Annotated in this window: 61 protein-coding genes, 1 tRNA gene and 1 pseudogene (1 of these 63 cut by a window edge); 23 read left to right on the top strand and 40 right to left on the bottom strand. The window is 50.7% G+C overall.

All coding sequences use genetic code 11. The annotated features are described in order from the left end of the window. The 18 genes and pseudogenes from hypE to HMPREF9439_RS00885 all read right to left on the bottom strand — a co-directional run. Positions 1–143 carry the beginning of a hydrogenase expression/formation protein HypE gene (gene hypE, locus HMPREF9439_RS00970; protein WP_008810855.1) on the bottom strand. It extends 907 nt beyond the left edge of the window, so the window shows 143 of its 1,050 coding nt (coding positions 1–143); it begins with the start codon at positions 141–143; its stop codon lies off the left edge, out of view. Between the two features lie 19 nt (positions 144–162). After that, on the bottom strand, positions 163–1,269 hold the full coding sequence (gene hypD, locus HMPREF9439_RS00965) for a hydrogenase formation protein HypD (protein WP_008863368.1): 1,107 nt from the start codon (positions 1,267–1,269) through the stop codon (positions 163–165). Next, positions 1,266–1,499, bottom strand: coding sequence for a HypC/HybG/HupF family hydrogenase formation chaperone (locus HMPREF9439_RS00960; protein ID WP_008810857.1), 234 nt, complete (start codon positions 1,497–1,499; stop codon positions 1,266–1,268). Before HMPREF9439_RS00960 ends, hypD begins: the two co-directional genes overlap by 4 nt. Positions 1,500–1,504: 5 nt before the next feature. Beyond that, positions 1,505–3,811 carry a carbamoyltransferase HypF gene (hypF, locus tag HMPREF9439_RS00955; RefSeq protein ID WP_008863367.1) on the bottom strand — a complete coding sequence of 769 codons (2,307 nt, stop codon included), beginning with the start codon at positions 3,809–3,811 and terminating at the stop codon, positions 1,505–1,507. A gap of 3 nt (positions 3,812–3,814) precedes the next feature. Further along, positions 3,815–4,471: pseudogene (gene hypB, locus HMPREF9439_RS00950) on the bottom strand (hydrogenase nickel incorporation protein HypB); the annotation flags it as partial. 88 nt (positions 4,472–4,559) lie between these two features. Next, positions 4,560–4,742: a hypothetical protein gene (locus HMPREF9439_RS13010; protein ID WP_021867606.1), complete on the bottom strand. Its 183-nt coding sequence runs from the start codon at positions 4,740–4,742 to the stop codon at positions 4,560–4,562. A gap of 21 nt (positions 4,743–4,763) precedes the next feature. Continuing rightward, positions 4,764–5,111, bottom strand: a complete 348-nt coding sequence (gene hypA, locus HMPREF9439_RS00940; RefSeq protein WP_008810860.1) for a hydrogenase maturation nickel metallochaperone HypA — start codon at positions 5,109–5,111, stop codon at positions 4,764–4,766. Continuing rightward, on the bottom strand, positions 5,104–6,198 hold the full coding sequence (locus HMPREF9439_RS00935) for a hypothetical protein (protein WP_008863365.1): 1,095 nt from the start codon (positions 6,196–6,198) through the stop codon (positions 5,104–5,106). The genes hypA and HMPREF9439_RS00935 overlap by 8 nt, the downstream gene beginning before the upstream one ends. After that, positions 6,195–6,794 carry a [NiFe]-hydrogenase assembly chaperone HybE gene (hybE, locus tag HMPREF9439_RS00930; RefSeq protein ID WP_008810862.1) on the bottom strand — a complete coding sequence of 200 codons (600 nt, stop codon included), beginning with the start codon at positions 6,792–6,794 and terminating at the stop codon, positions 6,195–6,197. The genes HMPREF9439_RS00935 and hybE overlap by 4 nt, the downstream gene beginning before the upstream one ends. After that, a complete protein-coding gene (locus HMPREF9439_RS00925) occupies positions 6,751–7,011 on the bottom strand; it encodes a rubredoxin (protein ID WP_008810863.1) in 261 nt (86 codons plus the stop codon). Before HMPREF9439_RS00925 ends, hybE begins: the two co-directional genes overlap by 44 nt. Beyond that, the gene (locus HMPREF9439_RS00920) at positions 7,011–7,916 is read right to left on the bottom strand and encodes a hydrogenase expression/formation protein (protein ID WP_008810864.1); all 906 of its coding nucleotides are present in this window, start codon (positions 7,914–7,916) and stop codon (positions 7,011–7,013) included. Before HMPREF9439_RS00920 ends, HMPREF9439_RS00925 begins: the two co-directional genes overlap by 1 nt. A 23-nt stretch (positions 7,917–7,939) precedes the next feature. Beyond that, the gene (locus HMPREF9439_RS00915) at positions 7,940–8,386 is read right to left on the bottom strand and encodes a thioredoxin domain-containing protein (RefSeq protein WP_008863364.1); all 447 of its coding nucleotides are present in this window, start codon (positions 8,384–8,386) and stop codon (positions 7,940–7,942) included. Beyond that, positions 8,386–8,712, bottom strand: a complete 327-nt coding sequence (locus HMPREF9439_RS00910) for a HypC/HybG/HupF family hydrogenase formation chaperone (protein ID WP_008863363.1) — start codon at positions 8,710–8,712, stop codon at positions 8,386–8,388. The genes HMPREF9439_RS00915 and HMPREF9439_RS00910 overlap by 1 nt, the downstream gene beginning before the upstream one ends. Continuing rightward, positions 8,712–9,353, bottom strand: a complete 642-nt coding sequence (locus HMPREF9439_RS00905) for a HyaD/HybD family hydrogenase maturation endopeptidase (protein WP_008863362.1) — start codon at positions 9,351–9,353, stop codon at positions 8,712–8,714. The genes HMPREF9439_RS00910 and HMPREF9439_RS00905 overlap by 1 nt, the downstream gene beginning before the upstream one ends. 147 nt (positions 9,354–9,500) lie before the next feature. After that, positions 9,501–9,848: a HigA family addiction module antitoxin gene (locus HMPREF9439_RS00900; protein ID WP_008810868.1), complete on the bottom strand. Its 348-nt coding sequence runs from the start codon at positions 9,846–9,848 to the stop codon at positions 9,501–9,503. Between the two features lie 8 nt (positions 9,849–9,856). After that, positions 9,857–10,627, bottom strand: a complete 771-nt coding sequence (gene cybH / locus HMPREF9439_RS00895) for a Ni/Fe-hydrogenase, b-type cytochrome subunit (protein WP_008810869.1) — start codon at positions 10,625–10,627, stop codon at positions 9,857–9,859. A 12-nt stretch (positions 10,628–10,639) separates the two neighbouring features. After that, the gene (locus HMPREF9439_RS00890; RefSeq protein ID WP_008863361.1) at positions 10,640–12,409 is read right to left on the bottom strand and encodes a nickel-dependent hydrogenase large subunit; all 1,770 of its coding nucleotides are present in this window, start codon (positions 12,407–12,409) and stop codon (positions 10,640–10,642) included. Further along, positions 12,409–13,509 (bottom strand): hydrogenase small subunit, encoded by a 1,101-nt coding sequence (locus HMPREF9439_RS00885; RefSeq protein WP_008810871.1) that lies wholly within the window; start codon positions 13,507–13,509, stop codon positions 12,409–12,411. The genes HMPREF9439_RS00890 and HMPREF9439_RS00885 overlap by 1 nt, the downstream gene beginning before the upstream one ends. A 395-nt stretch (positions 13,510–13,904) precedes the next feature. Here HMPREF9439_RS00885 and ccmA point away from each other — a divergent pair, with 395 nt between their 5' ends. Genes ccmA through ccmI (HMPREF9439_RS00840) form a run of 9 tightly spaced genes read left to right on the top strand, consistent with a single transcriptional unit; the run spans position 13,905 to position 21,055 of the window. Next, on the top strand, positions 13,905–14,600 hold the full coding sequence (ccmA, locus tag HMPREF9439_RS00880; protein ID WP_008863360.1) for a cytochrome c biogenesis heme-transporting ATPase CcmA: 696 nt from the start codon (positions 13,905–13,907) through the stop codon (positions 14,598–14,600). A 2-nt stretch (positions 14,601–14,602) separates the two neighbouring features. Beyond that, entirely contained in the window at positions 14,603–15,271 is a 669-nt protein-coding gene (ccmB, locus tag HMPREF9439_RS00875) for a heme exporter protein CcmB (RefSeq protein WP_008863359.1), read from the top strand. 20 nt (positions 15,272–15,291) lie between these two features. Further along, the gene (gene ccmC / locus HMPREF9439_RS00870) at positions 15,292–16,029 is read left to right on the top strand and encodes a heme ABC transporter permease CcmC (RefSeq protein WP_008810874.1); all 738 of its coding nucleotides are present in this window, start codon (positions 15,292–15,294) and stop codon (positions 16,027–16,029) included. Beyond that, complete coding sequence (ccmD, locus tag HMPREF9439_RS00865) at positions 16,029–16,217, top strand: heme exporter protein CcmD (protein WP_008810875.1); 189 nt, start codon at positions 16,029–16,031, stop codon at positions 16,215–16,217. Before ccmC ends, ccmD begins: the two co-directional genes overlap by 1 nt. Beyond that, positions 16,214–16,660 carry a cytochrome c maturation protein CcmE gene (gene ccmE, locus HMPREF9439_RS00860; protein WP_008810876.1) on the top strand — a complete coding sequence of 149 codons (447 nt, stop codon included), beginning with the start codon at positions 16,214–16,216 and terminating at the stop codon, positions 16,658–16,660. Before ccmD ends, ccmE begins: the two co-directional genes overlap by 4 nt. An 8-nt stretch (positions 16,661–16,668) precedes the next feature. Next, positions 16,669–18,624 (top strand): heme lyase CcmF/NrfE family subunit, encoded by a 1,956-nt coding sequence (locus HMPREF9439_RS00855; protein WP_008863358.1) that lies wholly within the window; start codon positions 16,669–16,671, stop codon positions 18,622–18,624. A 12-nt stretch (positions 18,625–18,636) separates the two neighbouring features. Further along, a complete protein-coding gene (locus tag HMPREF9439_RS00850; RefSeq protein ID WP_008810878.1) occupies positions 18,637–19,173 on the top strand; it encodes a DsbE family thiol:disulfide interchange protein in 537 nt (178 codons plus the stop codon). Continuing rightward, a complete protein-coding gene (locus tag HMPREF9439_RS00845; protein WP_008810879.1) occupies positions 19,170–19,682 on the top strand; it encodes a cytochrome c-type biogenesis protein in 513 nt (170 codons plus the stop codon). The genes HMPREF9439_RS00850 and HMPREF9439_RS00845 overlap by 4 nt, the downstream gene beginning before the upstream one ends. After that, positions 19,679–21,055: a c-type cytochrome biogenesis protein CcmI gene (gene ccmI, locus HMPREF9439_RS00840; RefSeq protein ID WP_008863357.1), complete on the top strand. Its 1,377-nt coding sequence runs from the start codon at positions 19,679–19,681 to the stop codon at positions 21,053–21,055. The genes HMPREF9439_RS00845 and ccmI (HMPREF9439_RS00840) overlap by 4 nt, the downstream gene beginning before the upstream one ends. A gap of 83 nt (positions 21,056–21,138) precedes the next feature. Here the strand turns inward: ccmI (HMPREF9439_RS00840) and HMPREF9439_RS00835 are convergent, their stop codons facing one another. Then, positions 21,139–21,924 carry a peptidylprolyl isomerase gene (locus tag HMPREF9439_RS00835; protein ID WP_008863356.1) on the bottom strand — a complete coding sequence of 262 codons (786 nt, stop codon included), beginning with the start codon at positions 21,922–21,924 and terminating at the stop codon, positions 21,139–21,141. 269 nt (positions 21,925–22,193) lie between these two features. Between HMPREF9439_RS00835 and HMPREF9439_RS00830 the strand changes: the two genes are divergently transcribed. Beyond that, positions 22,194–23,843, top strand: coding sequence for an ammonia-forming cytochrome c nitrite reductase subunit c552 (locus HMPREF9439_RS00830; RefSeq protein ID WP_008810882.1), 1,650 nt, complete (start codon positions 22,194–22,196; stop codon positions 23,841–23,843). A 70-nt stretch (positions 23,844–23,913) separates the two neighbouring features. Continuing rightward, entirely contained in the window at positions 23,914–24,771 is an 858-nt protein-coding gene (gene ccmI, locus HMPREF9439_RS00825; protein WP_008863354.1) for a c-type cytochrome biogenesis protein CcmI, read from the top strand. Here ccmI (HMPREF9439_RS00825) and HMPREF9439_RS00820 read toward each other — a convergent pair. The 7 genes from HMPREF9439_RS00820 to HMPREF9439_RS00790 all read right to left on the bottom strand — a co-directional run bounded on the left by HMPREF9439_RS00820 (position 24,768) and on the right by HMPREF9439_RS00790 (position 30,592). After that, complete coding sequence (locus HMPREF9439_RS00820) at positions 24,768–26,636, bottom strand: peptidase U32 family protein (RefSeq protein ID WP_040603345.1); 1,869 nt, start codon at positions 26,634–26,636, stop codon at positions 24,768–24,770. The genes ccmI (HMPREF9439_RS00825) and HMPREF9439_RS00820 overlap by 4 nt on opposite strands. Before the next feature lie 63 nt (positions 26,637–26,699). After that, on the bottom strand, positions 26,700–27,347 hold the full coding sequence (locus tag HMPREF9439_RS00815; protein WP_008863351.1) for an ankyrin repeat domain-containing protein: 648 nt from the start codon (positions 27,345–27,347) through the stop codon (positions 26,700–26,702). Further along, positions 27,344–28,120: a TatD family hydrolase gene (locus HMPREF9439_RS00810; RefSeq protein ID WP_008863350.1), complete on the bottom strand. Its 777-nt coding sequence runs from the start codon at positions 28,118–28,120 to the stop codon at positions 27,344–27,346. Before HMPREF9439_RS00810 ends, HMPREF9439_RS00815 begins: the two co-directional genes overlap by 4 nt. Before the next feature lies 1 nt (position 28,121). Beyond that, on the bottom strand, positions 28,122–28,910 hold the full coding sequence (locus HMPREF9439_RS00805; protein ID WP_008863349.1) for a UDP-2,3-diacylglucosamine diphosphatase: 789 nt from the start codon (positions 28,908–28,910) through the stop codon (positions 28,122–28,124). Beyond that, positions 28,911–29,402: a peptidylprolyl isomerase gene (locus tag HMPREF9439_RS00800; RefSeq protein ID WP_008863348.1), complete on the bottom strand. Its 492-nt coding sequence runs from the start codon at positions 29,400–29,402 to the stop codon at positions 28,911–28,913. It lies immediately after the preceding gene. A gap of 17 nt (positions 29,403–29,419) precedes the next feature. Then, complete coding sequence (locus HMPREF9439_RS00795; RefSeq protein WP_008810889.1) at positions 29,420–29,977, bottom strand: peptidylprolyl isomerase; 558 nt, start codon at positions 29,975–29,977, stop codon at positions 29,420–29,422. Positions 29,978–30,031: 54 nt separating this feature from the next. Continuing rightward, complete coding sequence (locus HMPREF9439_RS00790; RefSeq protein ID WP_008863347.1) at positions 30,032–30,592, bottom strand: tetratricopeptide repeat protein; 561 nt, start codon at positions 30,590–30,592, stop codon at positions 30,032–30,034. Between the two features lie 196 nt (positions 30,593–30,788). On the opposite strand from HMPREF9439_RS00790, the gene HMPREF9439_RS00785 reads away from it, so the two are divergent. From HMPREF9439_RS00785 to HMPREF9439_RS00775, 3 genes are all read left to right on the top strand, one after another. Further along, the gene (locus HMPREF9439_RS00785; protein ID WP_008863346.1) at positions 30,789–31,532 is read left to right on the top strand and encodes a Crp/Fnr family transcriptional regulator; all 744 of its coding nucleotides are present in this window, start codon (positions 30,789–30,791) and stop codon (positions 31,530–31,532) included. 107 nt (positions 31,533–31,639) lie between these two features. Beyond that, entirely contained in the window at positions 31,640–31,987 is a 348-nt protein-coding gene (locus HMPREF9439_RS00780; protein ID WP_008810892.1) for a cytochrome c3 family protein, read from the top strand. A 30-nt stretch (positions 31,988–32,017) separates the two neighbouring features. Continuing rightward, positions 32,018–33,712, top strand: coding sequence for an FAD-dependent oxidoreductase (locus HMPREF9439_RS00775; RefSeq protein WP_008863345.1), 1,695 nt, complete (start codon positions 32,018–32,020; stop codon positions 33,710–33,712). Positions 33,713–33,856: 144 nt separating this feature from the next. On the opposite strand, the gene HMPREF9439_RS00770 is transcribed toward HMPREF9439_RS00775, so the two are convergent. Further along, entirely contained in the window at positions 33,857–34,063 is a 207-nt protein-coding gene (locus HMPREF9439_RS00770) for a hypothetical protein (RefSeq protein ID WP_008863344.1), read from the bottom strand. 231 nt (positions 34,064–34,294) lie between these two features. Between HMPREF9439_RS00770 and cysS the strand changes: the two genes are divergently transcribed. Genes cysS through tilS form a run of 4 tightly spaced genes read left to right on the top strand, consistent with a single transcriptional unit; the run spans position 34,295 to position 38,746 of the window. Next, positions 34,295–35,689, top strand: coding sequence for a cysteine--tRNA ligase (gene cysS, locus HMPREF9439_RS00765; RefSeq protein WP_008863343.1), 1,395 nt, complete (start codon positions 34,295–34,297; stop codon positions 35,687–35,689). A 5-nt stretch (positions 35,690–35,694) separates the two neighbouring features. Next, entirely contained in the window at positions 35,695–36,348 is a 654-nt protein-coding gene (locus HMPREF9439_RS00760; RefSeq protein ID WP_008863342.1) for a DNA-3-methyladenine glycosylase family protein, read from the top strand. Positions 36,349–36,357: 9 nt separating this feature from the next. Beyond that, positions 36,358–37,329: an acetyl-CoA carboxylase carboxyltransferase subunit alpha gene (locus tag HMPREF9439_RS00755; RefSeq protein WP_008810897.1), complete on the top strand. Its 972-nt coding sequence runs from the start codon at positions 36,358–36,360 to the stop codon at positions 37,327–37,329. Then, positions 37,310–38,746, top strand: coding sequence for a tRNA lysidine(34) synthetase TilS (tilS, locus tag HMPREF9439_RS00750; RefSeq protein ID WP_008863341.1), 1,437 nt, complete (start codon positions 37,310–37,312; stop codon positions 38,744–38,746). The genes HMPREF9439_RS00755 and tilS overlap by 20 nt, the downstream gene beginning before the upstream one ends. A gap of 34 nt (positions 38,747–38,780) precedes the next feature. Here the strand turns inward: tilS and HMPREF9439_RS00745 are convergent, their stop codons facing one another. From HMPREF9439_RS00745 to HMPREF9439_RS00720, 6 genes are all read right to left on the bottom strand, one after another. Then, positions 38,781–39,581, bottom strand: coding sequence for an ABC transporter ATP-binding protein (locus tag HMPREF9439_RS00745; protein WP_008810899.1), 801 nt, complete (start codon positions 39,579–39,581; stop codon positions 38,781–38,783). Next, positions 39,574–40,470, bottom strand: a complete 897-nt coding sequence (locus HMPREF9439_RS00740) for an ABC transporter permease (RefSeq protein ID WP_008810900.1) — start codon at positions 40,468–40,470, stop codon at positions 39,574–39,576. Before HMPREF9439_RS00740 ends, HMPREF9439_RS00745 begins: the two co-directional genes overlap by 8 nt. Positions 40,471–40,485: 15 nt before the next feature. Next, positions 40,486–41,484 carry an ABC transporter substrate-binding protein gene (locus HMPREF9439_RS00735; RefSeq protein WP_008863340.1) on the bottom strand — a complete coding sequence of 333 codons (999 nt, stop codon included), beginning with the start codon at positions 41,482–41,484 and terminating at the stop codon, positions 40,486–40,488. 140 nt (positions 41,485–41,624) lie between these two features. Next, the gene (locus tag HMPREF9439_RS00730) at positions 41,625–42,368 is read right to left on the bottom strand and encodes an amino acid ABC transporter ATP-binding protein (RefSeq protein WP_008810902.1); all 744 of its coding nucleotides are present in this window, start codon (positions 42,366–42,368) and stop codon (positions 41,625–41,627) included. Positions 42,369–42,370: 2 nt separating this feature from the next. Next, positions 42,371–43,042 (bottom strand): amino acid ABC transporter permease, encoded by a 672-nt coding sequence (locus HMPREF9439_RS00725; RefSeq protein ID WP_008810903.1) that lies wholly within the window; start codon positions 43,040–43,042, stop codon positions 42,371–42,373. An 84-nt stretch (positions 43,043–43,126) separates the two neighbouring features. Then, positions 43,127–43,897, bottom strand: a complete 771-nt coding sequence (locus tag HMPREF9439_RS00720) for a basic amino acid ABC transporter substrate-binding protein (protein ID WP_008863339.1) — start codon at positions 43,895–43,897, stop codon at positions 43,127–43,129. A gap of 101 nt (positions 43,898–43,998) precedes the next feature. Between HMPREF9439_RS00720 and HMPREF9439_RS00715 the strand changes: the two genes are divergently transcribed. Further along, a complete protein-coding gene (locus HMPREF9439_RS00715) occupies positions 43,999–44,952 on the top strand; it encodes a DMT family transporter (RefSeq protein WP_008863338.1) in 954 nt (317 codons plus the stop codon). On the opposite strand, the gene rbr is transcribed toward HMPREF9439_RS00715, so the two are convergent. After that, on the bottom strand, positions 44,949–45,488 hold the full coding sequence (gene rbr / locus HMPREF9439_RS00710) for a rubrerythrin (protein WP_008810906.1): 540 nt from the start codon (positions 45,486–45,488) through the stop codon (positions 44,949–44,951). The genes HMPREF9439_RS00715 and rbr overlap by 4 nt on opposite strands. Before the next feature lie 149 nt (positions 45,489–45,637). Between rbr and HMPREF9439_RS00705 the strand changes: the two genes are divergently transcribed. The 3 genes from HMPREF9439_RS00705 to fic all read left to right on the top strand — a co-directional run bounded on the left by HMPREF9439_RS00705 (position 45,638) and on the right by fic (position 46,691). Continuing rightward, a complete protein-coding gene (locus tag HMPREF9439_RS00705) occupies positions 45,638–45,937 on the top strand; it encodes a hypothetical protein (protein ID WP_008810907.1) in 300 nt (99 codons plus the stop codon). Between the two features lie 121 nt (positions 45,938–46,058). Continuing rightward, a tRNA-Ser gene (locus tag HMPREF9439_RS00700) sits at positions 46,059–46,152 on the top strand. Between the two features lie 65 nt (positions 46,153–46,217). Further along, complete coding sequence (fic, locus tag HMPREF9439_RS00695) at positions 46,218–46,691, top strand: protein adenylyltransferase Fic (protein ID WP_008863337.1); 474 nt, start codon at positions 46,218–46,220, stop codon at positions 46,689–46,691. A 180-nt stretch (positions 46,692–46,871) separates the two neighbouring features. Here the strand turns inward: fic and modD are convergent, their stop codons facing one another. From modD to HMPREF9439_RS00670, 5 genes are all read right to left on the bottom strand, one after another. Then, positions 46,872–47,708: a ModD protein gene (gene modD / locus HMPREF9439_RS00690; RefSeq protein WP_008810909.1), complete on the bottom strand. Its 837-nt coding sequence runs from the start codon at positions 47,706–47,708 to the stop codon at positions 46,872–46,874. A 3-nt stretch (positions 47,709–47,711) separates the two neighbouring features. Further along, a complete protein-coding gene (locus tag HMPREF9439_RS00685) occupies positions 47,712–48,380 on the bottom strand; it encodes a molybdate ABC transporter permease subunit (protein ID WP_008810910.1) in 669 nt (222 codons plus the stop codon). Between the two features lie 3 nt (positions 48,381–48,383). After that, on the bottom strand, positions 48,384–49,112 hold the full coding sequence (gene modA / locus HMPREF9439_RS00680; protein ID WP_008863335.1) for a molybdate ABC transporter substrate-binding protein: 729 nt from the start codon (positions 49,110–49,112) through the stop codon (positions 48,384–48,386). Beyond that, positions 49,109–49,732, bottom strand: coding sequence for an ATP-binding cassette domain-containing protein (locus tag HMPREF9439_RS00675; protein WP_244862362.1), 624 nt, complete (start codon positions 49,730–49,732; stop codon positions 49,109–49,111). Before HMPREF9439_RS00675 ends, modA begins: the two co-directional genes overlap by 4 nt. Positions 49,733–49,934: 202 nt before the next feature. Further along, entirely contained in the window at positions 49,935–50,726 is a 792-nt protein-coding gene (locus HMPREF9439_RS00670; protein WP_008863333.1) for a MerR family transcriptional regulator, read from the bottom strand. 14 nt (positions 50,727–50,740) lie between these two features. Between HMPREF9439_RS00670 and HMPREF9439_RS00665 the strand changes: the two genes are divergently transcribed. Then, on the top strand, positions 50,741–51,943 hold the full coding sequence (locus HMPREF9439_RS00665; protein WP_278384243.1) for an MFS transporter: 1,203 nt from the start codon (positions 50,741–50,743) through the stop codon (positions 51,941–51,943). Positions 51,944–52,023: 80 nt separating this feature from the next. Here the strand turns inward: HMPREF9439_RS00665 and HMPREF9439_RS00660 are convergent, their stop codons facing one another. Beyond that, complete coding sequence (locus HMPREF9439_RS00660) at positions 52,024–53,547, bottom strand: 1-deoxy-D-xylulose-5-phosphate synthase (protein WP_008863331.1); 1,524 nt, start codon at positions 53,545–53,547, stop codon at positions 52,024–52,026. Positions 53,548–53,578: the final 31 nt, after the last annotated feature.

Raw genomic sequence — 53,578 nt, 5'->3', positions numbered from 1 at the left:
TCAAGGAACTCGTTGGAGAAGTTTTTAGCGAAGAGGTCGGCAATGAGCTGAGCACTGGCTTTGCCGCCGGCACCGAAGTTCATTTCGACTTTTCCGGTCTTGAAATTCAGAGGACGTTGATAGTGTTTCTTTTCTTCAGACATTATTTATTCTCCGGAATTCTTATCTCTTGTGTCTGCCGTAAGTGAAGTAAGCGGCGCAGGCGCCTTCGCTGGATACCATGCAGGAGCCGATAGGGCTTTCCGGTGTGCACACCGTTCCGAATGCACGACAGTCAGACGGCTGTTTTTCGCCGCGCAGGATGGCGCCGCATTCGCAGGCCTTGTTGTCGGGCACACTGCGGTAAACCAAGTTGAAATGCTTTTCAGCGTCGAAGTCGCTGTATGCGTCGGACAGTTTTAACGCAGATTTAGGAACGGAGCCGAGCCCTCGCCACTCAAAGCTGTCGCGAAGCGCAAAAACTTCTTCCATCATTCGAATGGCCTTCATATTGCCTTCGGGGCGAACGGCGCGTGTAAATTCGTTTTCGACTTTGGCTTCGCCGCGGTTGATTTGGCGGATCAGCATCAGAATAGACTGAAGCATATCCAAAGGCTCGAAACCAGCGATAACAACCGGCTTGGAATAGTCTTTGGCGAACGTTTCATAAGGCTCGCTGCCGATGATCGTAGAAACATGAGCCGGTCCGACAAAACCTTCAATTTGGACTTTTTCCTGGTTCTTCAGAATGTGGCGCATGGCCGGCGGCGTCAGAACATGATTGCAAAACACAAAGAAGTTCTTTAAGCCTTCCGCTTTGGCTTGCTTTAAAACCACGGCGGTCGCCGGCGTGGTGGTCTCAAAACCGATGGCAAAGAAAACGACGTTTCTATCCGGATTGGCGCGAGCGATGTCCAAACAGTCGGCTGCCGAGTAAATCATGCGTATGTCGCCGCCCTGAGCTTTTGCTTTCATCAGCGAAAGTCCCTTGGAAGCCGGAACGCGCATGGTGTCTGCGTAGGTGCAGAGGATGACGCCGTGTTCCAAGGCAAGTTCAATGGCCGAATCAATACGGCCGATCGGCATGACGCAGACCGGGCAGCCGGGACCGTGAATCATGCGGACGTTCTTAGGCAAAATGCCTTCCAAGCCGTATCGACTGATGACATGCGTATGGCCGCCGCAGAACTCCATAAGCCGGTAATTTCTATCGGGACGGGCTTCTTTGGCGATATCGGCAACGAGCTTTTTGGCGAGCTCTTTGTCACGGTACTCGGTGATGTACTTCATGCCGGTTCTCCTGTCGCAGAGGCCTCAGAAGCAAAAAGAGCCAGTGTCTTTTGAGCCTCTTCAGGATCGATCTTCTGGAGGGCGTATCCGACATGCAAAATGACATAGTCGCCGACCTTGACGTCTTCCAAGAGGGCAGTTGAGATGGTTTTCTTCAGTCCCGAGATTTCTGCGACGGCAGTGTTCTCGTCGATGATTTCTTTAATTTGTACGGGAATTGCTAAACACATGATTCTTACTCTTTAGCTGTACTGTGAAGACGCATGAGAACGACCCATGCTTGGCCGAGTGATACGCCTCCGTCATTCGGAGGAACTTTGAGTCCCTCATAAACTTGTAATTCGTGCCGTTCCAGTAGCTCGCGGAGCCGCTGCGTTAATAATGAATTTAAACAGCAGCCGCCTGAGAGGCAAACTTTCTGAATGTTTTCTCTTTCAGAGGCGCGGATGACCTCTTTTGCCAATACCTGAGCCAGTGTTTCTTGGAAATCCGCTGCTGCTTGCTGTATATCTGTGTATTCGGAAAGTGCCAGAAGAAGCGGGACAAAATTCGGATGTCCGTCGATGACTTCAACAAGATCTGTTCGATTTTGTCCCTGACGTCCTTCGGAGGCCGCTTGCAGGCGAACCGGGGCTTCTCCTTCGTAACTTGAGACGTGGCAGATGCCGAACATAGAAGCTGCTGCATCAAAGAGACGTCCTAAACTTGTGGTCTCAGGAGCGTTGGCTTGAGCGGTAATGAGGTGAAGGCTGGGTTTGCTGACCTCTTGAGCGAGTTTTTCCAACGCTTCGGCTTTGCCGTCCTCGGCAAAAATCTTAGCTGCCATTCGCCAGCCTTCGCGGGCGCATTTATCGGCGCCGGGCATCGTGATCGGAGCGATGCTGTTCAGACGTTCAAAACTCTCAGGTGTCACTTTTAAGAGTTCGCCGCCCCAAGGTTTGTTGTCGGTACCTAAGCCGACCCCGTCGAGCGCCAGCCCTAAGACCGGCTCCGAGAGTCCGTGCTCAGCCATGACGGCGGCAATATGCGCGTGATGATGCTGGACTGGAATTAACTCTGCGTCGTATTTGTCTGCGAGCTCTTCGGCGAGCGATGTGGAAAAGAAATCCGGATGCAGGTCGCACGCAATGTATTTCGGCGTGATCTCAAAAATTTCCGAGAGATGCTCAACGGCTCGCGCTAAGGTTCGGCAGTTGCTGACGCGATCCGTGTCTCCGATGTGCTGCGTTAAAAAGGCGTGATCGTCTTTGGTTAAACAAGCCGTATTCTTCAGCCACGGTCCGGTAGCAATGACCGAAGAACCGCCGTAAGGCAGGCGGACGGCTACAGGCGTAAATCCGCGGGCACGCCGGATGAGCTGAACGTCTTTTTCTCTTTGCTGCATCACCGAGTCATCACAGCGAATCAGGATGTCTCGATTGTGCGTTAAAAAGAGATCGGCAATTCCGTCGAGTTTTTGTACGGCTTCATCATTGCCGATAACGAGCGGCTCGCCGCCGGCATTTGCACTCGTCATAACGAGGACTAGATCGCATTCTTTTTTGTACCAGTCCGGATCTTCAGGACGCCCCATGGCTTCGAAGAAAAGAAGCCAATGGATCGGCGTGTAGGGCATCATGACACCGATACGATTAAGTTCAGGTGCGATGCCCGGGAGGAGGCGATCGGCGTCTTCTGTTTTAGGGCAAAGGACGATCGGTGCTTGTGGTGAATGGAGTTCTTTTGAGGCTTTCTCCGAGATGCGGACAAAGCGAGAGGCGGAAAGGTCGTTTAAGGCCATGACCGCGAACGGCTTGAACGGGCGGTGCTTGCGCTGACGCAGCTCAGAGACCGCAGCAGCATTTCCTGCATCACAAACCAAATGAAAGCCGCCGAGCCCCTTTACGGCGGCAATTTTGCCGTCTTGAATCTGTCTGAGCAGCTCCGCAATTTCGTCCTCACAAAGAACAAGATTGCCTTTTTTATCCTTCAGTTCGAGATGCGGGCCGCAGACGTCGCAGGCGTTGGGCTGTGCGTGAAAACGACGATCAAGGGGATTTTTATATTCCTGCAGACAGTCCGGGCACATCGGGAATGCTTTCATGCTCGTCTGAGGACGGTCATAGGGAAGATGCGCCGTGATGGTATAGCGCGGACCGCAGTGCGTGCAGTTGATAAAAGGATAACGATACCGACGATTGTTTTTGTCGGTGAGTTCCTTGAGGCACGCTTCACAGACGGCGGCATCGGCCGGGATAACCGTGCTGACTGAATTAGATCGGCTTTCCAGAATCACGAAGTCCTGACGTCCTTCGACAGGAATATCTTCAGCTTCAACCGATTCGATGGAGGCGAGCGGGGGCAGCTCTTTCAGCAACCGAGTGCGGAAACGTTCTAAAGCTTCAGAGGAACCCTCGAGTACGGCTTCGACACCGCGTCCGTCATTAAGAACGGTGCCGGTCAGTCCCTCATTTTTGGCCAGAACAAATACAAAAGGACGGAAACCGACCCCCTGGACGGTTCCTTTAATCCTTAATTTTTCTGCACGAATCGAGCTGCTCATAAATTATTTCGAAACAGCGGCAAAACGTTTGCCGAGCCACTCGCACCAAGCGTCCATGCCGGTGCCTTTGGTGGCGGATACTTCAATAAATTCAATGTTCGGATTGACTCTGCGGGCGTACTCTTTGCATTTTTCAACGCTGAAGTCCACATATGGGAGCAGGTCAACTTTGTTGATCAGCATCAGAGAGCTTGCGGCAAACATATCCGGATATTTGATCGGTTTGTCCTCGCCTTCGGTAACAGAAAGCACGACAACCTTACAGTCTTCTCCTAAATCGAAAGCAGCCGGGCAAACAAGGTTGCCGACGTTTTCGATAAAGAGGATGGAATTGGGCTCAGGCTTAATCTTTTGACAAGCCTCTTCGATCATGTCGGCGTCAAGATGGCAACCTTCGCCGGTGTTGATCTGGATAGCACGGCAGCCGGTCGCGCGAATGCGTTCGGCGTCGTTGAGGGTTTGTTGATCTCCTTCGATCACAGCAAGTTTGTACTGATCTTTGATCTTATTGATCGTATTGCAGAGCAGTGTGGTCTTACCGCTTCCGGGACTGGAAACAAGGTTTAATGCCAAGATGCCTTCGGCAATAAATTTCTCGCGGTTTTGGGCCGCCTTCTTGTCGTTGGCGCTTAAAACGTCAATTTCCAACTGGACCAAACGATCGTTGATTTTTTCCATTCTTTTTTCCTTGGTCGAAGAAAAGACCGGAGCTCGAGCTGTACACGAGCTCCCGTCGGAATATCAATAATTATTCGTGCTTATGAGCACCGGCACTGCCGTGTTCATGATGGCCGGCGTCATGATGATGGCGATGCTGGTCGCTGTCACGATGAACGTGGCCGTCTTCGGCATGAGGATGTTCATGAGTCTTCGTTTGGTCGAGTTCTTCAACCGTGGCTTTCTTTCCGCCGCAACCGCATGTAACACACATAATTCACTCCTTAAATAAAAACTAGGAATCTCCGAGTTCCAGTTCACTGACTCGGAAATCATCGCCGCCGTTGACACTCAGCTGATAGCTGCCGCACACGGGACACGGCTCCCCGCGGCGATGAATCGGAACAGTTTTCTGACACTTAAGACACCAGGCTGTTCCCCCCGGGCGCTCAATTTCAATCTTTGCTTCCTGCATAACCGTTCCCTGCGAGGCGATTTTGAGACCTTGCATGAGGGCATGCATTTCTACGCCGGCCAATTCGCCGATGATCAGTTTGACCGCCACCACCGAAGAAGCCTGGTTTTGCTGAGCGGTGTTTTCTACGATCTCAACAATGCTTTGGGCCAACGACATCTCATGCATTTTTCAGCTCCACATCCATCTGGGTGCAGGGATCAAACGACAAAATCGTCAGCTCAGCCAGCTTCTTCAGCTCTTCGGCGTCTTTTGCTTTGAGATTCAGCAGCGTTTTCTTAAACCATTCGGAATCCACAACATTGATTTCCGTCGGGGTCAGAATGCGGTAGTTCTCGATGACGCCGTCGATGATTTTGGCAGCATGAAGGAGAATTCCGCGGGAGTTCTGAACGAGAGAGACGGCGTTTCCTTTGCCTAGCTCCATAGCGGCAATCGTTTCTAAAGGCATGCGGATTAAGTCTGCAGCGCTGAGTACCTCAATGAACCGCGCCACAAAACGCGTGTAGTTGGTATTGCCGTCTGACATGAGCAGCCCGGCAACCGTCGGGTTCTTCCTCATGCGGGCAACGGGGCCTGTCAGAGAGCGAACATCACTCTCTAGGGAGCCGTTCTTCCAGCATCCTCTTTCTTTTAAAGCCTGAAGGATAAAAGCGGTCGGCTTATCCAACAGAGGTCCGGAAGTGTAGCCGCGGCTGCGGTGCGAAGAAATCTTGTCAAAGAAAGCGGTCAGGCTGTCTTTGCTCGGTGTAATGGTGCCGTTAAAAAGGTCTTGCTCCCAGCTCTCGGAGAAGCCGTCCAGCAGCAGGTAGGAAACCTCGCCTCTGAGCTCGCTCCAGAGTTTGTTTCGCTTGGTTTGATCTTCATAAGGCATTTCGCGCAGTTCGCTCACGAGCTCACGGACTCGGATCACGCTTTTAATTTTGGCGGCTCGGTAATCTTCGCCGGCACACTGGAGCGCAAAGAAACGCACGCCCTCGTTAATGAGTTCCAAATGGTTGGCAAAACGTGCTTTAACCAGAACTTCTTGTGAGGGCACGCTGTTTTGGGCCACGTCACAGGCCACTGCGGCAGCGGCGGTCTGAGAATCCGGGCAAAGCGCAAAGAGCGGCGGCAGGAGTGCTAAGGCATCTTCCACGCGCTTGCCGCAGAGCAGTTTTTCAATTCGGAGCTCCTTGGCCGGCTCAATACTGACATCCGAGACGGAGCAGCCGTCAGTTGTGAGAACAAAACGAATCGCACCGAGATAACTCATGATTCTTGTTCCTCTTGGGTTGCTTTTGGTCTTAAGAACGAACGACGCGAGATCGGACGGTTGATGGCGGTCTCGACCGCTTTTTCGATGGTTTCCGGGTCGACTTCAGGCTGGATCGCTGGAATCGGTTCTCCGAGTTCGGGCTCCTGTTCGGGCTTCATGAGTTCTTCCAAAGCAGCCTTAGCGATTTCAACAGCCATGTCGTGGTCGGAAACAACTTCTTCGAGCGGTGACATGAGCGAGCACATCTGATATTCGCCCAGGATTCTGTCTTTTACGCTGATGAAGTCATATATTCCGGCCGGGAACGGATAGTGCAGACGGCGTCCTTCCGGAATCGACTTCCATTTAGAAGGCTGTCCTTTAGCCAAAATCACGTTCATGCACCAAGGCGTGACAATGATTCCGAGCCAGAAGTATTTCCACTTATGGAAACCGACCGCCTGCACATGGACGCGCGGGTGCAGCATCGGCAGGCCCTGCATTCGGGTCTGCCAGATTCTGTTGAAGCCTCTTTCAAGCCGCTGTGCCGGATTCGGCGCCCACGGCTCTTCACTTTGAGGATTCTGAGTCGTCGGAGCGTTGGTTTTGATCATAGTCTTCGGGCACAACCATAAAAAGGTCGCGTTCGCAGCCGCAAACCGGACAATTCCAATACTCGGGCAGTTCCGAGAAAGGAGTGCCGGGTTCAATGTTCTGATCTACGTCGCCTTTAGCAGGATCGTAGATGTAATGGCAGACTTTGCACTCCAAGCGCGTATCCGGATGCAGCTTGGAGCTGTCGCCTAAAAAAGTACCTTCAAATCCGGGCATTATTTGACTTCCACAGGAGAAAGTTCCCAGCTCTTCGTGACCCATTCGATCAATTCTTTGATGCGAACGGCAGAATCGGCCAAGTCCTCGGAAGCTGCAACGGCTTCTTCAGGAAGACCTGCGACAACGAGGGTGTTCAGGATCATCAGACGGGCCGGAGCGTTGTTCAAATACTGAACTTTCCAGACGTGACGAACGTCGGTCGAAGAGATACGGCAGTTGCCGAAACCGCGGGACATCATTTGAACGGCGCCGGCACCGACAGCCGCTTCGATCACTTTATGGTCTTCTGCAGACATCGGAAGATGCGAGAGGTTGATCGTGAAAGCCGGGGCACCCGGTTCCCATGCTTTAAGCGCTTCTTTCAGTTCGGCGATAATGGCCGGGCTGTTCATGGCTTCCGGTCCGAATTCAACCGGATGCAAATCCGGCTGGCTTGTTACGTAAGCAGCTTCGGCTACGCAGGAAGGAATGGCGCTGACTTCCAGCTGGTCGGCAATCTGCTGACCGTCACGGTAGTAGCACACGCGCCAAACACCCACGAATATCGATTCCTGAATACGGATTTCGTCGAAGGTTTCGTTCGGGATGGAAATACGAATGGCCACTTCGCCTTCGCCGAGCATCTGATTAATAAGTGCCAGGGTATCTTTGTCATAGCCGTTCATCGCAAAGGCAGGACCGGCATCTCCGCTGTCCATATTCCAAAGGCGCATTTCTTCATAAAGGTCGATGAAGAACTGACGGCACTTCTCCGCGGTAGCTTTGTTGGCGACTTCGGGCGTGTACGGCTGACGGAAGGTGTCCACAATGTCGGGTACGCCGATCGTGTTGGCAACAGAGCGCTCCGGCTGGGAGCCCGGGCCGAGCAGGTTGATAGGAATCGAAATCGGTTTGGTGATCATGATTGAAGTCTTTATAGGTTTAGTTAGATGGAACGAACAGGGATGCCAACGGAGGGCGGATAGTGCGGTTCGCTGTGCATGATTTCGTCAGCTTCACGAACTAAATCCGCCCAAAGGCGCAGTCCGTCAACCGCACCTAAATATTTGCCGTCGCGGAAAAAGACCAAAGCAGGCCAGCGTTTGAAGCCGTAAGTTACGGCAAGTTTTCTGGCGTTAGGAGGTCCGACCACTGCTTTGTGTTCGATCAAGCCGCAGCTTTTTGCCAATTCCGGCGCAATCACGAGTGCGTCCATGGTTTCTTTCATGCGGTTCGGGTCTTCAATAAAAACAACCATCGAAAGGCCCGGTTTCTGCAGAAACTGCGGGAAGATATCCTTGTCGCAGCTTTCAAAACCATGTTCGTTGACCATTCTTAAAAACAAAGGATGGCTGTAGAGGTCAATCTTCGGGGAAGTGCCCATCAGTTCCATCAGTGCTTCTCCTTTTTATCGAGTTGGGCTTGGAGGTGCGGAGGCAACTTGCCGGTATTGGCGACGATATCTGCGAATGCATCTTCGACGTCAGGTGTCTGACCGTTCATGGCTGCTTCCAGTGCATCGAGCGCTGCATCGACCTGACGAGCCCGTTCTTCTGTAATTATTTTCGTTCCCATTCCGTTCCAAGCCAGAACCCATTCGCCGATTTGGACGTCTCCGAGCATCAGGACGTCGAGGTTTTCGGTTTGGCCGCGGCCGGAGCAGACAGCTCTGCCGGGATAGGGCAGAGACTCAACCTTCATTGGAATTCCGATACACATTATTTGTCTGCCTTTGCGACAAAGCGCGCAAAACGGATATCGCCGTCTCTGCAGGCTTCTTCTGCCGAGGGACGTCCGCTTTCGTATTGATCAATATTTAAGCAGGGCGCATCCATCAGCGCCGGAGCCATTTCGTCTTCGGAACGAACACGAAGTCCGACGTTCCATCCGCGGACGATCTCATAGCCGTCGCGAACTGCCTCATCGACTTTTCCTTTTGCTTCTGCAGATAAGGAGCCGCCGTAGTCGTCCAGGAGAACCGGCTGGAAGCCGACGACAGCAATATCGTTCGGTATAGCGCCTCGAACCGCCGCTGCGACCAGGAGGTCATTCATGCCGGTCTGATGCGGAGATATCTTGGTAGCAGTCCAAAGTTTGACATCGTCGTTGCGAAGGACACGGAGTTCGCCGGGTTTGCCTTTGAAGTCGCAGCAGTCAAAAATCAGGAGTTTTTCTGCTCGGCAGATTCTGTCGTAGAGATACATACCGAGTGTGCCGCCGTCTGCAATAACGTTATTCGGATCGGTAAAGGCGTACTTGTCGTTGAAAGCTTCAACGACTCTGACTCCGAAGCCTTCGTCTGCCCAGAGGATGTTTCCGATCCCCAGGATCAGACACGGAATATCTTTGAGGTTTTGCATATCTAGAATTGCCACCGTTATGGTTACAGGTTCTTAATATGCCACTAGTATAGTTACAAAATTTAAGTAAAACTACGGAGAAAACGGATTATTTGTCCGCCCAAAATGGTTTTTTTGATGGGTTTCTTCGCTTTTCCTCCAATAAATCTAGCTGATTTTCTCTTCTGCATTCTCATTCTCAAGCGCCTGATGAATGTCCCAGCGCATTTGCAGAGAGAGCCAGAATTCTGGATCGGTATGGAAGTATCGGGATAAGCGAATCGCCGTGTCGGTTGAAATCGAGCGTTTTCCGACGATGAGCTCGTTGATGCGGCGCCGCGAGACGCCGATAGCCTGTGCAAGTTCGGCTTGTGAAATTCCGAGAGGCTCTAAAAAACGCGATTCCAGAAATGCGCCCGGATGAGGTGCACTTCTGGAAGAACGTGAAATACGGCCTCGCAGCGGAGGAATTCCTCCGCTGTTTTGGCCGTTAGTTTGATCCGAAGATCTTGCCATGAGAAAGCCTAGGCTTTGTTGGCAGAAGAAGCATTCGGGATGTCAGAAGGCGGAATGTCTTCGTTACCCGGCTGACGGATCGGTTCCTTGAAGAAGCGGATACCGTTGATCATCGTAGAAACCTGTGTGCCGCCGCCCATGATGTCTTCACGGAAGCTCATGTAAAGGTGAGCGCAGAGGAAGATGAGCAGGTAGTACATCAGAAGATGATGGAAGGTACGCACCGGCTGAGGACCGCCGAGCCATGCTGTAACCCAGCCGAACCAGGACATCCAGCCTGTATCCCATCCCCACTGTTCGGCGTAGAGGCCTAAACCGGTCAGGATGATCAGGATGGAGCCGAGGACGTACATGAGACACATGGCCGTCTGAGCCAGAGGGTTATGACCCACATATTCCTTCGGGTGTTTGTTCAGGAAAAGGTAATAGAGGGCGGTGCCGAAAATACCTTTAATCCATTCCATATCCCAGAAAGGAAGGATGAAGATCATACGGGAATACTTGTTGCCGACGAATGCCCAATAAATACGATAGAGCATCAAAACGGCGAACAGCATGCCGCAAACCAAGTGCAGCAGGATGATATTCCCGAAGAAGTAGGTATCCCAAGTGGTGGCGTAGTTAGCAATCGGCGGCCAGCCAATCAGGAAACCCGTAATGACCAGCATGAAGAATGCGGCGCACTGAGCCCAGTGCCAGAAGCGTACAGGTGCTTCGTACACGTACACGGGTTCAATCGGGCCTTCCTCAATGCTGTATGCCCATTTCGAGATTTTCATAAAACCTCCTAATTAGCGGACTTGAACTTTGCAGAGTTCCTCACCGCTGGTCGACATGACGTGAGTTGCGCAGGCCAAGCACGGGTCAAAGCTATGGATCGTACGCAAGATTTCGAGAGGCTGATCAGCTACGGCAACAGGTGTGCCGAGCAGAGCGGCTTCGTATGCACCGAGCTGGCCCTTGGTGTCACGCGGAGAAGCATTCCACGTAGACGGAACAACAGCCTGCCAGTTTTCGATCACGCCGTCTTTAATAACGCACCAGTGTCCGAGGGCACCGCGCGGAGCTTCGCACTGACCGACGCCTTTGCATTCTTTCGGCCAAGTACTCGGTTCCCATTTATCCATGTTGGCAGCGACTTCGTCACCGGCCTTGATGTTGGCTTCGAGTTCATCAACGTATTCGAGCATGAGTTGAGCGCACATCTTGGCTTCCAAACCGCGGCAGAGGGTACGGCCGAGCGTGGAGAAGAGAGCTTCGACAGGTACGCCGGCCTGAGCAAGAGCGCGGTCGACGAGTTCTTTCTGGCGCGGCATCTTCTTGGCGTAGGCGACAACCATACGTGCAAGGGGACCGGTTTCCATAGCGTGTCCGTTCCATCTCGGAGCTTTGATCCAAGAGTAGCGGGCGTTTGTGGTGAGCCACTTGATGTCGGTCTTGGTGCCTTCGTAATCGACGCCGGCTTTGCCGAGGTCGAAGTTCGGGTCGGTGATACCTTCCCAAGGATGCAGACCTTCGTCGGGTTTCGGATAAGAGTACCAAGAGTGATCAACGAATTCTTTGATCTGGTTGGGATCCTTAAGGTCAACCGGAAGAATCTGGTCGAACTTGCCGTCGATAACGGCGCCGTTCGGCATAACGAGGCTCTTTTCGGACATATCGTTGGCATAAGCCGGGAAGTCGCCGTAGCAGAGCAGATTCTTGTTGGCGAGGCCTCCGCCGATCTTGTACCAGTCTTTGTAGTAAGCCTGCATAGCGATCAGGTCAGGATAGTAGACTTCATCGATGAAGCGGATGGTGGACTTAGCCACATCGCGCAGGAAGTTCATCCAAACCTGGTTGATCATGATGCCCTGGGCACCTGTGTCGCTCATGTTAATCGGGCAGGGAACGCCGCCAACCAGATAGTTCGGGTGGGGGTTCTTGCCGCCGACGATAGCGTGGACCTTAACGATTTCGCGCTGGAAGTCCAAGCTTTCGAGATAGTGAGTAACGCCCAGAAGGTTGATTTCCGGAGGAAGTTTGTAGCCGGGGTTGCCCCAGTAAGCGTTAGCAAAAATACCGAGCTGGCCGCTGGCGACGAATGCTTTCAAGCGGTCCTGAACTTCTTTGAAGTAAGCAGGAGAGGAGAGAGCATGCGTGGAAATGGACTGCTGGATTTCGCTGGTCTTCTTCGGGTCGGCGCTCAAAGCGGAGACGACGTCAATCCAGTCGCAGCCGTGGAGCTGATAGAAGTGAGTCAGGTGGTCCTGGCTGTACAGCGTAGCGTTCATCAGGTTGCGGATGATGTTGGCGTTCTTCGGAATCTGGATTCCGAGAGCGTCTTCAACCGCGCGAACGGCAGACAGAGCATGAATACCGGTGCAGACGCCGCAGACGCGTTCCACAAAGGCCCATGCATCACGGGGGTCGCGTCCCTTCAGAATGACTTCAAGACCGCGCCACATCGTGCCGGTTGACATTGCGTCGACGATGACATTGTTTTCATCGAGGACGGCCTGCATACGTAAGTGACCCTCGATTCGGGTTACAGGGTCAACAACAACTTTCTTATTTGCCATTATTCATTTACTCCCATGTCCTTGTTGACTTCTTTTGACTTGGCGCGAGCGACGGCGCTTGCAGCGGCGTGAACAGCCACAGCGGCACCCATAACGCCAAGAGCAGCCAAGCCTACGCGGTCAGCAGTAGCCTGGATGCCAAGACCCCAGCTCGGAGGCAGGATGGTCGGTTCGTGAGCGTAGAAGCTGCCCTTATCCCAGAAGTTGTCTTCGGAGCAGGCCAAGCACGGATGTCCGGATTCAACCGGCCAAGACAGCATGTCGTTCCAACGGATAGAAGAGCAGGAGTTGTAAGTGACAGGTCCCTTGCAGCCGACCTTGTAGAGGCAGTAGCCGAGTTTGGCGCCGATGTCGTCGAATTTTTCAACGAACTGACCTGCGTCGAAGTGAGCGCGGCGATAGCACTTATCGTGGTTGCGCTGGCCGTAGAACATCTTCGGACGAAGCTGAGCGTCAACCGGAGGCAGACGGTCATATGTCAGCATGTAAGTGATGACGCCTGTCATGACTTCCGGAATCGGGGGGCAGCCCGGTACGCGGATAATCGGCTTATCTTTGATGACATCTGTAATAGGAACAGATTTTGTCGGGTTCGGTTTGGCTGTGTTGATGCAGCCCCAGGAAGAGCAGGAGCCCCAGGCGATAACGGCCTTTGCGCCTTTAGCAACGTGCATTAGTTTTTCAAGGAAGGGTTTGCCGCCGGGCAGACAGAACATGCCGTCAGCGCCGAGGCAGGGAGATCCTTCAACAGCCAGGATGTAGTTGCCGTTGAATTTCTTCATGACGTCTTCGAGGGCCTGGTGATCTTGTTCACCGGCAGCGACCATCAGTGTGTCGTCGTAGGCCAGAGAAATCATCGAAAGGATGACGTCTTTGGTCAGCGGATGGTAGGAACGAATGAAAGATTCAGTACAGCAGGTGCATTCCAGGCCGTGGAGCCAGATAACCGGAGTACGTGGTTTAGTTTCCATCGCGTGGGCGATGTCCGCTGCGCCGTTTGCACCGAGTCCGAGGGAAGCGGCTGTCAAAGAGCAGAATTTAAGGAAACTGCGTCTTGAGACACCTTGCCGCCGCATCAATTGATAGTTAGTTTCTGTCATAGAAGCATCTTCTCAGTAGTTGCAGGGGTTGTTAAAACTCACACTCCCGGGAAGGATTTCCCAGGGAACTTAAGGATATTCTAAGCATTTTCCCTATAAATGGTAAGTAATTAAGTCAATTAAATTTATATGTAAAAACAGTAAGTTGTCTTAAAAATTCAAATAAAAATGTTACATCTACCGTTACACTGACAACAAATCAGCCTCTTGACACTTCAAATCTGAATCCGATTTTTCATTTTTGTCTTTTGATCCGAATTTAACAAAACGCCCCAGAATTCCGCAGTCGTAAGCCTGCGGTAATTCACGGTTTGCATTTTTACAACTCGTTATAAGGTTTGTTTAATCGTCGATTCTTAAAATTTTTCGCATCCGGATCCCATTTATAAAAATTTATGTCAGAAGAGAAAGCCAAGCTTGAGCTTCAGTCGGTTCGATGTATACGCGGAGAGCGGCTGCTGTTTTCCAAGCTGAATTTCCAGTGCGCTGCCGGCACCCTGGTCCGTATTGCAGGACCCAACGGCACAGGCAAGACCAGTCTCCTGCGTCTTCTTGTCGGCTTAATGCAGCCCCAGGAAGGTCAAATCCTTTGGAAAAACGAACCCATTAAAAAGCTCAAAGAAGAGTTCTGGAAAGATCTCGTTTACATCGGGCACTTAAACGGTGTCAAAGACGAGCTCACTGCCCGAGAAAACCTTCTTATTAATTGTGAGATCGGGGAGCATCCGGTCACTAAAGAACAGGCCGATCACGCACTCGCAATGGTGGGTCTTGAAGGCTTTGAAGATCACTACACGCGTCACCTTTCTCAAGGTCAGAGAAGACGCGTTGCACTTGCCCGTCTTTACCTTAGCCGCCACGCAGGATTCTGGGTCTTAGACGAACCTTTCACAGCTTTGGACGTTAAAGCCGTGGCAAATTTAGCCAATCTAATTGTCGAGCATGTTAATGAAGGCGGAATTGTGGCTTTTACGACGCATCAGGAAGTCCCGATTGCAGCCAATAATGTTCAGCGCATCGAACTGACGGGCGGCCGCTGGTTGAACGGCAGGATGGTTAAAAAACACGATTTGGCAGGAGAGGTGGCTTAATCATGTTTCGATTATTCTTAGCCGTTGTTCGGCGGGATCTCAAATTAGCCCTCCGTCAAAGATCCGATGTTTTAAACACGGTCTTCTTCTTTATTGTGGTTGTGACCCTGGTTCCGCTCGGAATCGGACCCGACCAGCAGCTCTTAAGAATGATTGCACCCGGCGTCGTCTGGGTTGCAGCGCTCTTAGCCGCTTTGCTTTCACTCCCGCGTCTTTTTGCCAATGACTATGCAGACGGAACATTGGAGCAGATGCTTCTTTCCGGTGAGCCTTTAACGGTTATCGTCATCGCAAAAGTCTTTGCGCATTGGCTCACCACAGGTATTCCTCTGACATTAATCTCCGGCTTGTTTGCGCTCATGTTCGACCTACAAGCCGATGTTGCGCTGGTCATGATGAGTTCGCTCTTCATCGGTACGCCGGTGCTGAGTTTAGTGGGCAGTGTCGGAGCTGCGCTCACACTCGGACTCAGAGGCGGAAGCGTATTGACGTCGCTTCTCGTTCTTCCCTTGTATATTCCTGTTTTGATTTTCGGCGCTGGAGCTGCAGAAGCAGTGGCAGTCGGGATTAACTCAGCCGCTTATTTCTTTATTGTCGGCGCGCTCACGCTCTTCTCTTTAGTCGTGATGCCTGTCGCAACCTCAGCAGCGCTGAGATTTGCATCGGATTAATTTGCTTTTTTGGACGCATTATGAAAACTAACAAGTCAATCCTTACTCCTGAGGGGATGTACAGTTTTGCCGGAAAGGCGCTGCGGCCGTGCTTTATTTTGGCCATTATCGTCATTCTTGCGGCGATGTATGTCGGCTTTTTTCTGGCACCGGTCGACGCAACACAGGGCAACTCCTACCGCATTCTTTATATCCACGTCGCTTGCGCCTGGATGGCCATGCTGCTTTATGTGGTGATGGCGATCTTCTGCTCTTTGGGCCTGATTACAGAAAACCGCCTTTGGCCGATGGTTGCTGCCTCTTTAGCACCGACCGGCTGTCTGATGGCTTTCCTTGCACTTTGGACCGGTTCTCTCTGGGGGCGCCCGACATGGGGCGCCTACTGGGTTTGGGACGCGCGTCTTACCAGTGCCTTGATTCTGTTCTTCTTCTATTTAGGTTATATCGCGCTGCAGAACGCCATTCCCGATTGGCGCCGCGCTGATAAGGCCTGCGCGGTGATCGGCATTGTCGGCGTGATCAACGTACCCATCGTTTACTTCTCGGTTCAGTGGTGGAACACGCTTCATCAGGGGGCTTCCATTACAGCTTCGGGTTCGTCTATTCATCCGGTGATGCTTTGGGCTCTGGCTCTGATGGTCATCGGTTTTTGGCTTTACACCTTTGCAGTGACCTTCGTCCGTCTGCGTTCTGTGATTTTGGAGCGCGAACGCAATCAGGAATGGGCACAGCAACTTGCGCTTAAAGGAGAACTGTAATGGGTCAGTGGTCCGGAATTTCAGATTTCTTTGCGATGGGCGGTTACGCACAGTACGTGTGGGGCGCCTACGGAATGGTTTTCTTTTGTTTTATTTGCGAAGTGTTCGGGCTGGTGCGCAGAAGACAGAAAGCGGCAAAAGAGCTGCTGATGGAAGCACGCGCGCACCAAGCTGAGGAGGATTTATGAACAGCACACAGAAAAAACGTCTCGGGCTCATAGCCGGAGGCTTAATAATTTGCGGTGCCGCTGCGGCCCTGGTTTTCAATGCATTTGAAGAGAACCTCGTGTTTTTCTTCTCCCCTTCCCAGGTAGCAGCTCATGAAGCGCCGGAAGGCAGAGCATTCCGCATCGGCGGATTTGTACAGGAAGGTTCCGTTCAGCGTCAGAAAGACGGCGTGACGGTTCGCTTCGAGGTGACGGATACGGCTCATACCGTTCCCGTGACATACAAGGGCAGCCTGCCCGATTTGTTTAAAGAAGGCAAGGGCGTGGTCGCTCAGGGAAAACTGCAAAACGGTGTTTTTGTGGCTGACCAAGTCTTAGCAAAACATGACGAGAACTATATGCCGCCCGAGGCTGAAAAAGCCGTGCAGGACGCGCATAAGAAAGCTCGCGCCATGAAAGAGTAGGAGTTGAAATGATTGCAGAGTTAGGTCATTTTTCCTTGATCTTGGCCCTGATTGCGGCCCTGATCCAAGGTCTTCTTCCCTTGGCGGGTACCGCATTAGGCGTGCGCAGCTGGGTTAACGTGGCTCGTCCGGCCGTGTTTGCCAACGCTGTTTTCTGCACGTTCGCATTCTGCTGTTTGGCTTGGTGTTTCTACACAAGTGACTTCTCCGTCATGAACGTGGCAAACAACTCCAACAGCATGCTGCCGTGGTTCTACCGTTTGTCGGCCACTTGGGGCTCTCATGAAGGCTCCATTCTTTTCTGGACACTGCTGCTGGCTCTTTGGGGCTTAGCGGTTGCCGTCTGTTCTCGCCGCCTCCCGCAGGACGTGATGGCCCGCGTCATCGGTGTTATGGGTCTGATTTCCGTCGGCCTGACGCTTTTCATGCTCCTTACCAGTGACCCGTTCATTCGTCTGTTCCCGGCTGCTCACGAAGGCCGAGACCTGAACCCGCTGCTGCAGGACCCGGGTATGGTTTTCCATCCGCCTCTGCTTTATATGGGTTACGTCGGTATGGTCGTTCCTTTTGCGTTTGCCGTTGCTGCTTTGATCGGCGGCCGCCTGGACGCAGCTTGGGCTCGCTGGACCCGTCCTTGGACAAGCGCAGCTTGGATTTTCCTGACCCTCGGTATTTCCTTAGGTTCCTACTGGTCTTACTACGAATTAGGCTGGGGCGGCTGGTGGTTCTGGGATCCGGTTGAAAACGCTTCCTTCATGCCGTGGCTCACAGCAACCGCACTGCTTCACTCTTTGGCCGTGACCGAAAAACGCGGCTGCTTCAAGATTTGGACCGTTCTTCTGGCTCTGATCACTTTCTCTCTGTCGCTGCTTGGCACTTTCCTCGTCCGTTCCGGCGTGCTCACCAGTGTGCACGCTTTCGCGACCGACCCGCAGCGCGGCCTCTTCATTCTCGGACTCCTCGTTCTGGTGATCGGCGGCTCTCTGCTTCTATTTGCCTGGAGAGCACCTAAAGTCGGTACCGGCGGCGCCTTCGAACTGTTCTCTCGAGAAGCGATGCTGCTTGTGAACAACGTGCTTCTCGTTGTCGCCATGCTGGCCGTCCTCTTGGGTACGCTCTATCCGCTGTTTATTGACGCGCTGAATGCTGGCAAGATTTCCGTCGGACCTCCTTACTTTGATTCCGTTTTCGGACCGATCATGGTGCCTGTGATTCTTCTCATGGGTATCGGGCCACTGGTACGCTGGAAAGACGCCAAGATTTCCGACATCGTCAAACGTACGGCCTGGTGCTTTATCGCCGCAGTGATTCTCGGCGCTGCCACCCCGCTGATCAAAGGCTGGAGTACCTGGCTCTTTGTCGGTCTGACGCTCTCTTGGTGGGTCTTATTCACCTTCATTGAATCTTTGCGTGAAAACATCCGCAACTTCAAGGGCAATTTCTTCGGCAAGATCTTCAAACTCTCCCGCTCTTGGTGGGGCATGATGATTGCGCACTTGGGTGTTGCCGTTTCCATCGTCGGTATCGGCATGGTCATGACGTACTCTCTGGAGCGCGACGTCACGATGACGCCGGGCCACGAGGTCAACGTCGGTTCTTACGACTTCAAGTTTGAAGACGTCAAACGCGGTATCCGCGGCCCGAACTACATCGCTGACGAAGGTGTGTTTAAGGTCACGGAAAACGGCAAAGAAGTTGCGACCCTGACACCTCAGAAACGCAAGTACTTCTCCAGTCAGATGCCCATGACCGAAGCAGCGATCAGCTCTTCGATTACCGGCGACGTCTACGTATCCATGGGTGACCAGACCGTCGACGGCGCATGGGTGGTTCGCGCCTACGACAAGCCTTTCGTGACATGGATTTGGTGGGGCACGCTCATCATGTCTTTCGGTGCCTTTATCGCCATGTTGGATAAACGCTACAGAACTCGCCGCCGCGTCCGCAGCGCCCAGGCAGAGTAGGGGATTTGAATCATGAAAATGAAATATGTTCTTCCGCTGGTCATCTTCCTGGCACTGGCGATCTTCCTCATGGTGGGTTTGAACCGCGACCCGCGAGAAGTGCCTTCTCCGCTGATCGGAAAACCTGCACCGGAGTTTTCTCTGCCGAGACTCGATGACCCGAACAAAGTTGTCTCTAAAAAGGACATGCTGGGCCAGGTCTGGCTGCTGAATGTTTGGTCCTCCTGGTGCGGTTCCTGCCGCCAGGAACATCCGACCATGGTTAAGGTCGGCAAGGGCGGCCAGAAGATCGTCCCGATCATCGGCTTAGATTACAAAGATAAGGATGCCGACGCGATGCGCTTCCTGCGCCAGGGCGGCGACCCTTATGACTTCTCCATTAAAGATCCGACCGGTGAAGTGGGCATCAACTTCGGTGTCTACGGTGTTCCCGAGACCTTTGTGATTGATAAGAAAGGCGTGATTCGCTACAAGCAGATCGGCCCGATCACTCCGGAAGCCTGGGATAAGAAGATTCATCCTCTCATCAATCAACTGAAAGCAGAATGATGAAGAAATTTTTACTCGCACTGTTTTTTACAGCTTTTGCACTGACCGGAGCTCATGCTCAGCCTGCACAGCAGAGTCCGGCACAGCCTGACGTCAAGCCGACGATTCTTGACCCTGTGGCAAACAAACGCGTGGCAGAAATTTCTGCCCAGCTGCGCTGCCTGGTCTGCCAGAACCAGTCAATCGCCGACAGTAATGCCGAGCTTGCGATGGACCTTAAAAAGCAGGTCGTCAAACAGATCGCAGAAGGCAAGACGAATCAGCAGATTATCGACTTCATGGTCGACCGTTACGGAGACTTCGTTCTCTACAATCCGCCTTTCAAGATGAGTACGCTTCTGCTTTGGCTCGGACCGATTCTTTTTCTGGTTCTCGCCTTAGGCGGACTGTTCTACACGATGGCAAAACGCAAGAAACTTAAACCCGTCGAACTGACGGAAGAACAAAAACGACGTGCCGAAGAGCTCCTTCGCGGAACTGAACCGGCGAAAAGGAGAGATGCCAAATGATGACATTTTTACTTTCAGCCGGAGCGATGATCATCGTCCTGCTTTTGATCATTTGTATTCCGCTGCTGACATTCCGTAAAAAGGACACGGGCGCCGAAGAGCTTCCTCAGGCTAATATTGCGATCTATCGCGACCAGTTCAAAGAACTGGAAGACGAATTGGCCCGTGGCGCAATTTCTCAGAATGAATATGACGAAAGCCGTCTCGAGCTCGAGCGCCGCGTGATTGAAGAATCCATTCCTGAAAAGCAGGTCGAACCGACCAATCAAAAAGCCGGCGTTTACACGGTTTTTGTCTTGGTTCTGGTTGTTCCTTTCTTTGCCGTGGCTATGTGGGCTGCTACACAGCATCTCGGTGACTTCCGCTTAGACGGCGGTATCAATGAAGGCGTGGTGGATTACAACACCGGTACGGTTGTCCGCCAGGCTGGCGAAATGCACGACATGGATTCCGCACTGAAGAAGCTGCGTGATCATCTCAGAGAAACTCCGGGTGACATTCAGGGCTGGATGATGCTCGGACGCACCATGCTGACCATGAAGAATTACAAGGAAGCCGAAGCTGCCTTTACTAAGGCCGATCAGCTGGCTCCGGGCAATCCTGCCATCATGGTTGACTTGGCTGACGCGATTGCGATGGTTCAGGGTCAGGATCTCAGCGGCAAACCTTGGGAACTCGTACAGAAAGCCCTCAAGATTGATCCGACCAACTGGAAAGCTCTGATGATGGGCGGTACCGATTACTTCAACCGCGGCGACTATCGTCACGCAGTGATGTATTGGGAACGTCTTCTCGGCACGCTTTCTGCGAACGACGATATGCGTGCAGCCGTGATCGGCAGTATTCAGGAAGCCCGTAAACTCGGCAATATTGTCGGACCGGTTCAGGATACGCTAGATTTTGGCAACCCTGTCAATAAGGATGATAGAGCTGTCCCGATGATGAGCCAGATGATGAAGAACGGTTCTGCTCCGATGGGACAGACACCGGTTCCCGCACAGGCGATGAAGGCGACGCATTTCATTTCCGGCGTGGTGGAACTGGATCCAAAACTGGAAGAGCAGGCGGCCAAATTTGACACGCTTTACGTGACCGCTCGTCCGGCAAGCGGCAGCCGAGCACCGATTGCTCAGTTGAAGATCAAAGTGCTGAGCTTCCCGGTTCACTTCAAGCTCGACAACACCATGCTTCCGCCGATGGATATGGGCGGCGGCACGTTAGACGAGCATGACACCGTCATGATCACGGCTCGTTTAGGCTATGCTCAGCAGATGATGCCTGTGAACGGAGATCTGGAGGGGCAGACTTCCGCTCCTGTTAAGGTCGGCGCTGACGATGTAACGCTCAAGTTAACGAATGTGGTTGCTCGCTAACAAAACGAACGGAGAAGATTTCCTTCTCCGCTTAAACGCAAAAAACCGGCTTCGCGCCGGTTTTTTGCTAGGTTCCGAATGGATTATTTGCCGTATTCGATCTTATTGGTCTTCATCAGTTCATTGAGGAAGTTCTGCTGTTTTTTCAGCTCCAGACCTTCGCGGATCTGATCCTTAACAGAGTCGTAAGTTGGGAAGGGGACTTCCTTAACATCGTTGACCTTGATGATATGCCAGCCGAATTCGGTTTTAACCGGTGCCTTGGAAATTTCGCCTTTCTTCATGTTCTTGACGGCGTCGGCAAACGGTTTAACAAATACCGCAGGACGGTTCCAGCCTAAGTCTCCGCCGTTTTCTTTGGCGCCGGTGTCAACAGAAAATTCTTTGGCCAAAGCAGCGAAGTTGCCGCCGGCAGCCAGTTTCTTTTCAATATTCTCAGCGGTCTTCTGATCTTTGACCAGAATGTGGCTGACTTCATATTCTTTATTGCCAAGGGCTGCTTTTTCTTCTTCGTAGCGAGCCTTGATTTCTTTTTCGCTGACCGGGTGCTTAGCCATCTCATCTCTCAGAAGCGCTTCCTGAAGAATGCGGAATTTGGCGTAATCTAAAGCGAACTTAACTTTGGGATCGTCAGAAATCTTGCGTTTTGCGGCTTCCTGTTCAACCAAAGCGTTGGCCACTAAATTTTCGGTAATTTGACGGCGTGCTTCCGGAGTGTCTTTACCGCCGTTTGCTACGAGCTGGGCGACCCATTCGTCTTGGAGAGACTTAGGAATCGGTTTGCCGTTCACGGTGGCAATGTTCTGGGCAGAAACAGCAAAAGCTGCGGATGCCAGGGCCAGAGCAGTCAAAAGTTTAATTTTTTTCATGAAGCTACCTTCTTGTTGAGAAATCAAATTTTCTTGTTATTTTATTGACTAAATTTTCGTATGGTCGACCCTTCCCGTGTTTTGGGAATAAAACGCGAAATGGCTACGGCATTGTTCTTATCTCTGAAGAGGTAGATAAGAGAGAAATTAGGAGGTACACCGTTTTTAAGGTTGAATTAAGACTCATAAGACTTCAAACTTACATTGTGAACAAATATTTCGGTTCACATACACCAAGAAAAAGTTTCGGTCTTTTTAAGGACTTAAAAATGACAAAAATGCCCCTTTTTCCTTCTGTCCTCGCTTTGGCATTGATCGGGTACTTTGGCGTTTCTTATGCAGCTCCGGCTCAGAATGATGCGAACTGTACCGCCTGTCACTCCAACATCGGCACACTGCACACCGGTTCCAAACATGCGAACCTTCCGTGCGCAACCTGCCATGACGGTACTGCTGACCATTTAAAGAATCCTAAGACTCATCCGACGGTTTCCATGAGTCCACAGCAGTGCAGCAGCTGCCACCCGAATCAATTCGAAACGATGTACAAGGTTAACGATCATCGTATCGCTCGCGATTCCAAGAAGAATTTGAACAACATCTCTCCGAATCCCTTCTTTGATGAAGCACTCGGAGCTCACGGCTTTGTGAAAGAACACAACCTGCCGAGATCGCACGCTTATGCAGCAGTCGACCAGTTTATTGCCGACCGCTCCTTCGGCGGCCGCTTCCAACCGAAAGAAGGCTGGCTCTTCAGCGGTGACAACGGCGGTTTCTTCGGCGTCTGGGAAAAGATCGATGACACGATCCCCGGCAACGCTCAGAAGCCTCATAAACCCGGTACTGCAGCCGCAGCCAACCCTGTTTGCTGGACCTGCAAATCTACAGACGTCATGATGGATTGGGCCTACTTGGGCGACCCGAACACTAAGGCCAAGTGGAGCCGTGCTTCCAACCCGGTCGATCTGGTTCACAACATCAACCATGCTTTGAACTGTAACATGTGCCATGACCCGCACAGTGCTCAGCCCCGTATCGTTCGCGACGCATTGATCCAGGCCATGACTCGTACCGACTACCCGACACTTTATTCGGAATCCGCCAACAAGACTCCGATTGAAGTTAAGGATATGGGTCTTCGCGGCTTCACCCGCAAGATCGCCATCCTCGGCAAACCCGACAGCAAACTCATGTGCGCACAGTGCCACGTTGAATACAACTGCAACCCGGGTACCGATCCTGCTACCGGCAAGCCCATCAAGATGGACGACCCGCGCACGAACCTCTTCCCGCTGGTTGATGTCACCCGCATTGAAGACTTCTACAAACATGCTTCTTTCAAGGACTTCAAGCACAATCAGACCGGCGCTCTTCTAACCAAGATGCAGCACCCGGACACCGAAGTCTATTGGAACTCCAAGCATGACCAAATGGGCGTCGGCTGCGCAGCCTGCCACATGCCGAAGGTTAAAGATGCAAACGGCGACGTTTACACCTCTCACTGGGCAACCACACCGCGTGCATATATCCAGGAAACCTGTCTGCAGTGTCATAAGGACAAGACCGAAGCTCAGATGAACAAGGTTCTTGACTCCATGAATGCTCACTACAACGGCAAACTTCGTGAAGCCGAAGCCTCCATGGGCCAGATGTTCATCGCCTTCAGACAGGCTAACGACGCCGGTGTTGATCCTGCCGTTATCAAACAGGCTCAGGATCTCCACTCTGTTGCTCATACCAACTGGGAATGGTGGACCGCTTCCAACGGTTCTTGGTTCCACAATATGCCTCAGGCTAAAGAGTCCCTGGCAAAATCCGTGGCCGCCTCTCAGAAAGCAACAAAACTTCTCCGCGACGCAGTTGCTGCTAAAGTTGCTGCACAAGCTCAGCCCCAGGCTCAGCAGACCGCCCAGAAGTAATTTGATTTAATCTTTCGTCAAACCGGTTAACCGCCGGTTTGACGGATAAACCTAAAAGCAGGAGTTGTGAATGTCCTCCGATCTTATCTTTTGGATCTGCGCCGCAGCACTGCTTCTGCTTTTAGAAGTTTGTCTTTATATCGGCCTCCGTTCTTCTTCTAAAACGGAAGTCGAAAACACAGGGCTCAATCGCCTGGTTTATCAGGATCAATTCCAAACCCTGAATCAAGAATTGGCCGAACACAGAATCTCCAAAGCTGTCTACGACGCAGAACTTTCCGAGCTTGAGGCTAGGGCAGTCGAGGAAACCGCAACTCCCAACGTTGCATACCGCAATCCGAGCTGGGTAAAGCCGGTTTCTATTTTTCTTTGTCTCCTCGTTCCCTTAACCGCTGTTTTCCTTTATTTTTCCTGGGCTAATCCTTCCCTTGTAACTTATAAAGGAACACCGGAAGCGCAGGCAGCTGCACACCCGGCCGACCGGATCGGACAACTCAAGACTTTCCTTAAAGAAAGCCCTAGAGCGGTTCGTGCGTGGCTTGCGCTGGCTGATGAATTCGGGAGGGAGGGGCAATATAAAGAGGCCGTAAATGCGATGAATGAGGCCTTTCACGTATCTCCGAACGGAGTTGCCAAAACGGCGGATTATCGCGTTCAGCGCGCTGTCTTTGCCCTAGAAACGTCGGATCCCATGCTCCGCTCTCAGGCAGTATCTGATCTTGAGCAAGCCGTAAAGCTGGAGCCCTCCAACATTCGAGCGCTTGAGCTCGGCGGAATCGTGGCTTACCAAAGTGGTCAATACAGCAAAGCAGTCGAATTTTGGCAGGAGCTGCTGCTTCTGACGCCTCAGGATTCTCCGGCGTATTCGCGGCTCTTGGATGCCATCTCGGATGCCAAGAACCGTGCTCAAATGAACTTCAGGTTTTAGACCTTCGTAGTCAACGACATTTCGCACGGCTTGCAGTGGAAGTGAGCCGTGAGTTCAATTTTGCCGTTTCGAAGCTTCAGCGGAGTCGGTTTGATTTTCTCGCCGCGCAGCTTGCCTTGTTTCGGACAGATGTTCAAAGCGTGACGAATGCAGTAGCGGCAGCGCATGACTTCTGTTTCGCCTTTATGCTGTCCTTTCTCAAAGGCAGGTTCGGTGACTTGAGTTCCGTGAAGTTTGTAAAACTCAAGCGCCTTCTTGTTCATGACATTGCCGTGATAGTCCAGTTCTTTAACCGGGAAGACGGCGGATGTGTCATCTCCTGCCTGCGGAAGAATTTCTCTCTTTTGAGAACGATCCTCTTCCAAGCGAGAGATCAGCTCTCTGCGAAGACCGTTAAGCACAGAAGCGCTCATAAAACCGGGATGATCTCCCTCAATTTGGATATTGTCGGCAACAAAGTCGGTGGAGCCGAGTTTGCCCAAGGCGCGCAGAACCTGTTCTTTGACTGCCTGCGGATTCTTGGCTTCCGGGAGAGGTTCTAAAAGAGAAACCTCGGATTGATGACCGTGACCGTCATCGGCACGGATATCGATGCCGTTCGGGCCGACGGAAGCTTCGATGCGAATCGGGATCTTTCTGAGCGCAGTCTCGGCATTCATTCGTTTAAGCCAAGCCGCGTCTTTATTGCGCATTAAGCGGAGACCTTCTTTCAGGCCGGTGATTCGGCTGCAGGGCTCGCGCGTGAAGACTTCCCAAAGACCGGTGTCTTTTTGTTCGGCACGATTGATCAGAAGCCCTGAAAGTTCATCCGTGTCGGTAAAGAAAGTCAGGCCGTCGCCGTTATGGAGTTCTTCTTTGGTTTTAACGAGGAAGGAGCGGTCGTTAACTTTGACGACCTGGCCGATGACGGCGCCGGAATTTTTCGGCGTGCTGAAGGCCTCCATATGGTCGCTGCGGCCGTTGACAAAGTAGTCGGTTGCTCCGCGGTTGAAAGCGTTCTCGAGCGAGGGCTCAAAGTTAAATTCGACTTTTCCGTCGCTCTCAGCTTCGAAGTCCGGGTGCTTTTCCAGCCAAGCATCAAGTTCTCGACGATAGAAAGCAGTCGTGTTCTTGACGTAAGTCAGGTCCTTGTATCTGCCTTCAATCTTGAAGCTGCGAACGCCGGCGGCAATGAGGGCGTCTAGGTTCTGAGACTGGTTGTTGTCTTTCAAGGAAAGGAGATGTTTGCCGCGGCTGATAGATTTGCCTTCCTCGTCAAAGAGGTCAAACGGGAGGCGGCAGATTTGCGCGCAGTCTCCGCGGTTGGCGCTCCGGCCTTTAAAGGCTTGACTGGCGTAGCATTGACCGCTGTAGCTGACGCAAAGCGCGCCGTGAATAAAGAATTCAATTCGGGCGGTTTTCAGCGCTTCAGCCATCTCTTGGATCTGCCCCAAAGTCAGTTCACGAGCAGGGACGATCTGAGAAAAGCCGATGGATTCCAGAAACACGGCTTTTTCCGTGGTGCGGATATCGCACTGAGTGGATGCATGCAGCTGGATCGGCGGCAGATCGCACATCAGCAGTCCCATGTCTTGAACGATCAGCGCATCAACGCCTGCGTGGTAAGCCTGATGGGCGAGCCTTACGGCCTCCGGCAGTTCCTCATCGGAAAAGATCGTATTCAGTGCCATATAGACACGTCCGTTGAAACGGTGCGCGAAGGAAGCAAGACGCTCTATTTCCGACATGGAGTTCCCGGCATTGGCGCGGGCGCTGAAAAGCGGTCCGCCGATATAGACGGCATCAGCGCCGTGTTTGAAGGCTTCGATGCCGATATCGCAGGTCTTGCAGGGAGCGAGAAGTTCGAGAGTACGGGACGGTGTCATGGTTTATTAAAAAACCGGCCCATCGGGATGGATGGGCCGTGAGTGATAAGTTTGTGCTGCGAATTAACGGCAGTGATCGTATTTCAGAAGATTCTGCACTTCAGTCGAATTGCCGCGCTGTTTGGCAATATCGTACGGAGCGAGTTCATCGTTGGTACAGTAATCCTTGCGGGCTCCGGCATGCAAAAGGAGCTTGACTGTGTCAGCATCGGCTTCTCTGGCTGCCATGTAAAGCGGAGTGATGCCGCGAAGCGTTCTTGCGTTCACATCGGCGCCTTTGCTGATCAGGTACTTGACCATTTCCTTGTTGCCGGACGTGGCTGCGTAGTGCAGGGGAGACCAGTTTTTAGGATTGTTAACTGCGGCGCCGTGAGCAATTAACTTTTTCGCCACGTCGTTGTCTTTCAGGAAGATTGCGATCATCAGCGGGGTTTCTTTCAGTGTATTGGGTTGATCAACCTTGATGTTTTTCTGCTTAAGCAGCAGATCAATCACGTTGTTTGCATTCTTGCGGATGGCAAGCATTAAAAGCGGTTCGCCGGCACCGCTGGAGGTGACGGTATTCGGGTCGAGACCTTTCGCAAGCAGAGGAGCTAAGGCGTCGGCATCGTTTTTAAATGTGGCATCCACGGCATCGTCGTATGTCGTTGCGAATGCGGAAACCGATAAAAGGCAGGAAGCGGCAAGTAAAGCTAATTTGCGGTACATCATAGTAATTCAGCCTTGCTGAATAATCTGAAAAAGTTTTGGGTGGAATCTTCAGCTACTTTTTCGAGCGTCTCTCCCCGCAGAAAAGCGACCTTACGAGCAACGTAACGAACGTAGGAAGGTTCGTTGCGTTTTCCGCGGAACGGAATCGGAGCAAGGTAAGGACAATCGGTTTCTACGAGATAGCGATCGCTCGGAACCCAGGACGCGACTTCCTGAATCTGAGTTGCGTTCTTGAACGTGACGATACCCGAAAAAGAAAGATAGCCGCCGAGATCGAGCGCATCTTGAGCCATTTTCTTATCGCCTGTGAAGCAGTGGAGCACAAAGCCTGTCGAACCTGCGTCGTGCTCTTTTAACAGACGAATCGTGTCTTCCTGTGCGTCACGAGAGTGGACAATTACCGGCAGATTTGCCAGTTTTGCGGCCTCGATGTGGCGGGCAAAACGCTCGAGCTGAGCATCGTAAGGCGCTTCCTCATAGTAGTAGTCCAAACCGCATTCGCCGATGGCAACGACTTTCTGTGGTTGAGTGAGTCCGACGAGTTCTTCGATGCTCGCTTCATGGTCGTCATCCTTGGTACTCGGATGAACGCCGGCGGCGTACCAAACGTTTTTATGTGCATTGGCGAAATTCAAGCCCCGCTCGTAATCCTGAAGCGATGTGCCGGCGACTAAGGCGCCTCCGACTTCGGCCTCTTTCATGCGGGCAAAAACTTCGTCGATATCGAGCTGAAACTCAGCTCCGTCAATGTGAGAGTGTGAATCGATCAGCATTTCAGTCCAAATGTCCGAAATGAATATATCCGTTCTCGAAGCTCAGGTAGCCGCCGCGGGAACGACCGTTTTCGAAATCCCAGTCAGGCAGTACCCAGCGGTCGAAACGCGAGTCTTCATTGACGTGCGTATGGTGTGCAGGACGGTGGGTATGTCCGTGAATAATGATTTTGGTTCTATATTGTCGCACGGAACGGGCGACGTCATTGACGACGACATCCATGACTTCCTTGCTTTTTTCTTGGTTGTCATAGGCGCTCTGATTGCGCAGGCCTCCGGCCAAAGCGATACGGTGTTCAAGTTTTTCACCGAGGATCTGACGCTGGACATCGGGGCTGCGCAGGGTCGCACGGAACTGCTGATATTCAGGATCAAGCGTGCACCACATATCGCCGTGGGACAAAAGGATGTGATCAAATCCGACTTGAACCGGAATCGGGTCTGCAATGAGCTGAGCACCGGTGGCTGCGGTAAAACCTTTACCGAGCAGAAAGTCGCGGTTTCCGTGCATCACATAGATGCGGTGCCCGTTGAGGAAGAAAGCTTTGAGGGCTTCCAAAATGTCGGCATAGGCCGGAGCATGATCGTCTCCGGCCCAGAATTCGAAGAGGTCTCCGAGAATGACGAGCTCGGAGAAACGAGCGGCGTCGTTTTTGAGGAACTTGAAAAAGGCCTCCTTAGTTGCCGGTTTGTCGGCAGCTAAATGCAAATCGGCGATAAAGACGGGATTTTGCAAAGGAGGAATTTTGGAGAGACAGCTCTCAGCAGGAACAACGCCGTTGAATGACACTTAGATAACCTCAGCTTTTTCGATAACGACATCTTCGGTCGGGACATCGTCATACCAACCGACTCTACCGGTGCGGACTTTAGCGATCTTGTCAACAACATCCTGACCGGCAACAACCTTGCCGAATACGGCATAGCCCCAGCCCTGCATTGTTTCGCTCTTGAAATCGAGGAACTTGTTGTCGGCGACGTTGATGAAGAATTGAGCGCTGGCAGAATGCGGATCGTTCGTACGAGCCATAGCAATGGTGTACTTTTCATTGGACAAGCCGTTGTTGGCTTCGTTCTTGATCGGTTCGCGAGTGCCGACTTCGTCCATGCCGGGTTTGAAGCCGCCGCCCTGGATCATGAAGCCGGGGATGACGCGGTGGAAAATCAGGCCGTTGTAGTGGCCGTCTTTGACATACTGTTCGAAGTTAGAAGCAGTAACAGGTGCATTCTTGTAATCGAGTTCAATATCGATAGTGCCGAAGTTTGTAGTTAAACGGATCATTTCTTTTTCCTAAAAAATTACTTTAAAACTTTGACGGATTCGATGATGACGGGACGAACCGGGACATCATCCATGAAACCCTTGGATCCTGTCGGAGCACGGCCGATCTTGCGAACGACATCCATACCGGTGACGACTTCACCGAAAACAGCGTAACCGTCCTTGGTGGATGTGCCGTTAAGGAAGTCGTTGTCTTTCAGGTTGATGAAGAACTGGCTGGTAGCAGAATCAGGATTGTTCGTACGGGCCATTGCAATGGTACCGACGGTGTTTTTCAGACCGTTCTTATCTTCGAGTTTGATCGGAGCGTGCGTGCTCTTCTGATGCAGATTTCGGTCAAAACCGCCGCCCTGAATCATGAAGTTGTTGATGACGCGATGGAAAATCGTACCGTTATAAAAACCTTCTTTTGCATACTTGACGAAGTTAGCTACTGTCGTCGGAGCAGCTTTCTCGTTAAGGTTGACAACGATGTTGCCTTCCGAGGTAACGATTTCAACTTTAGGAGCAGCAAAGCAAACAGCAGAGGCAGCCAGCATTGCGGCGCCGAAAGCCAGTTTTTTGACATTAAACATGGAGTTAAATCCTAAAAAACATTCTGCAGGAGAATGCCTGCAGCAAAGAATAGATTAAGGAGCGGTCCGAATCGTCAGATCCTGAGCAATTTGAGCTTTTTCCTTTAAACGTCCGTTCTTGGGTGCCAAACGTGCCGCCTTGGCATACATATCGGCAGCTTTAGCAGCGTAAATATCACCGAGGTTGGAATAAGTCGTGACGGATGAGGCGTTGTTCATCAGCGCACGCTCCAGAAGATCCTGGGCGCGTCCGAGGTTGCCTTCGCCGGCATAGATGACGGCGAGGTTGTTGTAGGAATCTGCGATTTCGGGATATTCGCGAATCAGCTGTTCAAAAACTCTTTTTGCCTCGTCATTTTTCTTCGTTTCCATGAAGATAACGCCTCGAAGGAAGCGAAGGTTGACGTTCTGCGGATTGACAGCCAATTCTTTGTCTGCGAGATTCATGGCATCTGCGTATTTGCCTCGGCTGATCAGCTGGGATACCGAGCGGGCCGGATTCACAATGTCCGGGGTCTTATCACCGAAGAGCGGAACGCTATCCTGTGCGGAAACCTGAGCTGAAAGAAGCAAACCGGAGAGGACTGCACAACCGAAGATCAAGGGCAGACGCATATTGAACCTGTACTTATTGTTTGAACAAACTTACATGTTAGTCAAGATTCTATGGAATTCGGCTAAACAACGCAAAAATCAAGAATATTTACAACTGCGGAGACCGAATTCGGACTTTTCTCGGCCTCTGCTTAGAGAAAGTCACAAGTGCAAAAAATCCTGCGGGTGTGTAATCTGAGGGTGACGGAAGGTGATCATGAGACAAGTTTTTCGCCAATTGCCGTGGATCCATCCTCAGATCGATCCGCGAATACAACAGTTCTTCAATCAGTACGGACGTTATCTTCGCCTCAAGCAGGGCGCTTCGATTTTTAACGGCGGTGACGCAGGAGAAATCGCTTTGGTCCTCTGCGGCCTAGGCGTATTCTCGTTTCCGGATAAGCACCTTAAAAATCATTATCTTTCGCTTATCCCTCCCGGTTCTTTGATGGGAGACGTAGACGGTCTGACTCATGAGTCCGTTAACGTTTACGACAGTGCGTTTCGCGACTCGGAAGTTCGCTTGATCAAACGAGATATCTTCAGGGACTTCCTTATCCAAAACCCGGAGCTTTTGCATGCGCATACGCTGTCGGTGATTGCGCATCACGAATCCTGCATGGAAGCATTAATCGCCAACTCGACCTTAACGCTTCCCGATCGCCTTCAGGTTCTTTACGCAAGTCTGGCGGCTTCTTTCGGAAAATCCACAGAGAAAAAAAGTTTTGTCAGTATTCCGTTGACACTGACCGCTGTTGAGCTCTCAGCCTTTGTGAACGCCTCCCGACAATCGGTTTCTTCAGTTCATACGGAAATTGAGTCAAACGGAGACATCGTGAGAAAGAAAGGCGAAACGCAACTCTCTAAAAAGTTCATTGACGGCTGTTTTGACTGGCTGGAAAACGGAGCTCAGCCATCCGTTCGCATTCGCAAAAGACGAGAAAAACCGTCAGCTTCCTGACACTTTTGGAGCGGCAGCAAAGGGGCATTGGTAAAAGTGTCAGATAGCTGACAACAAGTGTTGTTCATCATTTTTATATTGAAAACATCCTCGAACAAGGAAGAAAGATGAACAAACAATTAGTCGTATTAACCTTTGCAGCTTTTGGCGCATTTATGCTGAACGCCTCAGCCGCGGGCGTTGCAGACCTTCATGCAGCTAAAGGTCAGGACTGCGCCGCCTGCCACATGGAAGGCAAACCTTCGAGCTCAAATGTCTCCGAAGCCTCCTGTCAAAAATGTCATGGAGAAGAGCCTGCTGGCAAAGCTTTAGAAATCGAAGGCAAGAAGGTCGCCAACATTCACAAAACCCATTTCGATACGTTCGAATGCCTTCAGTGTCACAAAGGCCACTCTCAGTCCGTAATTGCCTGCGCCGAATGTCACAAAGGCGCACAAAGCATCCAAGTCCCTTAATTACTTAACTTCTCACCAAGGAGAATAAAAATGTCAAAAGTTGAAATTTCTCGCCGCGGTTTCCTTAAAAGCACGTTAGCCGCGACAGGCGCAGCTATGGCCGGAACTGCAGCGCACGCCGGTGATATTCCTGAAAAGTGGCAGCGGCCGAAGTGCAGCGGCTGGAGCTGGGAAAAACCGGCGCCCAAGATTGCTCCGGAACAGATCAAAAAGACAGTGAACACCGACGTTGTGGTGATCGGTGCAGGCCTTGCCGGTTTTGCAGCCGCACTGGCAGCCGCTCAGGAAGGTGCCAAAGTCGTTCTAGTTGAAAAAACCCGTGGCTGGAGCTGTCGAGGCGGTCATATCACTGCCTTTAACAGTTCTCTGCAGAAAAAGATGGGTATCGATATTGATGCCGCCGAAATCGTCCGCCGTCTGGTGGCATGGGGCCAAGGCAGAATGGATGAACGCCTGCTTTGGATGTTTGCCAGAAAGTGCGGTGACTGCATGGATTGGGCCATTGACATTGCCGGCAAACACGACACCAATGTGACACTTTGGGAAGGCTATTACAAAGGCCCGACTTACACCGAATTCCCCGTCACGCACTTCTTCTACAACAAGAACATCAATCTTGACTACACATACGGTAACTCCGAAGGCATCGGCAATGTCGCGCTCATGCCTTGCTTTGAAGAAGAACTGAAGAAAGCCGGCGTCACACTGATGTACCGTACTCCTGCCGTCCAGTTCATTCAGGACGCTAACAAGCGCGTTACCGGTCTCATCGCCGGCAGACCGAATAACTATACCCAGATCAATGCCGCAAAAGGCGTCATCATTGCAACCGGCTGCTACGGCTCCAATGAAGAAATGAGAAAGGCTTTTGCCCCGTATTCTCTGCACGCCGATGCACAGATCTACTTCCCGACAAAATCCAACACCGGTGACGCCCACATCATGGCGATGCAGGCCGGCGGCGTGATGCAGAAGAACGATAACCATGCAGCAACGGTTCACTTAGAGGCCGGCGCCGGCAGCTACGGTTTCCTGCATGTGAACGCCAACGGCGAACGTTTTATGAACGAAGACGTCAACACCCAGTCCAAGTCTTGCTCTAAAGAACTTCAGCCGCACGGAATTGCATGGACGGTCTACGACTCCAACTGGACACAGGACGTGAAGAAACAGGTTGACGGCAACCTCGCCGGCGGTCTTTTCTACGGACAAATGTGGCAGCCTTGGGGCAACGGCTGGAACGTTGAAATTGAAAAGGCTTCCCAGGCGCAGCACATCAAGGACGGTAAGGTTGTCGTTGCCGATACACTTGATGAACTTGCTCAGAAGATGGGCGTTCCTGTAGAAGCCTTTAAAGCAACCGTAACTCGCTACAACGAACTTGCGGCTAAAGGCCATGACGATGATTTCGGCAAGCGTCCCGAACTGCTTACTCCGATTCAGAAGGGCCCGTTCTATGCCGGCCGTCTTGTGAGCACACTCCTCGCAATGTCCGGCGGTTTGCATACTGATCCTAGCCTTCATGTCTTAGACAAGAATGATAAACCGATCGAAGGCCTCTACGTTTGCGGCGCCGCGGCCGGTGACTACTTCGGATCCGGCGACTATCCGACCATTTGCCCGGGCATGAATCACGGCAGAGCTTTGACGTTCGGACGTTTGGCTGGCGTTATGGCTGCCGGCGGTGACATTGATAAAACCGTGAAGTCGATGGAAATCAAGTGATATTGTGAAAATCCAGTCCGGAAAATTTTCCGGCACTACATAAAAACCAAAAGCGAAAATCGGTTCTCCGGTTTTCGCTTTTTTTTTCACGGAGGCTCTTGAAAAGGATTTTTTCAAGAATGCTCTCAAATATTCTTTTTCGGTTTAGTACCGATGGTAACCGCGGTGCGGCATTCTCTGCTGAGGTTCTGCGCAAGGGTATTGCGGATAGGCCGAATTGTCATAACGATGCGGTCCGTAGTAGCCGTCGGGGGCGTACGGACGATGATCGTTGTAGTAATGGCCGTGGTGCATGCAGCCGGCAATGAAAGGTAACGACAGCAAAGCAAGGACGATTGTAAAACGCTTCATAACGATCTCCTTAGAACAACTTCTCCCAATCTAAACGATCTGATGTTTATGACAAGTCTTGAGCCCTAGGATTTCTACTTAGGTCGGGAGTATCTTTGTCTTTGGTACAGACGGTTTCCTGCTTAGGTGTGAAGGCTTCCATTTGGTAAAATCAACAAATTAGGCTCGGTGCGAGCAGAAGTTAGGAAGCTTCGACTCAATCCGGCTGTTCCATTAACGAAAGGAAGTCCGATGGCCTTAAAAATTTACAATACGCTCTCTCGTAGCGTGGAGCCCTTTAAATCCATTACACCCGAAAAAGTCGGAATGTATGTTTGCGGCGTTACCGTCTACGATGACTGCCACATTGGACACGGAAGAACATTTATCGCTTTTGACGTGGCAAGACGCTGGCTCCAGGAGAGCGGCTACGACGTCAAATTCGTCCGCAACGTAACCGATGTTGACGACAAGATTATTAAACGTGCGGCTGAACGCAAGATTCTGCCGTCCGAGCTGGCCGAGACCTATACCAAGCGCATGCAGGAAGATCTCGGTGAACTCGGCTGCTTGCCTCCGAGCGTTGAGCCGAGAGCGACTCAATACATTCCTAAGATGCTTGCCCTGATCGAGAAGCTCGAAGAAAAGGGCTATGCCTATCAGGACAAGAATGGTGACGTCGATTTCTCCGTTCGTAAATTTAAACCCTACGGCGCCTTGTCCGGCAAGAAAGTCGACGAACTGCAGCCCGGGGAGCGCGTTAGAGTTGAGGAAGCCAAGCAGGATCCGCTGGACTTTGCACTTTGGAAGAGAGCAAAACCCGGTGAACCCGAGTGGGATTCCAAATGGGGCAAAGGACGTCCCGGCTGGCATATTGAGTGCTCTGCCATGAGCTGTGATCTGCTTGGAGAAACCTTTGATATTCACGGCGGCGGTCCTGACTTGATGTTCCCGCACCATGAAAATGAAATCGCTCAGAGTGAAGCTGCCAACGGTAAGAAGTTCGTGAACACCTGGATGCACTCCGGTCCGCTGCGCGTCAACGGCGAGAAAATGAGTAAGTCTCTCGGCAACTTCTGGACCATCCGTGATGCTTTAAAGGAAACGAACACTCAGTACGGCGACAAGAACGGCAACGAAACGCTCCGTTTCTTCTTACTGCGCTCCCACTACAGAAGCCCGATCGATTTCTCTTCTGCTTTGGTCGAAGACGCTCATCAGGCACTGATTCGTCTTTATACGGCGCTCAAAAATACGCCAGCAGACGACAACCCTCTGGACTGGAACGAAAAGTATGCCGCTCAGTTCAAAGAAGCGATGGATGACGATTTCAATACGGCTCAGGCTGTTGCTGTTCTCTTCGAATTGGCCAAAGAAGTCAACCAAACGAAGTCTCCTGAACTTGCACGCCAGCTCAAAAAACTCGGCGGTGTGCTTGGCATCCTCCAGCTAGACCCAGAAGCCTTCGTCAAAGGCGCCGTGGATTCAGTGGACGAAGCAGCTGTCGAAGCCTTGATCGCGGAAAGAAAGGCGGCAAAGGCTGCTAAGAACTGGGCAAGAGCTGATGAAATCCGTAAGGAGCTCTTAGAAAAGAATATTGTTTTGGAAGATGCTCCCGGCGGTGTGACGACTTGGCGCAGAGCTTAATCTCTATGGCAGAGCAAACCGAAAAACCCGAATGGTGGGATCAAGCTAAAAAGGAGCTTTCCGAAGCTGATCCCGTCATGGCCCAAATCATTCGCGCCAATCCTGAAGGATTTCTTGCGACTCGCGGGAATCCTTTTGAGACGCTGCTGCGCTCCGTGATCGGGCAGCAGATCTCCGTTAAAGCGGCGGCCAACATATGGGAACGGTTTGCTAAAGCCTGTAAAGAAATAAAACCTGAAATTATTACCCGCAAACATCGTCGAACCTTGAGGACCGCAGGTTTGAGCGAACGTAAGATTGAGTACGTTTTTGATATCTGTCGCTTTTTTCTCGAGAATCCGGATGCGGCCGACGGCTTTCAACATCGTTCCAATGAGGAAGTTATCAAGGAACTTTGTACCATCAAAGGCGTAGGCCCCTGGACGGCGGAAATGTTTTTGATCTTTGCGCTGCGTCGTCCGGATGTTGCTCCAATGCTCGATTACGGCTTTATCAAAGCCGTCGGCCAAGCGTATTTTCCGGAGATCGCGTTTGAAGAATGGTCAGCGGCCGACCGAAAAGAAGAAATGTCATCGGTGATTGCCAAATGGGGTCCATGGAAAACCGCCGGCACATGGTATTTATGGCGAAGCCTTAACAACGGACCGATGCAGTACTAAAGGAATAACATGGCAAAAGTCACTTACTTAGAATTTGAAAAACCCGTTGCTCAGCTTGAGGAAAAAATTCAGGAACTCCGCGATATGAGCTCCGGATCCGAAGGTTTGGATTTAACGAGCGACATCAACGGGCTTGAAAAGAAAAAAGCCAAACTTCTCAAAGAAATCTTCAATAAGCTTTCTCCTTGGGAAATGTCGCTTTTGGCTCGCCATCCGAATCGTCCGTACACACTGGATTACATCAACATGATTTTTACGGACTTCCATGAACTGCACGGTGATCGTGCTTACGCGGATGATCCTTCTATTGTCGGCGGCATGGCTCGTTTTAACGGTGAGCCGGTTATGGTGATCGGACATCAGAAAGGCCGTGATACGCGCGAAAGAACGCTCCGTAATTTCGGAATGAGCCGTCCGGAAGGCTATCGCAAAGCGCTCCGCTTGATGCAGACAGCCGAGAAGTTCTCCATGCCGATCTTTACCTTCGTCGACACACCGGGTGCCTATCCGGGCATCGGCGCTGAAGAGCGCGGGCAGTCCGAGGCGATCGGTCACAACCTCTTTGTGATGAGTCGACTGAAAACGCCGATCGTTGCAACGGTAATTGGCGAGGGCGGCTCCGGCGGCGCCTTGGCGATTGCAGTGGCTGATGTCGTTCAGATGCTTCAGTATTCCACTTATTCCGTTATTTCGCCGGAAGGCTGTGCTTCCATTTTGTGGAAGAGTGCAGCTAAGGCTCCGGATGCAGCAAAGGCCTTGGGATTGACCGCTCACCAGCTGTTTGATGCCGGTCTGATCGACAAGATCCTGCCTGAGCCTTTAGGCGGCGCTCATCGCGATCCTGAAGCGATGGCCCAAACCTTAAAGCGTTCTTTGAGCGATTCCCTTCGCACGCTGAAGCGCATGAGCACCGAGGAGCTTCTGGAAGAACGCTACAAGAAGCTCCTCAACTACGGAAAATATGCCGAAGTCGAAAAATAATCCTTCTGAAAAGAAAACTGTCCGCGGCATTACAACGCGTGTCCGGACAGCTCTTGAAAATACTGCCCGACAGCTGCAGCTGTCCGCCGACGGACTGCCGATTGCTTCCGGCGAGAAACCGATCAATGTGATTGTCGCCTTCTCGGGCGGTCTGGATTCCTCCGTTCTGCTTTACGCAGTCTCCCAGCTCAAGGGAAAGTCTTACGGCGAAATTACCGCGGTCCACGTCCACCACGGCCTTTCAAAGCATGCCAACGAATGGGCTGAGTTTTGTGAAGAGCGCGCGAAGAAGTGCGGTGTGCGGTTTGTTCTCAGAAAAGTGACAGTGCCTTCGGGCGGCGCCGGTTTTGAGGCTGAAGCGCGTCAGCTTCGTTATGAAGTTCTCGAAGAGGAAGCGAGGAAGGCAGCGGCGGACGCGATCTTAACGGCTCATCATTTAGACGATCAGCTCGAAACGTTCCTTATTCAATGGATGAGAGGCTCAGGTCCTGCGGGATTAGCCGCCATGCCTCCGCTGCTTCGCAAAGACGGATGCACGATTATGCGTCCGCTGCTCGGGTTTCAAAGGACAGAACTGGAACGTTTTGCCGAAATTCGAGGTATCAAGTGGGTCGAAGATGAAAGTAATGAAGATACGAAATATCTTCGCAACGCGATTCGGCACAACATCATTCCCGAACTGGAAAAGATTCGTCCGGGATTCAAAACAGCCGCAGCCCGCAGCATAGAGCTGATAGCAGAAGCGGCAGAGACGCTTCGTGATGTCGCCGAAGACGACTTTAATCAAGCGTCTGAGAACGACGGGAAATACCTTCGTATTGACGATTTTTTAGCACTTCCTGCTGGACGCAGAGCTCGGGTTCTGAGATTGTGGCTCGACAGAGTAGGTTTTAAACCCCTGCCGAGGACGCGTCTGCTGGAAATGATTCGCCAGATCAAAGAGACGACAAAGCAAAGTGTCTGTCTCATGTTCTCCGACGGTTTAGAAATTCGCAAATACGGGTCTCGTCTTATGGTCACCGAGCATGAAAAGCCGGAAAGCGAAGCTGAGATCATTGTCGAATGGCACGGAGAACCTGAAATTGACTTACCACAGTACAACGGGAAGCTTGTTTTCACACCGGCCGAAGAGGGCTTTAACGAAGGTTATCTGAAAGCTCAGCCGCTCTCGATTCGCCGGCGCTCCGGCGGTGAGAAAATCAAGATTCATAAATTCCGTCCCCGCAAAGCCCTCAAAATGCTCTTCCAGGAAGCAGGGGTCCCTGAGTTTGAACGCAAGAACCTGCCTTTGGTTTGGCGGGGCAAAACGCTGATTTATGTGGGCGGCGTCGGCTCCGAAGTTCGCGAGCAAGTGGATGACGACGGTACGCCGCGATACAAAATTGAATTCATAAAAAATCCCGGCCTATTTTCTTAACAGACCGGGACCGGAAGAATTTCAAAAGTTTTTGTTAGTCGACGGTAAGCAGGGCTTCGGGATCATCGAACTCTGCGCCGCTGGCCTTCTCGAAAAGCTCCAGGAGAGACTGAATCGTTAGTTCCTTCTTTTGCTCTCCCTTTACGTCTACCACCACACGGCCTTCGTGCATCATGATCAGACGATTGCCGAAACGCAGAGCATCTCGCATATTGTGCGTGATCATCAGCGTGGTGAGATTGCCCTCAGAAACACGCTTCTGCGTCAGATTTAAGACTTTCTCAGCCGTTTTCGGGTCTAAGGCAGCGGTGTGTTCGTCCAGAAGTAAAAGCTTGGGCGGAACCAGAGTGGCCATCAGCAGCGTGATGGATTGTCTTTGGCCGCCAGAAAGCGTTCCGATGCGGGTTTCCAGACGGTTCTCAAGACCTAAATCCAGCTCTTTCAAAGCCTCACGGAACTCAGCCAACTGACTACTCTGAGAGCTCCACTTGAGCGATAAAGGTTTGCCACGGCGGCTTGCCATTGCGAGGTTTTCGGCTACCTGCATATCGGCAGCCGTTCCTTTCATCGGATCCTGGAAAACTCGTCCGATGTACTTGGCGCGAACATGCTCGGGCATGCGTGTGACGTCGACTCCGTCAATGAGAATGTGGCCTTTATCAGGATAAAAAACGCCTGCAATGCAGTTCATCAAAGTAGATTTGCCGGAACCGTTGGAACCGATAACGGTGACAAAGTCTCCTTCTTCAAGCGTCAGGTTCACACCGCGAAGCGCCTTTTTCTCATTCGGCGTGTTGGGGAAGAAAGTCTTATGGAGATGAGTAATCTTAAGCATCGGCTTCCTCCGAACGCTTCATGATGGCGAATTTGTTTTTGATCAAAGGCAGAGAAAGTGCGATAGCAACCAAAACAGCGGTGAACAGTTTGAGGTCGTTCGGCGGCATGCCCAGTTCCAGAACGATGGCGATCACGGCGCGGTACACCACAGAGCCGAGCACGACGGAAATCAGCCAGTTCTTAAAGCTGCGCGTTCCGAAAAGCACTTCACCGATAATGACCGACGCCAAGCCGATGACGATAGTGCCGGTACCCATACCCACGTCGGCAAAGCCGTTGCTTTGGGCAACGAGGGCGCCGGAAAGGGCGACCAAACCGTTAGAGATAAGCAGTCCGAGAATGACCATGACGTTGGTGTTGATGCCTTGCGCACGGGCCATCTGAGGGTTGCAGCCGGTGGCACGAATAGCAGTACCCAGCACAGTGCCGAAGAACCAATACATGATCACACCGACTACTGTCGTTGCGATTAAACCCACAATCAGGGTAGCGACAACCGAAGAAACACCGAAGAGATCCTCGGTCAGCGTAAAGACGGTTTCTGCGCGGAGCAGGGGGACGTTGGCTTTTCCCATGATCATGAGGTTGACGGAGTAAAGGCCGATCATGGTCAGAATGCCGGAAAGCAGTGCCGGGATCTTAAGCTTGGTGGTCAGCAGTGCGGTGACCGTACCGCCGATGCAGCCCGCGATCAGCGCAATCAGCATGGCAAACCAAACCGAGTGACCTGCGTCGATCAAGGTAGCTGCGACAGCAGCACCGAGAGGGAAGGTGCCTTCAACGGACAAGTCTGCGATATCCAGGACGCGGAAAGTAAGGAAGACGCCGAGGGCCATAATGGCCCACAGCAAGCCTTGAGAAACGGTGGATAAAACTAAATCTAACATCGAAAGAACTTTTGATTACTTAACGAGTTCGTGCTTCACATCAGCCGGGATGGTCAAGCCGAGATTCTTAACGGCGGTTCCGTTGAAAACGGTCTTGAAGTTCTTCTGATACTGGATCGGCATGGTTTCTGGCTTGGCTTTGCCTTCAAGGATATCGGCCGCCATGGTGCCTGCGATCTTGCCGAGTTCGTAGTAATCAATCGCGATAGCGGCCGTTGCTCCGCCTTTCACTTCACCGCCTTCCCCGGCAAAGACCGGCAGTTTGGCTTTTTCGGTGATTTTGATTAGAGCCGGAACAGCGGATGCAATGGTGTTGTCCGTCGGTGTATAGATAAGGTCAACCTTGCCAACTAAGCTCTGAGCAGCCTGCTGGATGTCATTAACGTTAGAGACAGTTGCTTCGCGAACGTTGAGATTGTGCTTCTTGGCTTCTTCTTTGAAGATCTGAACCTGACGTTCGGAATTGATTTCGCTGGAGGAGTACATCACACCGACGTTTTTGGCGTTAGGATAAATTTTGACGATCAGTTCCAGTAAGCTGCTGATGGGCGCCATATCGGAAGACCCGGTTACGTTGGTCCCCGGTTTGTCATTACTCTTGACGAGCTTGGCGATTTCAAAATCGGTGACAGCGGTTGCGACGATAGGAATCTTGTTCGTGGCGTTGGCCATAGTCTGAGCCGCAGGCGTTGCAATGGCGCCGATCAAGTCAACCTTATTGCCGGTAAAACGGGTTGCGATATTGCGAAGATTGGACTGATCCGCCTGAGCATTCTGGAAGTCAAATTTGACGTTCTTGCCCTCTACGAAACCCTTGGATGCGAGGCCGTCGACAAAGCCCTTGTTGGCAGCGTCAAGCGCCTGATGTTCGACAAGCTGAACAACACCGATGTTATATGTTTTAGCAGCAGAGGCCTGAGCAGCAGGAGTAGCCGTTTTTTTATCATCGCAGCCGGTAACGGTCAGGACTGCGGCAAGGGATGCCGCAAGAAGGCAAAGACGAGAAATTTTCATATTTGTACTCTTGTTATGCAAATTTTTATGGAAAAACGATAAATCCTATTCTATTTAAGAAAGGCAAACGAAAAATCTTTTCTCAATAAAAAATCAGACCCGAAGGTCTGATTTGCAGAAAAGAAAAGCTGAAACCGAGGCTACAGGATCTTGGAGAGGAAATCCTGAGTTCGTTTGTTCTTCGGATGAGAGAAGAATTCTTCAGGCGTGGCTTCTTCGACAATTAAGCCGCCGTCTACGAACATCACGCGGTCGCCGACTTCCTTGGCGAAGCCCATTTCGTGTGTGACCACCACCATGGTCATGCCTTCTTTGGCAAGCGACTTCATGACGTCCAAAACTTCCTTCACCATTTCCGGGTCAAGAGCGCTGGTCGGTTCATCAAAGAGGAGGGCTTTCGGGTTCATGGCTAAGGCGCGGGCGATAGCAACACGCTGCTGTTGGCCGCCGGACAGTTCATCCGGCATTGCATCGGCTTTATGTTCCAAACCGACGCGTTTGAGCAGACGCATGGCTTTTTCTTTAGCTTCTTCTTTAGATTTACCGCGAACCTGCATCGGAGCGAGCATGATGTTCTGCAGAACGGTCATGTTCGGGAACAGATTAAACCTTTGGAAGACCATGCCGACTTCACGGCGAATGGCATTTAGGTTTGCACCTTCTTCGAGCTTGATGCCGTCGATAACGATTTCGCCGCCGCTCGGGGTTTCCAAGTGGTTCAGACAGCGCAGAATCGTACTTTTGCCGCTTCCGGACGGTCCGATAATCACGACCACTTCTTTTTCTTTGATATCCAGATTGATATCTTTGAGGACCGTCACGTCACCGAATTTTTTGGAGAGGTGTTTGACGGAGATCATCGTTTTTGAATCTTTTTCTTCCATGATTATTTTCTCGTGCCTTTAGAGAAGCGTTTTTCAAGTAAAGCGACAAAGCGTGAAATGGCCAAAGTCATGATGAGGTACAAGAGGGCGACCACAATCCAGATTTCAAACGCGGCGTAAGTTCTGGAGATGATCAGCTGGCCGGTACGAGTCAGTTCTTCGAAACCGATCACGGACACCAAGGAGGAGTCTTTCAGCATGGCGATGAATTCGTTACCGAGCGGCGGAATGATGCGCTTAAACGCCTGCGGCATGATCACAAAACGCATGGCCTGAAACCAGTTGAGGCCGAGCGCTCTGGAAGCTTCCATCTGTCCTTTGTCGATGCTTTGAATACCGGCGCGGAAGATTTCTGCAACGTAGGCACCACTGTTAATCGAGCAGGCGCCGACGGCTGCCACGAACGGATCGATTCGGTGTCCGATAATTTGAGGAAGAGCAAAGTAAACCAAGAAAATCTGAACCAGCAGAGGCGTGCCTCGGATACAGTCTACGTAGACAGAAGCGAGTCCTCGTATGAGTCGGTTGTCAGAAAGTTTGGCGACGCCGACAAACATACCGATTAGTAAGCCTAATCCCACGGAAAGAGCAGTAATTTCGAGCGTGATACCGGCGCCTTTTAATAAGAGCGGCAGGTTCTCTGTGATAATGCTCAGGTTAAGTTCCAAAGCCATTGTGATGTGATTTTCTCAGTGTTTAGATATGACAACAGGCAGGAACTGTTGATTCCTGCCCTCTCTTTCTACAGCGGGATCAGATTAAGCTCCGAACCACTTCTTGTAGATTTTATCGTATTCTCCGTTCTTTTTAAGCGCTGCTAAGGCTTCATTTACTTGTTTTACAAGCGCTTTGTTTCCTTTTTTGGCAGCGATGCCGTAGTACTCGGCTTCCATGATGTCACCGACCATCTTGCCTTTGCCGCCGTTCACGAGGTAGTAAGCAACGACCGGCTGGTCATTGATGACGGCATCAACGCCCTTGTTGTCGAGTTCGATGAACGGCTCGTTGGCGTTGTTGTACTGTTTGACGTCAGCGCCTTTAACAGAGCTGGCCTTTGTAGCGCCTGTTGTGCCGATCTGTGCACCGATTCTTTTGCCGACTAAATCATTGATGCCTTTGATGTTGGTTTCGTCGGGACGAACTAAAACAATCAGGCCTGAAGTGTAGTAAGGATCGCAGAAATCAACGGCGTTCTTACGTTCTTCCGTAATGGACATTCCGGAGACAGCGAGGTCAATGTTGCCTGTGGAGAGCGCGGGAATCAGACCATCGAAGCCGAGGTTGACGAGTTCAACTTTGTAACCCATCTGTTTGCCAAGTGCTTTAGCCAGGTCAATATCGAAACCGGTCAGGTCGTTAGAACCTTTAGCCTGGAATTCAAACGGTGCAAATGTAGGATTGGTGCCAACGCGTAAAACTTTTTCAGCCTTTGCCGGAGCAGCGGCCTCTTTTTTATTACCACAAGCTGTCAAGAGACTCATGGAGAGTACAGCCACAAGCGGAATAGCCAAAAACGAGCGTTTTAACATTTAGACTCCTATTTCTTAAATGAGGTTAAATTTTAGGTGGTAATCCGATAGCCTCAAGTCTAATTGATTAAGACGTTAAAAGAAAAACAGGTGATAGATAAATGTTTCTGGGCGTGCTGTACGGAATACTCGGATGTTCCCTTTGGGGTTTTATTTACATTATTCCGCTGCTTTTACCTGAATATTCTCCCGCTACCGTAGCGATGGGGCGTTTTACCGTCTATTCGATCGGAAGTTTAGTGATTTGCTACTACTGTCGAAAGACGCTGGCGCTTTTGACCACATCGGACTGGATCAAGGCCTTTTGCTTAGGTTTTTTCGGGAACGCCGTCTATTACGTTCTTTTGACGAAAGGAGTTCGCTTGGCCGGCGTTCCGACTTCCGGGATGCTGATGGCATTAATCCCGTTGAACGTTGCGCTGCTGACGAATCGACCCGGAGCAGAGACCACTGTTGTTGTGCCCTGGCGGCGTCTTTCTTTGCCGCTCGCGATGATTCTAATCGGTTTATGGATCGGCAATATTGACGAATTTTCAGAAATTTCTGTGGCCACTTCTTCTGTCGAGTATTGGCTGGGCTTTTTGTGCAGCTTCGGAGCGATGGCGTTATGGACGTGGTTTCCGATCCGAAACAGTCAATGGTTGCTGAAGCACCCCAACGTTTCGCCGCTGGCTTGGACAACGGCACAAGGCGCTTCCATGCTGCCTGCGACACTGCTTTGTTATGTTGCGGTGAACTTTGAGGCCTTTCTCCACGGAGGAGCGGTTTTGGGACAGACACCGGTTAAGTTCGTGCTGCTGATGGTCGCGGCAGGTTTAATCTGCGGATGGGCTGGGATGGCGCTTTGGAACATGATGAGCGCTCGTTTGCCCGTGGCCTTGAGCGGTCAGATGATCGTGTTTGAGACGATCTTCTCGGTCATATATTCTCTAATCTATAAACAACAAGCGCCCAAATGGACGCTTGTTGTTGGGGTCTTTTTACTTCTCGGCGGAGTCCTTCTGTCTTTGAAAGTCTTTCGGGACTCAGGCCGGAAAGTCAGTCAACCAAATTAGAAATTGGTTTCCTGAAGCTGGAAATAAGCCTGCGGATGAGAGCAGACGGGACAGATTTCAGGAGCGCGCGGGCCGATAACGAGGTTACCGCATTCACGGCACTGCCACATAACGATTTCGCTCTTTTCGAAAACTTTCTGCATTTCGACGTTGTTTAAGAGCTTCAGATAACGTTCTTCGTGGTGTTTTTCGATAGCGCCGACACCGCGGAACTTAGCGGCGAGTTCGGGGAAGCCTTCTTCCTCGGCGTCCTTCGCGAACTGGTCGTACATATCGGTCCATTCGTAGTGTTCACCGCTGGCGGCAGCCTTCAGGTTTTCTGCAGTATTGCCGATGCCCTGGAGTTCTTTGAACCAAATCTTGGCGTGAGCTTTTTCGTTAGAAGCCGTTTCTTCGAAGATAGCGGCGATCTGCTGGAAACCTTCTTTGCGGGCGACACCGGCAAAGTAGTCATATTTATTGCGAGCCTGGGATTCACCGGCAAAGGCCGTCCATAAATTCTTTTCGGTCTTAGTACCGGCCAAAGGTTTAGACATGTTTTTTCTCCATTAAGAAGCTAAAAAAATAGGGTTTCGGAGGATTATAACGACAACTTTAAGCCTTGTTAACCAATTCGAACAGGAGCGGATGAAATGAAAAATCGAATCAGTTACAGTGCAATAAAAGACTTTAAACAGTAGCAAAAATGAAAAGGATAATCACGACCCTTGGCCTCTTTGTTTTGACTTCTGTTGTTGCCGGATGCAGCTGGACAGATAGACAAATCGGACCGAATGACTATGAGATTTCCGGTTATTTTGATTTCACCATGAAGGGTGAAGTCGTCGCGAAAGGACTTGAGGATCAAGCCTGTTTATATTGTAAGGGCATCCAAGAAAATTTAGTTCCCCAGGTTTACTACATAACCGATAAAAACCGCATTTTTAATTACGAAGCGCAGCGAGCCAGTGCAGTTATTCGCTTTCACTGTATTCCGAACAACTGAGGTTAAGCGAGATACTTAGAGGAATGTGGACGTTCGCCTTTTGAGACCCGTTTTGAACTCGTTTGCAAAAAATAAACTTTATCTATAGAATACGCTTTCCTGATCGCAATGATCGATGTGCGGAGAAGTGGCCGAGTGGCTGAAGGCACACCCCTGCTAAGGGTGCAGACTGGCAAAAACCGGTCTCGAGGGTTCGAATCCCTCCTTCTCCGCCATTAATTGATTCTCAGTTGGCTATTGCCTCCTGGGATTTTTTATTATCCAACGACGGCAAGAGACGATGAAAGACTTGGATAGACAGGGCCTTGCCAAAGCAAAGGCACTCTTTGAAACAGGAGATGTCAACTCTATCGAAGTCGGTTCATTCAAAGGCCTCCTGCAAATTCACAAATATCTCTTTAACGGTCTGTACGACTTTTCCGGTGAAGTTAGGCAACAGAATATCTCGAAGGGAAACTTCCGTTTTGTGAACGCACTTTACCTTGTTGAGGCGCTAATAAAAATCGAGAAGATGCCTGAAAAGACCTTCGAGGAAATTATTTCGAAGTACGTTGAAATGAACGTAGCCCATCCTTTTATGGAAGGAAATGGAAGGTCTACTCGTATTTGGCTTGACCAGATTCTCAAGAAAAATTTAGGTGTAGTAGTCGACTGGAAAAAAGTGGATAAGACTGCCTATCTTCAAGCGATGGAAAGAAGTCCGGTGAATGATTTGGAACTAAGATTTCTCAGCCCTGACGTCAGATGTCAATAATCGAGAAATGATCTTCAAAGGTATCGAACAGTCTTACTTTTACGAAGAGCCTTGAGTTTTTTGGCAACTTGTATTTGAAGTCTTGTGTGTTATGCCTTAAGTGTTCTAGAAACGAATTGAAAAAACGGCAAGCCCTCATCATGGTGCCTGCCGTTATTCGAAACGAAAACTATTGGTTTTCTAATCGGACGAAATCTTCATTTTGATGTCGAAAGGACGTCCAAAATAAACCCACGAGGTAACCAATACGTTGCTGCCAGTTAGGGCGTATTCGGATGCATTGGTATCGTTAATACCACCGGCAGCATTAATGATGACATCGTTTCTAATATTTCTAGCTTTAGCAACGAAAGCTTTCAGAGCTGCGGGACTGAAACGCTCGCACTGAATAATGTCTGCGCCGGCGTGGATGTATTTAAAACCTTCCTCTTCATTGTCTACTTCTACCGCGATTTTCTTTTCAGGTTCGTGCTTCTTCGCCACACTTATGGCGGCAACGGGATCTTTACAAAAAACGCGATGCTGATCGAAAACAAGAATAGATTCAGACAGTCCGGCGCGATGGACAATAGCGCCTCCTAAGAGGGCAGCGTTCAGAGAAATGGTTTTTGTTCCGGGGAAATGTTTTCTAGTGACAGCGACTTTGGCCTTAGAACCGGCAGCCTCGATTTGCCTTGTCATCGCTCTGACGCGGTTCGTGATTCCGGAAGAGTACTCAAGGATATTTTGGACGGTCTTATAGACGGAATGGATTTTTTCGGCAGTGCCGCGGGCTTCTAAAACCGTTTGTCCGGCACTGTAAAAATCGCCGTCTTTTCCTATACAAGTCACCTCTAAGCCGACTTCTTTGAAAAGTCTCACACCTATTTCAATGCCGCTGACGAAGCCGTCTTTTTTGGGAAAACAAGAAATTTTACCGGGGACACCTGAAATACCGAGCGCCTCTGTGGTGCTGTCATTCCATGGAATGTCTTCCTTTAAGATATTTTCTAAAAATGATGTGGGTATGTAAAACATAAACTAAATCCTTTTGGGCTGCAGGAAATATAAGGCGGCATAAATAAGTCCTGCAAAAACTGCCAAGATTGTGCACAGAAATGCGGCGCAGTCGAAATCTCCTCTGGAGACACTGTTGAAAATTTCCAGAGAGAGCGTATTAGTTCTTCCCGAAATATTACCGCCGAGCATCATGGTGATTCCCACTTCTCCGGAAGCTCTCGCTAATCCAAGAAGTAACCCCGCTAAAAGTGTTTTTGAACAAAGAGGAATCGAGATGAAAAAGAAAGTTTTGAGTTTGTTAAGACCGCATACGCGTGCAGCTTCCTCTAATTCCTTTGCTTCCTGACAGTCAAAGGCGGCCTGCAGAGGTTTGACGACAAGAGGGAGACCGGCAATGAATGCAGCGAGAATAACGCCGGTTTGTGAAAATACCATCCTTAGGCCCAAGTTTTCTAGGAGGATGCCGACTAATCCGTTTCTTCCTAAAACTACCAACAGCATATAACCCAGCGCGATCGGCGGGAATACAAGCGGCAGTGTAATCAGAAGTTCGACTGCTTTTGCAAAGATGCTTTTCCTGCCGGCAAGCCAATAAGAAAGAGGAACAGCTAAAAACAAAAACAGGAACAGCGAAACCGCGCAGGTCTTTGTTGTGAGCAGCAGAGGAAAGAAAACGGTTTCGGAATTCATAGCTTATTGAATTCCATGTTTCATAAGGATTTTCTTCGCTTGTTCAGATTGAAGGAATGCAAGAAATTGCTGAACGTTCTTGTCGCCCTCATGTCCCTTCACAACGGCTGCAATCATATGAATCGGTGCATATCCTTTCGTCAATTCTTCGCTTCCGCCGATCTTTTCTTTATTTGCGCGGGTGGCTGTGCGGTTCACAAAGCCCGCATCAACCTCACCTTTGATGACATAAGCAGTGACCTGCGGAACAGAAGCGATTTTCATGACCTTGTCTTTTGTGACAGTATTAGGCCCTAAGTTATCGAGGTATTGCTGGGCGGCACGTCCGTAAATGGCGGCCTTCGGATCGGGGTAAGCAAATTGTTTGACTTTATCCGTTCCGAGATCGGAGACGCCTTTGAGGTTCAAGCCTTTCTTCCAAATGAAAACAAGCGGCGTGTTTCCTAAGGAATGAATGTCGGTAAGCTGAACGGGTGTTTTAAGGCTCTTGAGAGTACCTTCGTCGGAGATCACGACATTGGCACCGTTTCCGTTTGCGATTTGGGCCATCATTTGGCCGATATTACCGCCGAAGTTTTCAGTGACTTTATTTCCGGAAGTCGCTGAGAAAGCTTTTGCAAGTTCTTTGGCCATATTTGCGTAACCTGCGCCGGTCGTCAAGGAGACTTCGGCAAAGGCTTGACTGCTGAAGCAAAGAGCAGCAACGAGAGCAACAGTATGGATTTTCATCATTCACTCCTTAAAAATTGAGATTGATTTAAAACTTCGTTGGTTTTTCCGAGAAGAACATTTTTCCCCTCCGCGACCAGCAGGGCCTCTTCGGTGAGCCGCAGCGCTTCATTAGGTCTATGGGTGATGTACAGAAAGGGGAGGCCGGCAAAAGAATGAATTCTTTCCAAATAACCCTGGAGTGAGTTGCTGAGGACAGGATCCAAACTCGAAAGCGGTTCGTCCAAAATCATGAAATTTTCAGCACAGAGCAGAGCTCGTCCGAGAGCGACTCTTTGTGACTCACCGCCCGAGAGTTTTGAAGGACTCTTGTTCAGAAGCGGTTCGAGTTCCAGAAAGAGAACGACTTCGTCGAAAGAGAGCGCATTTTTTCTATTGGCGAAATGGCGTCCGAACAACAAGTTCTTTCTGACGCTCATGAACGGGAATAAGCGATGATTTTGGAATACGAAACCTATTCCTCTTTTTTGAGGCGGGAGGTCGACGCCGGTGCTGGAATCAAAAAGAATGCGTTTTCCAAATTTGATATAGCCGGATTCGGGTTTTAATAAGCCGGCAAGGGCCTTTGCCAAGGTGGATTTTCCCGCGCCGCTTCTGCCTAATATTGCAATTCTTTCAGACAATAAGTCAGCAGAGAATCGAAATTTTCTGTCTTCTATCCTGACCGTAAAATCGAAGGAGATCATTGTTCGCTATTCAAATAATGTATAGCGATGATAGCAAAATAACTATCGAAAACAATTCTTGGAAATAGCGCCGTTAAAGGCCTAGAGAGCGATCGGGAACAATTCGGCGACCTGCTGTGATGAGCTCTAGAGAAAATTGTTAATCTTCGATCAATAAGATCTCGTATTTGGTTGTGAAGACTTCGCCGTTTCCCAGCAGCAGGACCGAGGATTGATCGAACAGAAAGGCCTTGTCAGTCAAAACGTAATTTTTCTCCAGTTCGGAAACTTTTTTCCGGAACAGTTTTTGGTGTTCGTTCATATCTCCTCTAAAGAACCAAGAAGCGTAGTGTCCTGCAGGGAGCTTTAGCAGCTGTACTCCTTTTCTCTTAAGCGGAAAGTCCAAACTGCCTAAAAAGACAAGCCTATTGTCCGCGTCCCTTTTAAAGTCGGCGACATAACCCCAGGGAACCGACGTTGTCTCATCCTGTCTGGACTCGAAAAGAAAGTCTGTATATTCCCGCATCGTATTGAAGGAGCATGGCTTGAGAAAAGGTGTGTATTGAAAAGTCCGCTCTTTCTTTCTCTCAACCGAAATCACTCCTTCGACGTGTCGAGAGGCTTCTTTGCTTAGTTCCAGGATTCCGTCCGTGTAACGAAGAAATCGTTTGGCCTTTTCAATTTCTTCACGAAAGGCTTCGGATCTCTCCTCTAATCGCTTTATGAATTTCTCTTCATTCGGCCGCTTAATGAATTCTTTAATTTCTTCCAGACTGAAGCCGATATCTCTTAAGTGAGAAAGAAAAGCAAATTGCACGGCTTGGCGCACTTCGTAATAACGATATTTTTTGCTATCAACAAATGCAGGTTTAAAAACGTCTATGCGGTCATAAAAGATAAGCGTGTCTTTTGTCGTGTGACACATTTTTGCAAATTCAGCGGTTTTAAGCATTTTGAGATTTGACTATGGAGTTACACCATACTTTAACATTCCCTTCCGTAATTATTAACTATTTGAAAAGTTATATGTTTCATCCTCTGCTATCGAAATTAACTTGCTGCATTTTCTTCTTATTGCCAGGCTTAATGTACGGTCTCCTCATGGCTCGTCTTCCTGCTGTGAAGGCAGCTGCGGAGTTGTCAGATTCGCTTATCGGCCTTTGCTTGTTTTGCACGGGTGCTTTGGGTTTAGTCGGATTGGGAGGCAGCCCGGCGCTTATTAGAAAAGTGGGCAGCCGAATGGTGTTGTGTGTTACTGCCGTCATTGCCGCTGCGGGACTTTGTTTGATTGGTTTTAGTACTGCACTTCCAATTGTCTTGCTCGGCTTTGGGGCCATGGGGATCGGCATCAGTATGCTGGACGTGGCAATGAATACTCAAGGTGTGCTGTACGAGCATTACTCGAAGAGTCAGAGCATGAATCTTTTCCATGCTTTCTACAGCCTTGGGGCTGTATTGGCTTCTCTCATCGGCTCAGTCTGCGCAACCGTGGGTTTAACGGCAGGCCTTAATTTTTTTTGGGCTTCTGTCCCCTTTGTATTGCTCAGTCTGCTGCTTAACAAATATCTGCTTCCGGAGAGACGCGTAGATGAAGAAAAAACCGCTAAGACCCGACACAAAATTCCTCTCGTCGTTTTGGTCTGTGCTGTTATGGCGCTTTTAGCATATGCAGCTGAAGGTTCTGTTGGAGAGTGGGGTGCTCTCTATTTGACTACTGTGAAAGAAGCTTCGCTGGGAGTCGGAGCTCTCGTGTACGGAATTTTTTCCGGAGTGACGTTCGTCGCTCGCTTAGTCGGCGATCCGCTTAGAAAAGAATTCGGAGAAATCCCTGTGATTATTTTCGGATCCGTCATTTCTTTTATCGGCATGGTCGGAGTACTGAGCTTTAGCTCCGTTGCGCTGGTCTTAGTTTCCTATTCTGTTATGGGTCTAGGTCTTGCTCCGATTGTTCCGACGCTTTTCAGTATGGCAGGTAAAAACGGGAAAATACCCGCAGCTGCCGCCACGAGTACGGTTGCTTTTATGGCTTACGGCGGTTTGTTAGTTGTTCCGCCGTCTATCGGCTGGATGGCCCAGCACACGAATCTGCATGAAGCTCTGTTTATTGTTTTGGGCTTGATCGCATTGATGTTTAGTCTCGCTCTTCTTCTGAGGAAACTGCACAAATAATTAACGGAGCGGGTTTTCCGCTCCGTTAACAAATCTTTAGGGTCTCCACTCTGCGCGGAGGCCTTTTATCAATTTGGTTGTTACTTCAAAGCATTGAGAGTGTCTTCAACGATCTGAGGAACTGTCAGGCGATAAGCCTTTTCGAGTTCTTCAGGGTTGTAACGATCAACGAACTTCTTTTCAAGACCGTAGGTCAGGCACTTCATGCCGGTTGCACCGACAGCCTGAGCGATTCTGCCGCCGAAACCACCTTCCTTAGAACCGTCTTCCAAAACCACAACAACCTTATGGTTCTGCCTAAGAGAATTCAGAAGTTCGGTGTCAACACCGGAGACGAAGCGAGGATTGATTAACGTTGCATTGATGCCTTTTTCTGCTAAAGCATCGACAACGCTTTCGCCTTTAACGAAGAAGTCACCGGCCGCGATAACAGCAACATCTTTGCCTTCTTTAACGACCTTGAACTTATTGAGGTCGCTGTAGTCTGTATCGACCTCCCCCTTGCTGTGTTCATAGCTATAGGTCGGAACACGGATGGCAACTTTGTGTTCGTTCTGATTCAGGGCCCAGTCCATCATGGCGAAGTATTCTTCAACATTCGTCGGGGCAAGGTAAACGATTTCCGGGATCGAAGTGATCATCGGAATGTCCCAGAAGCCAAGGTGAGTCAGGTCTGTCAGGGCACGAATACCAGTTCCCATAACCGGCATGACGGCAGGACTGTTGTCCATGGCCCAGTCTTGTTCGAGCTGGTCATAAGCTCTCTGAAGGAAGGTTGCCATTACAGGGTAGATAACCTTGGCACCGCCTCTGGCTGCGCCGGTCATTGTGGAAACACCGGTCTGTTCGGCAATTGCAACGTCAACGTACTGGTTGCCGCAAGCTTTTCTTTCCTTTTCCATGAAGCCGAAGACTTCAGGTGTTGCGGAAGAAATGATGAGCAGTTCCGGATTTTCTTTAACCTTTCGGAGTAAATAATCGCGCGTGTCGGTGATGTAATTCGACTCATTTGACTGCTGCAGAGGTTCACCGTCAGCGACGTCATACGGTGCGCTGAAGTGGAACTCTTCACGGTGGGCTTCAGCAGGGGCGTAACCTTCGCCCTTTTGAGTATTCAAGTGAACAACGATCGGGTTCTTCGTGTCTTTTGCTTTCTTCAGAGCGTTAATCACAGACTCTAAGTCATTGCCTTCGGCGACGTAAATGTAGTCATAGCCCAGAGACTTAAAGTAGTTGTGTTCGCTCTGACCGTTGGTCTCTCTTAATTCCCTTAAATTGTCGTAGAGGCTGCCGTGGTTTTCGGCAATTGCCATTTGGTTGTCGTTGACGATAACGATGAAGTTGTCATTGAGCTTCCCGGCGTTATTCAAGCCTTCAAAGGCAACGCCGCCGCTCAAAGAACCGTCGCCGATGAATGCAACAATATTGAAGTCTTCTTTTTTGAGGCTTCTTGCTTTAGCGAGGCCGAAAGCCAGGCTGATCGAGGGAGAAGTGTGGCCTGCGTAGAAAATATCGTATTCTGGGCTTTCATTCGGGTCGGTGAATTCTCCGATTTCCGTGAACTTGCTCTTGTCTAAATAGTACTGAGCACGTCCTGTCAGCATTTTATCAACAGGGCCCGTAAAACACCGTCAT

It is taken from the genome of Parasutterella excrementihominis YIT 11859, assembly GCF_000205025.1.
GTDB lineage: Bacteria > Pseudomonadota > Gammaproteobacteria > Burkholderiales > Burkholderiaceae_F > Parasutterella > Parasutterella excrementihominis.
The sequence above is the reverse complement of the archived record's forward strand: the minus strand, read 5'-3'. Positions and strand labels throughout refer to the sequence as shown.

What these genes read in the sequence shown, in the direction of transcription:
- hypD (WP_008863368.1), bottom strand. Translation starts at nt 1,269, where the DNA reads ATGAAGTACATCACCGAGTACCGTGACAAAGAGCTCGCCAAAAAGCTC.
- HMPREF9439_RS00960 (WP_008810857.1), bottom strand. Translation starts at nt 1,499, where the DNA reads ATGTGTTTAGCAATTCCCGTACAAATTAAAGAAATCATCGACGAGAAC.
- hypF (WP_008863367.1), bottom strand. Translation starts at nt 3,811, where the DNA reads ATGAGCAGCTCGATTCGTGCAGAAAAATTAAGGATTAAAGGAACCGTC.
- HMPREF9439_RS13010 (WP_021867606.1), bottom strand. Translation starts at nt 4,742, where the DNA reads ATGTGTGTTACATGCGGTTGCGGCGGAAAGAAAGCCACGGTTGAAGAA.
- hypA (WP_008810860.1), bottom strand. Translation starts at nt 5,111, where the DNA reads ATGCATGAGATGTCGTTGGCCCAAAGCATTGTTGAGATCGTAGAAAAC.
- HMPREF9439_RS00935 (WP_008863365.1), bottom strand. Translation starts at nt 6,198, where the DNA reads ATGAGTTATCTCGGTGCGATTCGTTTTGTTCTCACAACTGACGGCTGC.
- hybE (WP_008810862.1), bottom strand. Translation starts at nt 6,794, where the DNA reads ATGATCAAAACCAACGCTCCGACGACTCAGAATCCTCAAAGTGAAGAG.
- HMPREF9439_RS00925 (WP_008810863.1), bottom strand. Translation starts at nt 7,011, where the DNA reads ATGCCCGGATTTGAAGGTACTTTTTTAGGCGACAGCTCCAAGCTGCAT.
- HMPREF9439_RS00920 (WP_008810864.1), bottom strand. Translation starts at nt 7,916, where the DNA reads ATGATCACCAAACCGATTTCGATTCCTATCAACCTGCTCGGCCCGGGC.
- HMPREF9439_RS00915 (WP_008863364.1), bottom strand. Translation starts at nt 8,386, where the DNA reads ATGGAACTGATGGGCACTTCCCCGAAGATTGACCTCTACAGCCATCCT.
- HMPREF9439_RS00910 (WP_008863363.1), bottom strand. Translation starts at nt 8,712, where the DNA reads ATGTGTATCGGAATTCCAATGAAGGTTGAGTCTCTGCCCTATCCCGGC.
- HMPREF9439_RS00905 (WP_008863362.1), bottom strand. Translation starts at nt 9,353, where the DNA reads ATGCAAAACCTCAAAGATATTCCGTGTCTGATCCTGGGGATCGGAAAC.
- HMPREF9439_RS00900 (WP_008810868.1), bottom strand. Translation starts at nt 9,848, where the DNA reads ATGGCAAGATCTTCGGATCAAACTAACGGCCAAAACAGCGGAGGAATT.
- cybH (WP_008810869.1), bottom strand. Translation starts at nt 10,627, where the DNA reads ATGAAAATCTCGAAATGGGCATACAGCATTGAGGAAGGCCCGATTGAA.
- HMPREF9439_RS00890 (WP_008863361.1), bottom strand. Translation starts at nt 12,409, where the DNA reads ATGGCAAATAAGAAAGTTGTTGTTGACCCTGTAACCCGAATCGAGGGT.
- HMPREF9439_RS00885 (WP_008810871.1), bottom strand. Translation starts at nt 13,509, where the DNA reads ATGACAGAAACTAACTATCAATTGATGCGGCGGCAAGGTGTCTCAAGA.
- ccmA (WP_008863360.1), top strand. Translation starts at nt 13,905, where the DNA reads ATGTCAGAAGAGAAAGCCAAGCTTGAGCTTCAGTCGGTTCGATGTATA.
- ccmB (WP_008863359.1), top strand. Translation starts at nt 14,603, where the DNA reads ATGTTTCGATTATTCTTAGCCGTTGTTCGGCGGGATCTCAAATTAGCC.
- ccmC (WP_008810874.1), top strand. Translation starts at nt 15,292, where the DNA reads ATGAAAACTAACAAGTCAATCCTTACTCCTGAGGGGATGTACAGTTTT.
- ccmD (WP_008810875.1), top strand. Translation starts at nt 16,029, where the DNA reads ATGGGTCAGTGGTCCGGAATTTCAGATTTCTTTGCGATGGGCGGTTAC.
- ccmE (WP_008810876.1), top strand. Translation starts at nt 16,214, where the DNA reads ATGAACAGCACACAGAAAAAACGTCTCGGGCTCATAGCCGGAGGCTTA.
- HMPREF9439_RS00855 (WP_008863358.1), top strand. Translation starts at nt 16,669, where the DNA reads ATGATTGCAGAGTTAGGTCATTTTTCCTTGATCTTGGCCCTGATTGCG.
- HMPREF9439_RS00850 (WP_008810878.1), top strand. Translation starts at nt 18,637, where the DNA reads ATGAAAATGAAATATGTTCTTCCGCTGGTCATCTTCCTGGCACTGGCG.
- HMPREF9439_RS00845 (WP_008810879.1), top strand. Translation starts at nt 19,170, where the DNA reads ATGATGAAGAAATTTTTACTCGCACTGTTTTTTACAGCTTTTGCACTG.
- ccmI (WP_008863357.1), top strand. Translation starts at nt 19,679, where the DNA reads ATGATGACATTTTTACTTTCAGCCGGAGCGATGATCATCGTCCTGCTT.
- HMPREF9439_RS00835 (WP_008863356.1), bottom strand. Translation starts at nt 21,924, where the DNA reads ATGAAAAAAATTAAACTTTTGACTGCTCTGGCCCTGGCATCCGCAGCT.
- HMPREF9439_RS00830 (WP_008810882.1), top strand. Translation starts at nt 22,194, where the DNA reads ATGACAAAAATGCCCCTTTTTCCTTCTGTCCTCGCTTTGGCATTGATC.
- ccmI (WP_008863354.1), top strand. Translation starts at nt 23,914, where the DNA reads ATGTCCTCCGATCTTATCTTTTGGATCTGCGCCGCAGCACTGCTTCTG.
- HMPREF9439_RS00820 (WP_040603345.1), bottom strand. Translation starts at nt 26,636, where the DNA reads ATGACACCGTCCCGTACTCTCGAACTTCTCGCTCCCTGCAAGACCTGC.
- HMPREF9439_RS00815 (WP_008863351.1), bottom strand. Translation starts at nt 27,347, where the DNA reads ATGATGTACCGCAAATTAGCTTTACTTGCCGCTTCCTGCCTTTTATCG.
- HMPREF9439_RS00810 (WP_008863350.1), bottom strand. Translation starts at nt 28,120, where the DNA reads ATGCTGATCGATTCACACTCTCACATTGACGGAGCTGAGTTTCAGCTC.
- HMPREF9439_RS00800 (WP_008863348.1), bottom strand. Translation starts at nt 29,402, where the DNA reads ATGATCCGTTTAACTACAAACTTCGGCACTATCGATATTGAACTCGAT.
- HMPREF9439_RS00795 (WP_008810889.1), bottom strand. Translation starts at nt 29,977, where the DNA reads ATGTTTAATGTCAAAAAACTGGCTTTCGGCGCCGCAATGCTGGCTGCC.
- HMPREF9439_RS00790 (WP_008863347.1), bottom strand. Translation starts at nt 30,592, where the DNA reads ATGCGTCTGCCCTTGATCTTCGGTTGTGCAGTCCTCTCCGGTTTGCTT.
- HMPREF9439_RS00785 (WP_008863346.1), top strand. Translation starts at nt 30,789, where the DNA reads ATGAGACAAGTTTTTCGCCAATTGCCGTGGATCCATCCTCAGATCGAT.
- HMPREF9439_RS00780 (WP_008810892.1), top strand. Translation starts at nt 31,640, where the DNA reads ATGAACAAACAATTAGTCGTATTAACCTTTGCAGCTTTTGGCGCATTT.
- HMPREF9439_RS00775 (WP_008863345.1), top strand. Translation starts at nt 32,018, where the DNA reads ATGTCAAAAGTTGAAATTTCTCGCCGCGGTTTCCTTAAAAGCACGTTA.
- HMPREF9439_RS00770 (WP_008863344.1), bottom strand. Translation starts at nt 34,063, where the DNA reads ATGAAGCGTTTTACAATCGTCCTTGCTTTGCTGTCGTTACCTTTCATT.
- cysS (WP_008863343.1), top strand. Translation starts at nt 34,295, where the DNA reads ATGGCCTTAAAAATTTACAATACGCTCTCTCGTAGCGTGGAGCCCTTT.
- HMPREF9439_RS00760 (WP_008863342.1), top strand. Translation starts at nt 35,695, where the DNA reads ATGGCAGAGCAAACCGAAAAACCCGAATGGTGGGATCAAGCTAAAAAG.
- HMPREF9439_RS00755 (WP_008810897.1), top strand. Translation starts at nt 36,358, where the DNA reads ATGGCAAAAGTCACTTACTTAGAATTTGAAAAACCCGTTGCTCAGCTT.
- tilS (WP_008863341.1), top strand. Translation starts at nt 37,310, where the DNA reads ATGCCGAAGTCGAAAAATAATCCTTCTGAAAAGAAAACTGTCCGCGGC.
- HMPREF9439_RS00745 (WP_008810899.1), bottom strand. Translation starts at nt 39,581, where the DNA reads ATGCTTAAGATTACTCATCTCCATAAGACTTTCTTCCCCAACACGCCG.
- HMPREF9439_RS00740 (WP_008810900.1), bottom strand. Translation starts at nt 40,470, where the DNA reads ATGTTAGATTTAGTTTTATCCACCGTTTCTCAAGGCTTGCTGTGGGCC.
- HMPREF9439_RS00735 (WP_008863340.1), bottom strand. Translation starts at nt 41,484, where the DNA reads ATGAAAATTTCTCGTCTTTGCCTTCTTGCGGCATCCCTTGCCGCAGTC.
- HMPREF9439_RS00730 (WP_008810902.1), bottom strand. Translation starts at nt 42,368, where the DNA reads ATGGAAGAAAAAGATTCAAAAACGATGATCTCCGTCAAACACCTCTCC.
- HMPREF9439_RS00725 (WP_008810903.1), bottom strand. Translation starts at nt 43,042, where the DNA reads ATGGCTTTGGAACTTAACCTGAGCATTATCACAGAGAACCTGCCGCTC.
- HMPREF9439_RS00720 (WP_008863339.1), bottom strand. Translation starts at nt 43,897, where the DNA reads ATGTTAAAACGCTCGTTTTTGGCTATTCCGCTTGTGGCTGTACTCTCC.
- HMPREF9439_RS00715 (WP_008863338.1), top strand. Translation starts at nt 43,999, where the DNA reads ATGTTTCTGGGCGTGCTGTACGGAATACTCGGATGTTCCCTTTGGGGT.
- rbr (WP_008810906.1), bottom strand. Translation starts at nt 45,488, where the DNA reads ATGTCTAAACCTTTGGCCGGTACTAAGACCGAAAAGAATTTATGGACG.
- HMPREF9439_RS00705 (WP_008810907.1), top strand. Translation starts at nt 45,638, where the DNA reads ATGAAAAGGATAATCACGACCCTTGGCCTCTTTGTTTTGACTTCTGTT.
- fic (WP_008863337.1), top strand. Translation starts at nt 46,218, where the DNA reads ATGAAAGACTTGGATAGACAGGGCCTTGCCAAAGCAAAGGCACTCTTT.
- modD (WP_008810909.1), bottom strand. Translation starts at nt 47,708, where the DNA reads ATGTTTTACATACCCACATCATTTTTAGAAAATATCTTAAAGGAAGAC.
- HMPREF9439_RS00685 (WP_008810910.1), bottom strand. Translation starts at nt 48,380, where the DNA reads ATGAATTCCGAAACCGTTTTCTTTCCTCTGCTGCTCACAACAAAGACC.
- modA (WP_008863335.1), bottom strand. Translation starts at nt 49,112, where the DNA reads ATGATGAAAATCCATACTGTTGCTCTCGTTGCTGCTCTTTGCTTCAGC.
- HMPREF9439_RS00670 (WP_008863333.1), bottom strand. Translation starts at nt 50,726, where the DNA reads ATGCTTAAAACCGCTGAATTTGCAAAAATGTGTCACACGACAAAAGAC.
- HMPREF9439_RS00665 (WP_278384243.1), top strand. Translation starts at nt 50,741, where the DNA reads ATGGAGTTACACCATACTTTAACATTCCCTTCCGTAATTATTAACTAT.
- HMPREF9439_RS00660 (WP_008863331.1), bottom strand. Translation starts at nt 53,547, where the DNA reads ATGCTGACAGGACGTGCTCAGTACTATTTAGACAAGAGCAAGTTCACG.